The sequence below is a fragment of the Saccharospirillum alexandrii genome (assembly GCF_043641555.1).
In the GTDB taxonomy this organism is placed as follows: Bacteria; Pseudomonadota; Gammaproteobacteria; order Pseudomonadales; family Natronospirillaceae; genus Saccharospirillum; species Saccharospirillum alexandrii_A.
Window position 1 is genome coordinate 803,692 of sequence record NZ_JBHZRJ010000001.1, and the last position, 57,671, is coordinate 861,362.

Sequence of the window (57,671 nt, forward strand, 5' to 3'; positions counted from 1 at the left end):
CTACATTATGACAAGTGCTCACGAGAGTGTTCAGGAGTACTATGGAAAAGCTACTTGTCCAGATGCTGGCGAGTATAGAGGTTGATGATCCGGCCAAGCTGGAACTCACTCTAAGCAATCAGCCTAAAGCTACATCTATTAATTGAAAACCTAATACCTTTAGGATATTCTGCGCACCAGTTGATTAAAGAGGCGGTGTTATGGCCGGTCGCGCAGGTTTAACAGCACAAAAGTTGATTCAGGCAGGGGCCGAAATGGCCGATGACCTGGGTTTTGAACAGGTGACGCTCTCGGCGCTCGCCCGCCGTTTCGATGTCAAGGTTGCCAGTCTTTATTCCCACCTGAAAAACTCTGAAGACCTGAAAGTCCGCTTGGCGCTGTTGGCGCTCGATGAGCTGGCCGATTGCGCTGGCGAAGCCATTGCCGGCCGCTCCGGCAAGGATGCGCTGTTTGCGCTCGCCAACGCCTACCGCCATTACGGTCAGGCCCACCCGGGCCGCTTTGTTGCTGCGCGCTATCCACTGAGTGATGAAGTCGCCGCCACCAGTTCCGGGGTCAAACTGTCGCGCATGCTGGGTGCGGTGTTGCGAGCCTATGGCTTGGTAGACGCCGAACAAACGCACGCCATTCGGTTTTTGGGCAGCGTCTTTCTGGGTTACACCACGCTCGAATCAGCCGGTGGCTTTTCGCACGGCGACGTTGCAGCCCAGGCATCCTGGGAACGTACTCTGGCGGTTCTTGACCATAGCCTGCGTCATTGGCCGCAATCGTCTGCCGCCGTCTGATCTTATTGTTAATTCTCGCTTTGGAGCCAAGATGACGACTTCCTCTGATTGGGTCACCCCGGTGCTGCCAGAATTTATCAAGGGCGCTGTCGATGTCGAACAGCGTGGCAACGCTCTGGTACCGCAGCGACTTCCCGCCTGGGCACGTGACTATTATTCCGACCCGGGTCTTGCCATGGCGGAATCACAGCCGGCCGGTGTGCGGTTGGCCGTGCGTACCAGTGCCAACTGGCTTGAGTGGGATATCCGGGCTACGCGCTACGGTTATGTCGGTGTTCCGGAGCGGGCCCCGGGTCAATTCGATCTGTGCATCAACGGCCAATGCCTGGTTCAGGCAGTGCCATCTAGCGCCACTCAGATCAGTTTTGATATGCAAAGTGGGCAAACTCACCAGCAAGCTGGCGACATCAATACCTTGCGCTTTTCGGGCTTGCCCAAGGGTGACAAAACGATCGAGATCTGGCTGCCGTATAACGAAACCATAGAACTGTTCCAACTACGCAGCGATGCCGAATTACACAAGGTGGACGACGCCAATCAACCCACCTGGGTGCATTACGGTAGCTCCATCAGTCAGGGTTCCAACGCGGCCAGTGCGTCGGGTATTTGGCCGGCTCAGGTTGCCATGCAGGCGAAGCTGAATCTGTTTAATCTCGGTTTCAGCGGCAGTGCCTTGCTTGATCCATTCGTGGCCCGGGTGATTGCCCAAACCAAGGCGGATCTGATCAGCCTGAAGCTGGGCATCAATCTGGTGAACAGCGATGTGATGCGGGCCCGGGCCTTTGGCCCGGCGGTATTGGGTTTTCTTGATGTTATCCGGGATCGGCAACCGGATACGCCCTTGCTGGTCATATCGCCCTTGTACTGCCCAATTCACGAAACCACCCCCGGCCCTGGTGCGTTCGATTTGCAGGCGTTGGCAGAGGGGAAGGTTCGGTTTCAGGCGACGGGCAATGCGCAGGGCAGCGCTGCTGGCAAGCTGACCCTGCAATCAATCCGCACTCAGCTAGCCGGTTTGGTGCGCCGACGGATGAAGACCGACAGACACTTGTACTATCTCGATGGTTGTCAGCTCTATGGTCCTGAGGACTATGAACGCTGGCCATTGCCGGATGCTTTGCACCCTGGCCCGGAAGCGCACGAACTGATTGGTCAGCGATTTGTTGAGCACGCGCTGGGTGGAGATTGGGGAAGGTAGAGGACAAGCAAGCCAAATTATTGACCCATCAGAGATCCTGATTGTGCGTTCACGTCAAATATCTAACATTCTGAAAGAAACTTGATGCTATTGGTTTGTTTAAGTCGATTAATCTTGCGCCGTACTATTTGATTCGTTAGCTTCCTTAAAGTAAAAATAAAAACGTGACGGTGATTGGGGTAGATGCTCATTCACCGGCCATGCCAGCTATCAGTATTCCTCTACTGGTGGTCTGTAGTTCCTTCGGTGAAAGGGACCGCCAAATATGGTGTATCCGATGATCACCATCCAGACATTTGATATTGGTGACGACATAACGGCGGATTTGAAAGTTGTCCTGGCTGTCGACGATCCATAAGGTTATCTCTGATAATGAAAGCCTATCTGTTCGGTCTCCCAGTGGCCAATGTTACGAAGCAGTAGTCTAAGGAGACTAAGTATGAAGCTATTTTCCCCTTTTTTATTAATGATGGCCCTTATTTTCTACTCCTTAGCTCATGCAACGCCCTTGCTTCCAGGAGAGACCATTATTGAATACAGGCTCAGTGCAGATGAGCTTGATATCGATGGTAAACGCATCATAAATGCAGAGAGCGATGTCTATATTAGTGATGTTTTTGGTTCTATTAAGGATGATCTAGATTTTGATTTTTCTGTCAGCGCTGGAATGATCGTCGAAGTTGTCGATCAATCAGGAAATAAGGAGTTTCAATTCAAATCCGGGTATTTTAATGATAATCAGGAGGTGGTTGTATCCGAAAGGTTGCTGAGTGAAGTAGTCGAGCTACACCCATTGTCAACTAACCGAAGATTCCGAGCGAAGATGACGGCTGAGAATGAAAGTGGGCGGTACCTTTATGAGATCACCATGAGGCCTGATACGGTGAACTCTCAAATCCTTGTTTTTGATGATGGGTCTTTTAACGAAGTAGAGCTTCCTGATGAGTTGCTTGTTGATGTGGATTCGATTACAGAGGAACCAATATATTTTGAGGATCAATTGGTCTTTCAGGGATACGATGAAAATTCCGATTTGAGATATTTTGACTTCTGGGGCCGTGATATGGCAGGCCTTTTGCCCCAAGGAAATGCCGATAGCTTTGTTAAGTTGAACGACTTTGATGTAGATGTAGGTCAGAGATATGTGTTTTTTGAACCTGACGTCCCTGGGAGCACAGAGTTGGACGGGCGAAAGGGCCGGTATTTCATTACTGCGCTAGAGGAGTCCTCTGTGCATGAGATACCAATACATGACCCATTGTCGACTTTCCATTCATCCGTTATTGGAGGCTTCTATTTTTATCATGAGGAAGGCCGAAGGTATGTTGTGAGTCACTTAGAGGGTCGTAAAGAAGAATACTCGGTTAATGGCGGTGGTATCGGATATAGAACCAAATATAACCTAATAGTAGATAAAGTGGTTGAAGACGGTACGTTGCTTTTGGGTGATAGACTGATTATTCCACTTCAGTATGATGGAAATATCCTATCCATGGTGCCTGGTCACCTTGGATCAGACTTTTTGCTGCTTCAAAAGGATGGGGTTACTGGAAAACACTATTTGAATCATGTTGAGAGAATTGATTACGCGACTACGGAGATTAAGGAAACACTCTATGAGATTCCTGTCGGTACATACATAAATAACCAAGCTGAAGCCGATTTCGACAGGACATTTGAATATGAAGAATTTTCCAATAAATTAATGATCTCAGCTGTTTGGACCGTTCCTAATGGCAACAACGACCAGCCAGAGGACATAGCGGCGGTAATATTGCTGTCTGAGTCTGATGTTGCTCAAACTGTTCATTCACCAGACCCCAATACTGGCGAAGTTGGTAGTGGTAGTGAGACAGGAGGGTCTTCCTCTGGTGGTGCATTGCCTATATATTCGACTTTGCTTTTAGCGTTCGCTTTGGTTTTGAGGCGAAGGTCAAATCGTTGGTGAAGTTGCGGTTAGCTTTACCTCCATGTAGTAACGGCAAATCCGGACGTTTATGTAGACGCCCGGAACCTGTCAAGCCGCAGTAGTCTGTTAAGCCAGTGATGGGTGTCCAGCCAGTCTTGCGGACCGTTGGCCTTGAGCGCATCGGGTAATTGACTCACTGGAAGGAGATTCGGGCACTGCAACAAATTCGTTTAGCAACAAAGCGCCTGGGAAAAAGCAGAGCCAGTATTTACTGGCTCTATCCTGCGATTTGGCACTTTATTCGGCTTTCCAGAACACGTATTCACCGGTATAAGCGACCAACACTTTCTTGCCGATATCGTCGGCTCCGCAGCCAGTTTGTGGCGCAGCGCCACCATCCAGATTCAAGCGTTGGATGTAGGTTGTGCCTTTCAGCCAGCCGTCTTTTTCAGAAGGGTTGGCTTCGACCAGCTGATAAGGAATGTTGCCATCACCGGCCGGCGCCGTGGCTAGTTGGGTGCCGGTCACCTTACTGCCATCCATGGCTTCCCAGGTTGCAGGAGGGCCGTAGTATGAAATAACCGGTTTGCCATCCTCATCGGATAGCACTGCAGCGGGGCCCGCAAAAGTCCAGGCTGCGCCCATGTCTGCGTCTTTGCAAACCCAGGCTACTGTGCCCTGAGCCATGGTGGTGAGTGCTTTCTGATTGCCCTCAGGTACTGCCACTGCATCCGGTGCCATATGACTGCCGGCCATGGCCGTTCCGGCCATCAACGACAACGACACTGCAAGCGCTCCTGGGGCATTAAATACTGATAGCTTCATGTTACTTTCTCCTTGATCTGCTTCACAGAGACACTCTCTGTAAGGAGTAAACTCCTGAGTGGCCGGATTGGATGCAGCATAACTATTATTTTTTGTGAGTAGCTAACATAGACATCCACACGAAGTGACTATTGAGATTTTTGTTTCTATAAAATTTAGCTATTTCTGGTGGTGGGTGCCCCAAGATCAGGCGACACTCACATCTAACGCGGACATCCACACTAGGCGGCTATAGAGACCAACCTTTCTATAGTTCCCGGCCATTGCTAGAGGTGGGTGTCCACGCTGGCCTCCCATCAAAGACTCTTTAAAGATACCCAACCCCTACATCTGTCGGGTTGTCCGGCCGGTCAGGAATACCTAATGTTTCTCTCCAACTGACGAGTGAACCGCCCCTCCTTGCTTCTACACCAGCATTTGGGCTCTGCAGGCCCATTCGCCGCATCGGTGCACTTTTTTAATAAAAAAACAGGTTTTGCATCCAAACCGTATGGCTCGTTCGTCACCCAGATGCCAATACTCATTGCAGAGATACCAGCATGGAACCGATAAAACCGATGAACATAAAGAATCTTGCCCAATTCGTGTTTGTTTTAAGCGGGAGCTTGGCTTTATCTGCCTGCAGCTCTGGAGGCAGCAGCACTTCCGATGGCGAGAACACGCCGCCAACGGGGTTATTGCCACCCCCATTATTTCAGGAGCTGGAAGACCTGACACTGATCCGGGGGCAGATCGTAGAGGCCGAGCTGTTCAACATCGGTGGTGGAAGCCTTTCGAGCTGTGTGGCCGACATGCCACAGGGCTTTACCGTCTCTGTTTCAGCCAACGGTAATACCTGTGTCATTAATGGCACCGCCATCGAAGCTTCCGATTTAGACAGTGTCCAGATAACGGCCAGGAACAGAGCCGGCGAAGACACCATCACGGTGACCTATCAGGTTGAAGAACCAACAGCCTTTGTGACCACCTGGGACACCGAACAGGAATCGGGTCTCAGCGCCAACGATGAGATCACTCTACAGACCAACCCAGACCTCGACTACAACTTCACCGTGGACTGGGGCGATGGTGAGACCGACGAAGGCGTCACCGGGGATATTACGCACCAGTATGTTCAACCCGGCACTTACACCGTCACCATCACCGGGGTTTATCCGGCGCCATACTTTGACTATAACTTTGATGCCTTTGAGGACAACTCCGACGCGACCAAATTGCTCAGTGTTGAACAGTGGGGTAATCGCTTCTGGTCTTCTATGGAGAACGCCTTTGTCAACGCTGACAACCTGGCGATCAACGATCTGAGTACTCCCAACTTTTCGCAGGTGACCAGTTTTCGCATGATGTTCCTGCTGAACGAGGCCTTTGACGGCGATGTCAGTACGTGGGATACCTCGGCCGTGACTGACATGACCTATATGTTTGCCGGTTCTGTGTTCGATCAGGACGTGAGTAACTGGGCGGTCGAAAACGTCACTGATATGACCGGGCTTTTCATAGAAGCCAACTTATCCATCGACAACTACGATCGGTTGTTGCTCAGCTGGTCGCAACAATCGGTTCAACCCAACGTGACTCTCGACGTATCCTCTCGTTTTAACCCAAGTGCAGAATCCGCCAGATCCACCCTGGTTGACCAACATGGCTGGATTATCAACGACCGTAACTCGACTGTCGAACTGATTCCAAAGGTCGACGATCAGGCCATTGAGTTTTATACCGGGCAGACCTTCGAGTCCTTTTTGAAAAATAGCGGCGGCGAAATTGATGAGTGTATAGCAACGGGGTTACCTGAAGGCATAACCGTGTCGCTTTCTGGCAATAGTATGACCTGTAAGCTCAATGGCGTTCCGACAACGGCGGGTTTCTCACAATCCGTTGTTACGGCGACAAACAGCTTTGGTGAAGGCTCCGCTATCATCGATTTTACCATCGCTCAGCAAACGCCTTATATCACCACATGGAAGACCGACAATCAGGGTTCAAGTGAGAATGACCAGATTACACTCAGTACTCCTGATGGTACTACCTATAACTTCACCGTAGATTGGGGTGATGGCTCAGTTGATGATAATGTCACGGAGACAATCACGCACACTTACAGTACACCCGGCACTTACACCGTGTCGATCACCGGAGATTACCCGCGGCCATTCAACAGCGACAGTAAGAAGTTACTGACTGTCGAACAATGGGGCCAACGGTCTTGGGAATCCATGGACTATGCTTTCTTTAATACCGACAATCTGGAAATACTCGCCACTGACAACCCAGATCTGTCACGCGTAGACTCCATGGAAGGGATGTTCAGAAATGCCAAAAACTTTAACAGCGATATCTCAACCTGGGATGTTTCTAGCGTGACAAATTTTAACGAAATGTTTATGGGAGCAAACGCGTTTAACCAGCCGATTGGTCTGTGGGACGTAAGCAGTGCAACCAACATGCGAAAGATGCTCCAAAGCGCGAGTTCCTTTAACCAGCCTATCGGCGATTGGGACGTTTCCAGCGTCACAAACATGAGAACCCTGTTCTTCGCGGCAGGGCAGTTTAATCAAGACATTGGTGGCTGGGATGTCTCCAAGGTTCGGGATATGAATGCGGTTTTTAAAAGTTCGTCGTTCAATCAAGACATCAGTCGATGGAATATTAAGAGTGTCCTCAATGCCACTGAATTATTTGTAAACAATACTGTTTTCTCAACCGAAAACTATGACAAACTGCTCATCGCCTGGAGCCAGAACCCGGAATTGGTGGAGGACCTGGACATTAATTTTGGCTCGGTTCAGTTCTCCGCTGCAGGCCAAGCTGCCCGGGATACGTTGATTAATGACTTCAACTGGACCATTACCGATGGAGGGGAAGCGACGAACTAACCCGAGATAAAGTCGTCGTGAAAGAGAAAGCTCAGGAGACTGGGCTTTCTCTGTTTCAACCAACCGGTTAACGACCCATTGTAGTCTGAAAGATCTCATCATTTACAAATCAAACAGGAAGAAGGCTCGAAGTGTTTGACGCACAAACAGTTCACCTGGACTTATGGGTACACCTTGTACCGGTAAACAGGAGGCCTGGCATCCAAAATAGACACCCACACTAATCGACTATTGAAGCCTTGGTTGCGATAGAATATAACTATTACTGGCGGATGTTGTCCAAAGATCACAAGTTGGTGCCCGGAATCATTGACCCACTGCACCTGGCGCTCCAGACAGTCTCAAGTAAAGCACCTGCATTGCTGCTATATTTAAACCTTCCCGGATAACGCAGGATGAGGCCCCCATTGGAAAGTCAGCTGTTCGACTATATTGCACAATACATCACCCTCACAGATGAAGAGCGGAACGCCATTATTGCGTTGAACCTGTTCAGGCGCTACCCGAAAAATACGCTGCTGCTAAGGCAGGGAGAACGATCGAATAAGAGTTACTTTGTGCTGAAGGGCTGTCTCCGTTGCTTCTACCTCGTTGAGGGTGAGGAGAAAACGACTGAGTTCTATACCGAGTCTCAATCCCTGTCGCCCGTCTGCGCTGTCAATAACGAGCCATCGGAGTATTACATTGACTGTGTAGAAGATTGTATTCTCAGCGTTGGCACCCCGGATCTAGAGAAGGACACTTTTGAAAAGTATCCCAGGCTTCAGTCACTGTGTTTGAGCATCAGTGAAGAGAAGCTGGCTGAGAACCAGGCTTCCTATTTCCGTTTTAAAAACTCCACAGCCGAGCAACGGTACCTGCACCTTATGGAAAACCGGCCTGAGCTTCTGAACCGAGTCCCACAACACCAGATTGCAAGTTACCTGGGTGTTCAGCCGGAATCGCTGAGCAGAATACGCAAACGGCTGGCAACCAGAAGGATCGCCTGAGTTTGTCCCACGGCATCGGGAGAACCGGGCGTCAGAATCTAACACCAAGATTCAAGCCGGGCTCAAATAGGAAATAGCGGCTCCATTGATCGTCACGGGATTCGAATGCGTCGGGTACATGGGTTCGCACAGGCCAACTCGTCGCGGCGATGGTGGGCTCAATGAAAAATCGATCGTGCGACCAAGACCAATTGTACCCCAGCCGAGCTGCAGTAAAGAGCTGAAAGCCCTGCTGTATAGGTTCCCCTGCTTCGTCGGTATAGAACTGAACCAGCGGTGTCGCGTGCAGTTTGACAAACAGTCTGTGCGTAAAGAAGTGTTTGAAGGTCAGCCCGATACCAAGGTCCCTGACTCGGCCAGGGTAGTTCTCGCTGGCGTCGCCAAAAGAGTCACCATAGGGAATGCCGAGGGGCGCCTCGTACGTCCAAGTGATGAACTCCAACCCGAGGTACTGGTGGTCGTTCATTTTCCTGGCCAGCTCCAGGTGTCCGTACTCTGGTGAGTCGTCGGTAAAATTGGCCAGGGTAAACAACGAAATATTCACCTCGTTATCAAACCCTTTTGCCATTGCGGTGGGTTGGAGGCAGACAAGTGCTGCGCTGATCAAAACGATCGTGACGTATGTCGCTAAACTCAGGTTCATTTCAGTGTCCTTGGTGGTCAGTCAAGGAGACCATATCCAAGGAGATGCGTGCTTCGCATTGACTTAGGTTAAGTGGCACTGAGTATTTCCAGCTGGCGAACTAGTCTGATAATGGTTATTGCTTATCGCTTAACACAGCCTGCTCCTGATCAAGATTGATCGCCCTGATCGGGTAGGGGATTCGGATACCTTCCTGGGCGTACCGTTTATGCAGTGCTTTTACGAAGGCAGACTTTACCCAGAACCGGTTGAAGTATTCTTTGGCCCGCAGCATGACTGTCAGGTTGATGCTTGAGCTGTCAAAAGTGTGAAACAACACAAAGGTGTTGTAGTCAGAGACGCCCCATTCGTGGCTTTTTAAGACCTCCCGGGCAACTTCCAGTGTGACTCGCTCTACGTGATCCAGGTCTGAATCGTAGTGAACACCCACTTCGACCGGAACAGACAGCTCTTTTTCAGGGTAGTAGTAATTGATGAGTTTTGACCCGGAAATCAGGCTGTTGGGCATGATGACCATGTTGTTGGGCAGCATTTTAATCCAGGTTGAACGCCAGCCAATGCGGTCGACGAACCCCTGCTCACCGGAGTCGAGTTCGATGAAATCGCCCACGCGTATGGGTTTGTCCATTACCAGTTGAACGCCGGAAAAGAAGTTTTCGAGCGTCGGCTGCAAAGCCAGGGCAACGGCGAGTGATGTAATGCCCAATGAGGCAATGATGGGGGTAATCGACACGCCCATGGTGCCCATTAGGACCAATATGCCAAGACCCCAGACAAACCCTCGGGTGATACCCTGTAGAATGCTTCGACTGCTTCGTAACGCTTCCGATTGCTCTGAATAGCTTCGAATAGCACCCGTGCAAAGGCGGTCTACAAATACCGCTGCGGCAAGAATAACCAGAAGAAACTCCGCGGGTCGAAGGTACCGGGTTAGGTGATCAAGGTTCTGACCAAGGTAGGTGCACGTCGTTTGAAAGACGATGAGTGACACGCAGAGAATCAACAGATTCAGCGGCCAGGGTAAAGCCGCCATAATCAGGGAGTCCAGTGTAAAGCGGCTGCGACCAATCAGTGCATTTGTGCGCGCCATAATGAGGCGTTTACTCAAAAGCAACGCAAGCAGTACCAGCAGTGATATTGCTGCGGCAATGAACCAGGGCTTCAGCTGCAGGCTAGAAGGGAGGATTGTCTCCATTGACAGATCTCAACGGTAGTTGAAGTACGTTAACCTGTTGCAAGTCTCGTACCCTTGAGCCCGGTAGTGGCGTTGAACATGCCTTGATGTGTCGCGTTTTTGATACCCCTTCCGACTGACCGGCAGACAGCTACGGTAACTTTGGCGCGTTTTTCGAGTAAGTGTGGACACCCGGCGTTTCAGTTTGACTGTGCACTGTGTGTCCAGGGAAGAGCATTCATCTCGGTCCCATCGAACCTGCGATGGTCTGCGACGAGAATAAGTTACTGCGTGAGCAATTTGACGGCCTCGCGTCCCTGGGGTGTGTTCATGTTTATAAACACAGTAAACGGGAGCACCGCGAGTTGAACGGACATATTCAGTGCTTCGGGGTTTGGCGCACCTATGGCTACGCCATCTATGCCGACACCCAGCACGGCGTCTACCCGACCCGCTCGAATCATACGATACCCCTGTTCTAACGAGTCGACTTCAACAATAGCCGCGCCCGCCATTTCCAGTTCTTTTTGAAAGCCGCTTCGCGAATTGGTGCGAATCGTAGCGATCTTAAGGTTAGTTAGCGCCGTTACGGAAGGGTCGTTTGTGAACACCCCATAGCTCACTTCTGCGTTGCTGTATTCTACTACGGCAACGTTTGGTGTCAGGGGTATCGATACGAGTGATGCTTGCCAGTTATTATTGTCGACTTGCGAGAAGATACGGGCGGTGGGTCGGTAAACTGGGCTCACTTGAACGCCCTTGGCGGATGCAAAATCAGACAGGGCAGACCAAGCGATACCACCGTCGTCCGCGTTGGCGTCGACAAAAGGCGGGAATTGCGTTACCAGCACTTGTAAGTTTTGCGCAACGCTTTCGGTACTGGTTGAAGTGAATATCGCCAGTATAAACCATAACAGTGGTCTCATCTGTCCTCCCTGAGCCAGTTCTATACGAGTACTGTAGTTGAACAATGCTCAACGCGTTGTCTAATGACCACGACACTAAGTGGGCAAGTGGTTCTTTATTGCCTACCAATCAAGCAAAGCTATTGCTAGCCAGTACGTGATAGATTCTGGAAAATGTTGCCTTAGCAGTTAGGTTCAACCTGCCAGGCCAGCCACTTCAGTGTCAATTCGACACTAAAGCCCCACTAACCGTAATGCATACCGTGTACGGACCCATCATTAGAGTTAGTACTGACGATGCGTGTCCAGCTAGCCCATACTGGGATCAGCTATCAAACTATCAGGCCCGGCAATAAAGGGATAGGGGTTCTTACAGGCCCTCTTTAGTGTTAACGAAGTAACAATCAGTATCATTAAAGTGCATCGATACGTTAGTTTTTGTGATGGGGTTCTAGGTTATTGGTTTTCTCCTGTGATAATTGTGGGCCTGTTTATTGGTTTAGATTTGATTGGCCTTTCAGGAATGAGATAAGAGGGGCTCTTTAACGCGAGAATGTATGGGTGTTCGCTTTGCAGGCTACCGCTTTCTCGACAGAGGTGGAAAATGAGATTTTTCATGAAATCTGAGTCGATTGTTAAGCGTAGCAGGGAGCTAAAGAATCTGAGCCTTGCAATTTTAATCAGCATGCTTTTGGTAAGCTGCGGTAGTGAGGGAGACGAAAACAATATCAGCTCGCAAACAGATGGAGAAGCCGCTGTTTGGGGTGAAAGCAATTGGGGAGAAACCCGGTGGCAGTAGCCATCGCAGCGAATGTTCAGCATTCAAGGAGTTCTTATGCCTATACGTATTCTAGTGTTGTTTTCCGCCTTTCTTACTACGGCCAGTTTTGCAACCGACCTGACGATTCCACATGAGTTTGTCAGTGGTGAATCTGCACTTGCGTCAGAAGTGAATGAAAACTTTTCGGCCACAGCCTCGGCAGTCAGTGATAACGATGCGCGCCTTGATTCATTGGAAGCCGCAGTTACTGCATTGACGACACGCGTCGATAATATCGGGCCCAGTGTTGTTGGGTACTCAAAACATTTTGCAACGGATCTAATATTCCTTAGAGATGACGGTGTGTTTGTTATTCCCTATACCGGTGAGCCCGGGCAACAGAGCGTACCGACCCCAGGTGATGCGGTAGTACAAGATGTCAATTACGAGTTTGCTGCCATCCCGGGTCTGGACACCGTGTCGTTCGAAGTCTCAAACGATAATTCCTTAATTATTTTCCAAGCCAATGGCCGCGCTTATAATTCTCAGTTTTCTGCAAGAACTAGCGTGGAGGTCGCTCTGTATATTAACGGCCTAAAGCCAGAGACCGGAGCCAGTCAGCGGCTGTCTATTATCGGAGACGACACGCTTTCAGGAGATGGTCATGATTGGAATATATTTTATACAACAGAATTAGACGCAGGTACGCACAACTTTTCCGTCATGGTAAAGGCGTTTAATCAGAATGAAGCAGACGTAGGTATTGACGGACGGTCGACTGAAGGGTTTGAAGGCAGAGTGAAAGTCGACATTATTGAACTCAAATTGCCAGACTAAAGGGAGGCAAGCAGGACACTCAAGTTAGTGAACTTGGGTGTCCTGCTTGGGAAGGCTCTTAGCAGACAATGAACTCTCGCCTCAGTTCTCTCTCACGGTGATGTTTGCGATGGCATCCGCGCTACCTTGGAGCGCGGTCTGGCTCTGTATCCAGGCATCTTGCTCAATGGCGAATATGCGCCTTAGCCAGGCCAGTGTTAAACGCCGCGTCGCCTCCAGTGCGTCGGGGTCTTCTACCTCGGTCTCTTTCGCGTCGAACCCTGCGATTCCGCCCAGCCCATGGCCAACGCCATTAATCGTCAGCAGGGCGTCGGCCCCCGGTGCGTCGTGGAAGACATCCGCGTGCCACTCTGGACCGCGTGGCGTGAAATGAGGGTCATCTTCGGCGCCGCAGACTACAAGGGTCGGCAATTCGATGGCGCTGAAATCTACGTCGAAGAAGGGAAAACGCTGAGCATGCTCGGGCTTCAGGTTGTCGCCGCCGCGCCCCGGGGTCGCCAACAGGATGCCAGCGCAAATGCGCGGATCAGAGAAATCCTCACCCAGCAAACGCCCGCCAAGCAGCAGGCTGCAGGTATGGCCGCCGAAGGAGTGGCCAGCCACGGCGATCCGGTCGTGGTCCAGCCGTCCTGCGATGGCTGAGGCCTGATGCTCAATGTCGTTCAGTTGGTCGAGGATGGCGCGCATCTCTTCCACCCGCTCGCGCCAGAAAAAGGGGCCTTCAGGTAGGTCGGGGTCAAGTCCGCCGCTTCGTGAGCTGGCATGCGTCGGCTGAATAACGGCGATGCCCCGTTCGGCCCAGAACTGGGCGAGCGGGGCGTAGCCGTCTTTCGAGGGAATATAGTTCGATGGGCCAAAGCCGTGCGACAGGATCACGATCGGCAGGGCGTCCCCGGTTGTCGGTGCGGTAAGGCGCAGCTCCAGCGGTTGGCGGCCTGGCATTTTCAGGCGGATTGGCGTGTAGGCCACGGTCAGGGAGGGGTCCAGCGTCGGTAACTTTTTGGATAGATTGATCAGTCGGTTCATCTATTAGTCTCGTTTTACATAGGAAGGCGCGGCAGCTCTGCCGCACCCGGTTCGTTAGGCTGCGGAGATGCCTTCTTCGTGGAACCAGGTTTCGGCGTCGGCTCCGGCGGGCAGCTTCATCGGAGCGGTTTCATCGGTGACGGCGCGCCAGACGGCCATTGCGACATCGTGGGCCTGTGTCTTTTCGGTGGCGGACTGCAGACTCTGGAAATACGCCTGCACGAACTGGCCATAGGCTTCAGGCACGTCCATACCCATCCGCGCCACGGCATTGCGGCCGAAGGAGGTCTCGGGCGCGCTGCCGGGCAGAACCAGCCGGGTGCGAATACCGAATTCCGCGGCCTCCAGCGCGAAGCTCTCGGTGAAGGCATTTACCGCCGCCTTGCTAGCGCTGTAGATCGACAGGGCGGGCAGCGGGCGCAGGGTCACGCTGGAACTGATGTTGACGATCACGCCACGTCTGCGGCTGCGCATTTCTGGCATCACGGCGCGGGTCATGGCCATGGTTCCCAGCACGTTGGTCTCGAAGAGTTCGCGGGCGCGGGCAATGTCTGCACCTTCAAGCACGTTGAGCATGCCAACGCCGGCGTTGTTAACCAGGGCGTCGAGCGGGCCCGCTTCCGCAATGGCAGCGGCGATGCTGTCCGGGTCGGTGACGTCGAGAGGGAGCAGGCGCAGGTTGTCCGAAACGGGCAGGCCCTCGGGGGAAGGATGACGCATCGTGGCGATGACCTCCCATCCCTGAACGAGGAATTGCGTGGCGATGGCCTGGCCGAAGCCCGAAGAGGTACCGGTGATGAGTATACGGGGCATATCTGGTCTCCTTGTTTGATGAGCTGGGGAGAATAGACAGTCAATTCCGTTCATGCTATATACGAATATCCATAATAATTCATCATGAGTCCAAAAAGTGCTTGATGGTATCGATGACCCCTTATCCAGCGTTGTCACGTTGCTTAAACCGGCGGTGTCTATCTCGAAGATGGTCGAGGCGGGTGGCCAATGGCAGGTTGAGCGGCATGATATGGCCAGTCCCTTCTATTGCGCGATCGTCGAGGGGTTCTGCCGGGTTGAGGTTACCGGCCGCAAGCCGGTTACGCTGGCGGCCGGAGACTTCATTCTGATCCCCGATCTGCATAGCTTTGTTATGACCAGCGAGGTGCCACCGAAGCCGAAGGGGCCGGGCCAGCCGCTTGAAATCGGCCCCGGGCGGGTTCGCCTTGGCCCGGCGGACGCCCCCGTGAACATGCGCGCGCTGGTTGGGCATTGCCGCTTTGAAACGCCCGCAAGGGATTTGCTGGTGTCACTGCTGCCCGAGATGATCCATGTCTCCGGACATAACCGTCTGATGGCGCTGGTGCCAGCGATTCACGAGGAGACCCGCGCCGACCGGCCGGGGCGTGCGCTGATCCTCGAGCGGCTGCTGGAAGTGCTGCTTATCGAGGCTCTCCGCTCGGGGCCTGCCGTGGACATGCCGCCGGGGCTGCTGCGCGGGCTGTCCCATCCGCAACTGGCCGCCGCCTTGCGGCGCATCCACTCGGATGCGGGTGGCGAGATTTCCGTCACCCGGCTGGCGAAGGACGCGGGTATGTCCCGTTCCGGCTTCTTCGAGAAGTTCCGAAAGGAAATCGGACGCGCGCCGATGGAATACGTGACGGACTGGCGCATGGCCATCGCCAAAACCCTACTGCGGCAGGGCAGACTGTCCAACACGGAGATCGCCCAGCGGGTCGGTTACGGATCTGCCAGCGCCTTCGGAATGGCATTTGTGCGGTACCAGGGCCTTTCTCCTGGTGTGTTTGCAGGCAAGAGAGGAGGTTAGGAAGAGAGCTTCAACGGGGGGAGCGGACTTCAATCGGCAACCTGCTTGGCAGGCACTGGGGGGTAGGGGCGCTTCCAGCGTGATCTGGCTTTTCCTTAAACGTGACCTGGTAGGTAACCCTGACCGCCCGTTTTTACAGTGTCGTATCAAGCACTGTATGTCTTCCTACTGCTCGGGTCTTCAAACGGGCGTCAGGGTTATGTCGGTCAGATTTGCGGCCTGACCCAGTAGTTGACGACTTCGAACATCTGATCACTGGATGGTGCGTCGTATATGTAGCTGAACAGTCCAAACCGGTAAGCATTTTCAGAGAATGAAGAAGCGGGAATCTGAGCTACGCTGCCTTCATAGCTGGATTCCTCTCCCTGGCCATAACTGATGGTCTTGTCGGTTCCACCTCCGATACTGACACCAACGACAACGACCCCCACTGTGGCGCGCATTTCAACCGTGGTATCAATGCTGTAAGTCTTACCATTTGTTACTTCTTCGTAAACGCTGACTTCGGCAGTAACGAAGCCGGTCCCCTGACCGACGTCGACTTCATTCGAGGCTATGCCATCGTACTGGTTGAGCAAGCCATCTCGCTCCGCCGTGCCCGGGTAGCTGAATGGATCGCCAGCGGTATGACTGAACACGGCCTCATCGATTTTGAAACCACCCTCGTCCAAGTTGTTATTGTAGAACTCACGATCCGTCATAATGGTAATGGGTTCCCGGGTTAATCGAACCTGTATTTCGCTGCCTATGAGCTCAGGATCCCAGTGTGATGTCACAATGTAGGTGTATACATCCATCGGCACGGTAAAGAAGATCACCGAGTCTTCTGCCGGGCCGGTCGTGTGTACCACTCGTTTGGTTACTGTATAGGTATTGTCGGTAAAAGAGCGTAGCCCGGTCTCAACAGTTGCCACCAATTCAAAACCGGAAACCTTAACGCCAAAGGCGGAGAACTCTGTCTCAAAACCGACACTGGCACTGGCCGAAACACTCCAGGCATTTTCTTTGGAAACCGACGAGCTCGAGGCTTTGCCAAAGGCAGTACGGCAATCTTCCAGGGTTTGGCCAAAGTCAGCGCTGCAGGGTGCCGCTGCGAGCGCTGCAATGACCAGAGGTTCGGTAAAGACCAGTTTGTGGGTACCCTCCTTGAACCTCACCTTGATGCTGTCATTATCTACGTTGGCGGGCATCAGTTGCGGTCGGTCATCGAAATCATCAACTGGAATGGTATGGAGTTCACCCCAGGTGCCAGACTCATTCAATCCCCAAATGCGTATCGCAGACGGAAAAATGCTGTCACTGGCATAGGCAATGTTTTGTCGATTATCGGAAGTAAGGTCGGTAGCAACCATAGACGATGAGCGCCAGCTGAAGGTGCCACTGCTGCTGCTTGAACTGGCCCAGAACAACTCGCTTTTATTCAGGGTTTCGCGAACCGTGAGAGCCGTAAGGCTGCCACTGTCGACCAGGTTGTTATAAATAAGCTCATTGGCCTGAATTTCGGGTATGTTGTTTCCGTCTATATCGACCGTATTCACATGCATGAAGGTTAGTTTTCGGCTTGAACCGCTCTCACAAGCGCCACTGACTGCCTGATACTCTTCTGCGTGGGCTCTCAAGGTGGCGAAACTCCGTGGGGCATCGTCCAATACCTTAAGGGCATATTCCGCGTCTATGTCACACTCGTTACCAATGTCGGTCAGGCCGCCAATAATGAATTCGTCGACGCCATCGCCGTCAACGTCACCGATGGCAATGTCGGCACCTTTCAGATTTCTGGCACCGTCGGATAAAGATACAGTGCCCATCCCTTCATCCAGCAAATCAAAGCTGGTACTCGCATCGTCATAGAGGTAATAGCGACTGACACCGTTGTTATTGTTAAATGAATAGTTGTCTTGGTATTCATTGATAACAACGCCCAACTCATGCTCCCGGTCGTAATCCAGGTTGCCGATAGCGAAGGCGATGGTAACCGTGTCGTAGGTTGTGCTGGAGTAACTGATGGGGCTTCCCGCTGAACTTAACGTACCTTCGTCGTTGGTCATGGTCACAAAGCTGGCCGAGCCGTTAAACATCATACCAATAACGGGTTCGTGCAGGCCATCGCCGTTAAAGTCACCTGCGCCGATCATAAGATCACTCGGCTGAAGGTTAGAAACAATTTTTGGTGTTGAGATGGCGTAGCTATTCTCTGAGTGGCCAATGGTAACCAGCATGACCGAAACATCCGTTCGGCTCGTGTCTTTGTAGACAACAATCAATTCGTCCATGCCATCGCCTGTGACGTCCGCCGCCACAGATGCTTGTATATAGTCGTTACCGGTCCATGGGGTGTCTGCAGGGTCTGGGCTGAACAGGTTGCTGTTGGTGAAGCTCATTGGCCCGGGGACTATTTCAGTGAGATCAATGGGGTTCTCATCTGAGTTTGAAAGCGTCATGTTCAGCGAATACAGCTCATCAAACTTTTCGATGGCCCTGCTGGCACCCAATGGTGCATACGATTCAGGCAGAGGTTCATTGTTATTTTCCGAAATTGCCACCTCGCGGGCTGTTACGGTAGTGTCTACACCCAGTGCTTGTAGCGTGCAGTCAACAACATCTGAGGCATTATCGCAGTTTTGGCCACTGTTGCCGTTTGCGTCATCATTGTCGTTGCCAGAGCTTTCGCAACCACTGATAACAAAGGCGCCAATAACAAACATCGAGCACATCCTGAGCTTCATATTTGAACTCCCTTTGTTGCGAGCTTGTATCTGCAGAAGTGGCGTTACTGCACGCTTAATGCCAGGAACTCTAATTCATTGAATTTAATTGTTTTTATTTTTAGTCTTGCAATTGGTTGTAAGAATTTCCGACACCTGGCCTGTTGAATCGTTGCTTTTCGGGTTGTTGGTGCCGCCTGGGATCTGCAGGGTGACGGCATTGTATCGGTTGCTGTGAATGGCGTAGACGTGACCACGGATGACGGCTTTGCTACCTGGCAGGTTACACTTACGTTGCAGCCGGGCGAGAATCAGCTCGTCGTTCGAACCCGGGATGCCGCAGGCCATACCAACGCACAGGCTGACATGACCACGGTTCAGGTAATACCCGTGCCTCTCTCTCAACCCGCCGAGGACGGTATATTGATTGATGATGCAAACTTTCGGGCGCTGGTGCCGATTGCAATGTAGTTAACAAAAATCCGTCGTCAGCGACGGTATAACCTAGAACCGCGCGCTGAGTTTTAATCCGCCGGCCACATAGGTCTCGGGCGGTGTGTCGAGTTTGCCATAGGGATTGCCACGCCATTGCCATTCGGCTTCCAGCGAGTAACGTTTAAAATGGTACCCGCCACCGATAGAAATATGATAAGCGACAGCCTCCAGTTCTGGCTGGTAATTCCGCAAGCGTGTTTCCTGGAATTGTCCCATTCCGGCGAACGCCGTCCAGCCCTGGCTATCGAGATTCATTCCGGCATGAATGTCCAATGCGAACCCGTCTACCCGTATGGATGGATCGTCGCGACCCACGGTCTGATAAACGCTTCCACCAATTCGGAAATACTGATGGGCTGCGGACAGGTGCACACTGGGGCCGATGAACAGCTGGTGCGACTCGGGATCTGCATAGGACAACGCCAACGCCTGTGTTCCCACACCAACACTCAAGTTCCGATCGTCCGCCGTTGTTGCTAGGGACAGCGAGCAGAGGCACAGTGCGATCATGCCTACGCGAATGCCATTTAGCCTGAACGATCTACCGTCGCGATTCATTATAAAGCCGCTCCTTATTTGCATTGAAAACCCGGAACCAAAAAAGGCTGCAACAACCTGGTTAGTCGATGCAGCCAATAGAGCCAAAGGGTGAGGTGAGCCTACCCTTTGGCTGCTCAGGGGGTTCCGACGTTATTCAATTTTCCGAATGAGCGACAGCCCTTCGAAGCCTTCATAGCCATGCACACCGATGTACCAGGTGCCTTCGGCCGGGTTGTCGATCACACAGCTTTCCTCGTTGCCGTCTTTAAACGGGCGGCAATCGTAAGTCTTGCGGCTGACGTCTGCACCGTGTCGTACATAAAGGTCAGCATCGCCCTCACCGCGCGCGATGCTGATGCTCAGCTTGCTGTCACCGGCTGTCACTTCCTGGGTGTAACGCAGCCACTGGCCTTTGTCGGCGGAGAGGTCGTCGTCTTGCTCGGATATGCCGCCACCAGTCGGGGCTTCAACCGTCGCCATCAGCGTTACACCGGAGAAATCGGTGTAAGGGTCCAGCACAATGTACCAGTCGCCTTGCTGCGGATGGCTGAAACTGCACAGTTCGTTATTGCCCTGACGGTAAGGACGGCAATCGTAGCTAGACTGACTCGGCTCTTCGCCGTGTTTGACGTAGAGGTCGGAATCGCCCGAGCCACCGCTGATCTGGATATCCAGTTGGGTAGCGCCTGCGGGAACGGCGATGCGATAAGCCACGTTATCCGGTGCCGCTTTGGTATCCGCCAGGTTGGACACGGCGACTCCACTGTCAAGGTCGATCAATACCGGTTCAGTGGTATCCGTGGAGCAGCCTTGCTGTTGCAGATAATCGTGTGCTGCCTTCGCCTGGATCAGGCCGTGGCCGAAGTAGATGTCACGTCCGGCGGAGCCGAGGTCGACAGCGGTGCTGTTCAGGGCGTTGCGCACATCCTGGGCCGAGCAGCCCTGGTTGTTGCTCCACACCAGCGCCGCGACACCGGCTACGTGCGGGGTCGCCATGGAAGTGCCGTTGAAGTAGGCGTAACGGCCACCGGGAATGGTGGAACGAACGCCAACGCCCGGTGCGGCAATTTCGACCTGGTTGTTGTATTGGGAGAAGTTGGCGCGGCTGTTATTGCTATCGGTCGCCGCTACAGAGTAAACCGAATCGTAAGACGCCGGATAAGAATAACGGTTGTTGCCGTCGTTACCGGCGGCGGCCACCAGTAGCATGCCGTTGTTGTAGAAGGTTTGCATGGCCTGGCGTTCGGACTGGCTGGAACCCGGACCACCGAGGCTCATGTTGACCACGGTCGCGCCCGAGTCGGAGCACTGCTCGATCGCCCGAATAAGATCGGAACCGTAAGCCCAGTCGCCATTGTTGTTGAAAATCTTGACGATGTGCAAACCCAGCTGTGCGGAGGGGTTTACCCCGACCACGCCGATGCCGTTGCCGCCGAGCGCCGCAATGGTACCGGCGACGTGAGTGCCGTGACCGTTGCCGTCGTTGTTCCAGTTTCCGGCGTATTGGCTGGTGACACTGCCGGTAACGCCACTGTTTGGCAAGTCGGGGTGGTTGATGTCGTACCCGCTGTCAATGATACAGACTGTTGTATTCACGGCTGCGGCATCACTGAGCTGGTCGGCTTGAACGCGTGGAATGCCGTACGGCACGTCTTCCGCCAGCAAATAACGCACAGGGTCTGGTTCAACATAGGCGACCGCATCTTCGTTGCGCAGTTGCTCGACCTGTTCCTCGCTCAGCTCAGCGACACTCGCTTGCAGGCTGCTCAAGTGCATCAGCGAGGACGCTCCGCCTGCACGCGAGAGAATGTGATCCGCCGAGCGGGTGGAGAAGGTGCCGTTGCTGCGTTGCAGGCTGGCCCGGCGTTCATCGTATTTAACAATGTAGCGTCCGGTATCGCCGATCTTGCCGGCGTTGTAGTCGGCGACGTTGTTGGGCGAGGTTTCGTCTTGCACTGAGTCGTTGGTGCCTTCGGTGCCGACCGGGCGAGCGTGCCCGTCCAGGTCGAGACATCCCGCCAGTGTCAAAGCGGAGACACTGGCGCAAGCCATTAAGAAAAAGTTCTTGTTGAGCATTCCTTGACCGTCCTTTGTTTATTATGTAAGTGTCCAACGCCACTGCGATACTCCGCACAGGGCGTCAAAAAGAGCGGCGCAATAGTGATGGTTTGCTGACGGTTTACTGAGACTTGGGTAACAAAATGTTTGCGGGGCGCTGAATAATGTCGATACTGTGATCGAAATCACGGCTAGAGTGTTAAGTCATGCAAAGCGGTTCGGGGGTTGGCGGCGAGATCCGTGAACTTAATTCATCTATCCCAAGCCTTCGAGATTAGCCCTACACTGATTGATATCGAAGCGGGCTGTGCAGATACCCATCGTTGCATTTTGTCAGTGTGATGGGTGATGGGATGGACGCCCTGGCCAAACCGCGTCAATGCGCCAAACGGGTTTTGCCAACTCAGTTAATGGAGGGCGTCCACATGAAACAAGATAGACTCATTGCTATTGATCTGACAAAAAAATGGGTTTCAACTCTGTGTAATAGATAGCAACAATGCGTGCTAGAAAACTAGGATGGCCGAGGTCACCAGACCTAGCCAGTGAACACACTTTCGGCGTTAGCCTGACGCGTTCTGCTTGCCCGCGGGCTACCTCCCTGTAGCCAGTGCGGTACAAATTCAACCGATGTCGACCAGTACCTCGCCTGGGGTCACCCGGTCGCCTTTGGTGACATGCACCGCTTTGACGGTGCCTGCGACACCAGCGTTGATCTCGGTTTCCATTTTCATGGCTTCGGTAATCAGCACTGCCTGGCCCGCTTCGACGACATCGCCCTCGCTGACCAGCACCTCCACAATATTGCCCGGCATCGCGGCTGTTACGTGCCCGGGCTCTGACGCTTTTTGTCGGCCGCTGCCACGGCCATCGGCGACGTATTCGTTGAGGCTCTCGAACACCACTTCCTCTGGCATGCCATCCAGCGAAATATAGAGTTTGCGTTTACCGCTGCCAAAATCACCCACACCGGTGACGGCCACTTCGTATGTCTCGCCGTGAACGTCCACCTTAAATTCCGTGGGCGTTGCGCCTGAAGGTTTGTGTGCCGCCGCTGATTCCGGTGGCAGCAGGGGCTCGGGAACCAGGGTGCCTTCGGCACGCTGCTTCAGGAAGTCGCGTCCCATGTCCGGAAACATGGCGAAGGTTAGAACGTCTTCCTTGTTGGTTGCGAGATCGCCAATGTCGCGGGTCAGATTCTGCAGTTCTGGTTTCAGTGCATCAGCCGGGCGTGCATCGGAAACGCTTTCGTTGCCAATGGCTTTTTTCAGCACCCGGGCATTCACCTCAGCCGGTGGCTTGCCATAACCGCCCAGGAAGTAGCGTTTCACCTCGTTGGTGATGGTTTTGTACCGTTCACCGGCCAGTACGTTGTAGACCGCCTGGGTGCCGACGATCTGGGACGTCGGCGTCACCAGGGGTGGGAACCCCAGGTCTTCGCGGACGCGCGGAATTTCGTTGAACACGTCACGAATGCGATCCAGTGCGTTTTGCTCTTTTAACTGGTTGGCGAGGTTGGACATCATGCCGCCCGGGACCTGGTTGATCTGCACCGAGATGTCTTCGCGGGTGAATTCGCTTTCAAACTGATGGTATCTCTTACGCACCTCGCGGAAATAGTCGGCCACCTCCTGTAAGGCGACCAAATCCAGGCCAGTATCCCAGGGGGTGTCTTTCAGCGCCGCCACCTGGGTTTCTGTAGCCGGGTGGCTGGTGCCGCCCGCAAACGAAGAAATAGCAGTGTCGATCCGGTCCGCGCCGGCTTCAATGGCTTTCAGCTGGCACTGGGCCGCAAGGCCCGCGGTCGAGTGGCTGTGAATGACCAGCGGCAGGTCGACTTCGGCTTTGATCGCCTTGACCAGATCGTAAGTCGCGTACGGCGTGAGCAAGCCGGCCATGTCTTTGATCGCAATGGAGTCCGCTCCCATGTCGCGCAAAGCCCGGGCCTGTTCAGTAAACATGGCCAGGGTGTGCACCGGGCTGGTGGTGTAGCAGAGCGTACCCTGGGCGTGTTTCCCGGCTTTCTTTACCGCCTTCATGGCTACGTCCAGGTTACGCAGGTCGTTCAGCGCATCGAATATGCGAAATACGTCGATGCCGTTGTCGGCCGCCGTCTGAACAAAGGCTTCCACCACGTCGTCGGCGTAGTGCCGGTAACCCAGCAAGTTCTGGCCGCGCAGCAACATTTGCAGTCGGGTTTTTGGCAGGGCGGCTCGTAATTGGCGTAAGCGTTCCCAGGGGTCTTCTTTCAGAAAACGCACGCAGGCATCGAAGGTTGCGCCCCCCCAGACTTCCAAAGACCAGTAGCCGATGGCATCGAGCTTTTCGCAAATGGGCAGCATGTCTTCCGTACGCATGCGTGTGGCGATCAGCGATTGGTGGGCATCACGCAGGGTAAGGTCGGTCACTTCAATCGGTTTCATCTTTTTCTCCTGTTGACCGGTGGTGGTTACCAGCCAGCGTGGGCGGCAATGGCTGAGGCCAGAACCAGCGCTATTTCACTGGGGTGACGTTTGGTGGAATAGTCCAGAAGTTCGGGGTGCTCGGGCACGAAGCTGGTGTTGAAATCGCCTTGCTGAAAGTCGGGGTGCGCGAGAATTTGCTGGTAGTAGTTGGACGTGGTGCGAATGCCGTGCAGTCGCATGTCGTCGAGCGCGCGGCGACCGCGAGCGATGACGTCATCCCAGGTCAGGGCCCACACCACCAGTTTCAGGCACATCGAATCGAAGTAGGGTGGGATGTCGTACCCGGTAAAAATAGCCGTGTCGACCCGTACTCCCGGCCCGCCCGGGGCATAGTAATGGGTAATGCGGCCGAAGCTGGGTAGAAAGTCGTTCTTGGGGTCTTCTGCGTTGATGCGAAACTGTATGGCGTAACCGTGCAGTTGAATGTCTTGCTGGTCGTAACGCAGCGGTAGGCCAGAGGCAATGCGCAGTTGCTCCTGAACAATATCAACGCCGGTCACTTGCTCAGTGATCGTGTGCTCCACCTGAACCCGGGTGTTCATTTCCATGAAATATACTTCGTTTCCGGTTAGCAGAAACTCAACGGTTCCGGCGTTTTCATAGCCCACAGCCTTGGCGGCCCGAACCGCCAGTTCGCCGATGTACTGACGCTGTTCAGGTGTGATTTGGGGGCTGGGCGCGATTTCGATCAGTTTCTGGTTGCGGCGTTGAATTGAGCAGTCGCGCTCGAACAGATGAATCACATTGCCGTCGGCATCGGCCAGAATCTGGGCTTCGATGTGGCGCGGGTTCACAATGCATTTCTCCATGAACACATCGGCTGAGCCAAAAGCTTTGGTCGCCTCGGAAATCACCCGGGGGTACTGCTTTGTCAGCTCGTCGGCGGTATCGCATCGCCGTATGCCACGGCCACCGCCGCCGGATGTGGCTTTCAGCATGACCGGGTAGCCAATGGTTTCGGCCAATGCCAGTGCCTCGTCCAGGTTGGCCAGGTTGCCATCTGAGCCGGGTGTGACGGGCACGCCCGCGGCGCGCATGCTGTCGCGCGCCGACGTTTTGTCGCCCATCCGGGCGATGACGGTGGACTTGGGGCCGATGAAGACGATGCCTTTTTGCTCGCACAGCTGGGCGAAGCGTGCATTCTCTGACAGAAAGCCGTACCCCGGGTGGATCGCATCGCAGCCGGTTTCCAGGGCCAGATTGACGATGCGCAGCGGATCAAGATACCCCTTCAGCGGGTCATCACCCAGTGAATAGGATTCATCGGCCCGTTTGACGTGAAGGCCGTAGCGGTCCGGTTCGGTATAAATGGCCACCGAGCGGATGCCCAGTTCCGAACAGGCGCGAATGATGCGAACGGCAATTTCACCGCGATTGGCTATGAGCACCTTTTTCAACACAGGTTGTTCTCCCTCTGTGGGTCGATGTGATTAACCTATCCCAGCTTTTTCATAATTTAAAATTGATATAATTTATATTTTTCATAAGCTTTAGGTTATGGTTTGTGTGAAACATAGGGGGAATCGTGAGACTGAGCGTTCAGAAACTGATCAGTCGGCTCTCATTGCGGCAGTTGGAAGTGTTTTTGGCCGTCTATGAAGAGCAAGGTTATGGCAAGGCGGCCAATGCACTGGGGCTCACTCAGCCAGCAGTCAGTTCTCAAATCAGGCAGCTTGAGAGCGCCCTGGGTCAGAAATTGTTCGAATACATTGGCCGCCGTCTGTACTGCACCGCAACGGGAGAGCTTGTGGTCGCCAGTGTACGCACCCTATTTGCGGAACTGGGCCGGTTGCAAAGCGACATTCATGGGCTGGAGGGACGCATATCCGGTGACCTGAAGTTGGTCGCCGTGAATACCGCCCAGTATGTGATGCCGTACTTGCTGAAACCCTTCCTGGATTTGTATCCGGAGATCAATGTGTCGGTGCAGGTGGTGAACCGGGCGCAGGCCATCGAACGGTTGTCAGACAGCAGTGATGACCTGATGATCATGGGTATTGTACCCAGCGACCGCCCATTATCGTCGGTGCCGTTTCTCGATAACGAGTTGATTCCGGTTTTGCCTGCCAACCACCCCTTGTGTGATCGGGTCGATGTGACGCCCCAGACATTTCTGCAGCAGAATTTGCTGGCGCGTGAACGCGGCTCGGGCAGCCGTCTGGCATTGGAACAACATTGTCACCAGCAGCGGCTACGCATGGTTCCGACAATGGAGGTCGGTTCAAACGAGGCGCTGAAGCATGCCGTTATGGCCGGTATCGGTGTGGCGATTCTGCCTCGCCTGAGCGTATTGGCGGAGTTAAGGCTGGGCAGTTTGAAAACGCTGCCGCTTGAGGGGTTTCCGATCCGCCGGTCCTGGTGTCTGGTGTACCCGACGGGTAAAAGCCTGTCTCCGGTAACGCGGCGTTTTGTAGAGTATGTTCAGGCCAATCTGGCTGACATTGACCGGCAGTTTCGGCACATGGCCAGCGCCGGTACGCCAGTCTGACAGCGGGTTAGCTCCCTGCCATCAAGCCCTCTACCAGGTAGCCGGTGGCAAACGCCAGCCCTGCGGCTGCAGTTCCTATAAATAAGGTCCGCACCCCGGATCGCCAAACCGGCTGGCGATATACCGCACTCTTGAGCATTCCGATGCCCAGGAAAACGAGTGCGGCCAAGCCAAGGCTGGCGAGGAACTGCTGAATGGTTTCCAGGCCGGGCAAAAGGTAGGGTATTAAGGGGACGGTGCCCACCACCATGAACGAGACAAAGGTCGTGATCGCAGCCCTCAGGGGGCTGAGCCCTTCGGTTGAAAGACCATACTCTTCTCGCAACATGGTTTTTATCCACACTTCCTTATTGCTGCTCAGGGTTTCTACAACGTCTTCAAGCAGTGCGCCTTCAAACCCTTTGGCACGAAACAGTTGTCGAATCTCCTCGCGCTCACCGTCGGGCACCAGCGTAATGTGCTCGCGCTCGGTCCGTTCGGCACTGGCGATCTGCGCCAGCTGGGCCTCGCCTGCTTCGTAGTTGCTGACCGCCATGCTAAAGCCATCAGCCAGTAAATTGGCCATACCCAGAACGAGCGCAACCTGTGATGAAAACCCCGCACCGAATGCCCCTGCGACCACTGCAAAGGTGGTCACACAGCCATCGATACCACCGAGTACAGCATCGGGCAACGTCGATGCTTTTGTGGGCTTGGCCAGTCGCTGGTGCACTGAGGTTGGCTGATGATCGTTCAGGAGTTTTTCGCGGCTGGGTGCTGGCATGACAAGACCTTCTGACCGTTTTAAAGGATAGGGAGTGTGCGGTGAGTATAGGCGCTTTTTGGATACGCCCAGTCGAGCTATTCAGGACTGAGCGTTGTCTAAAAGGAGACGGGTCTGCAGGTGATGTGATGGGCGATGAGGGTTCTCCGCGCTGTAGGCTTTGTCAGAGGCGGATTGTCCAAGGGATTGTGCAGGATTGTGCAGACATCCATCGATGCACTTTGTAAATGTGTTGGGTGTCCAGCTGGGTTTGAAAATGTTCAATCTGAATCTGGTGGGGCTGGGATGTTTGGGTGAACTGGAATATCCCAGTATGCCGTTTATTTTGTATTGGATCACGATAGGTTGAGTGTTACGTGAACGGAAAGAACGAAAAAGCCGTCGCGAGCGACGGCTTTTTATTGCCTGACAGCAGGACGTGTTACTCGAACAACTCGGCGAATGCCTGGTCGTTGTCCTGGTCGTTGAAGTTGAACTCAATCTCGTTGATGGCCGTGGCATCGCGCCCTTCAGACGTATTATTGATTTCAGAAATCACAAACGCCGTAAAGTCTACTGAGCTGTCGGCATCGTTGCCGTTATCGCTCATCTGCATCGACGAGCCGCTGTCTGCACACCCCAATAGCGCGAGACTAAACGCCATGGCTGCAGTTGCACTGAGTATGGGTTTCATGGCAACTCCTTAGTTGGGCGAGCCTGCCAGCGGCGTCGCGAGGTAAGGGAAGGTGGTTTGCAGTTCGCTGGCATCCAGTTGCACACCATCGGTGTAGTCCAGCTGGCCATCCGGTGCATCGGCGGCATCGGCCAGCACGCCCATAGCGACTCGTAATGAAATGTCGACGGTATCATCGACCGGGCGACGACCATTCGGGAAGCCTGCGTTGTCGCCTGCCAGCACACCCAGGTCGTTCTGGCTTGCGGCGTCGGTCGCTGCAATGGCGGGGTTCAACCGAAGCATTTCAGAAGCGGTACCACCAACGGGCATGTTGACGGCGGGAACGCCGGTCAGGAACGCCGTGACCAGGTCTTGGCGGGGGAAGTTATTCGGTGCGGTAACACCAAACAATATCTCCACCAGTTCCGGCAAGGTCGGGTGCGTAACGTAATCAATGAACTGGCCGTCGTTCATGGGTTCGCTGGCGTTGAACGCGTCTTTATCTTTCAGGCCGATGACCACTTCGTTTACCAGTGGCATACCCAGGCGAGATACCTGTGCCCAGGCACCGCCTTCAACCGTGGCACCCTGGTCATTGGCCATGGGCTCAGGGTTGATGACACGCGCCTGGCGTACGCTGGCGGTTGTCCAGGCGCCGAGAACCGGGTCGTCGTTACTGGTGGCAGCATTGCCGGTCAGGCAAGCGGTGGGCACTTCCATCGCCAGTGAGGTGACGTTCTTGTCGGCCAGGTCACCCGCACCTTCGCCATCACGGGCACCCAGAGGGTTGGTGTTGACGAGGTCAAATATTTCGCCCAGGTTAACGGCGAACGCTTCCTTGCGCTGGCCAACAAATACCTTGCCGTCAACATTGCAGCCGGGAATCGCCATGCTGAAGATGTGCGCATCGGAATAAGCCTGATAGTCGGTGAACGACTTGCCACCAATGTTGTCGAGTGGTTTTCTAAATGTGGTGGTGCCGGTGGTACTGTTCATCACCGTTTCATGCATGCCTGTACGACGGTCACCTCGAATGACGGTGATTTCATACTCTTGACGAACCTGCACATTGTCGGTATCCATCGCACCCGGGCCAATGGCGCCAATGTTCTTCAATGGCACTGAAACCGATTTAGTAGCACCGCTTTCTCCGACGTCGAGTTGCAAGTCGGTCACTACGTCAGTGAATTTGAATTGGAAAGTGATGTCTTCCTGAGCATTGCCATCGTTGTCGATGTGAATCTCGTAGATGGCATCGGAGTCGAGGTCAAAGTAGTTTGGGCCGCCGTAGGCGTCCTGTAAGGGCAGGTAGTTGGCGATCATCGTGACGTAGTCTTCACGACCCGTTTCATAACTTCTAAACATATAGAAGTCGGAAGCATCGACTTTGGGTATTTCAGTAATGTAAGGGGCTTCGCGGTGGCTGGCACCGTGGCTCACGGAAGCGGTGAGGCAAATGCCTGCAATGGCCGTCGCCAGGGTGCAGTGTTTGAGATGTTTGTTCATTTTTCTCTCACTTGTTCGTGGTGGGTTGCATGGATTGAACGAGTGGGACACGAGTTAGGATGCAATAGATAGACGATTTTTTTTTCTTTTTTTAGGATCTGCATCCAGACGTGTTAAGTGAACGTATCGTGGTGTTGGCTTGCTGAAATTTACGCTGAAGCAGTAGCATCAAGTAAGTGGGTACGTTAAATAATGAGCAAGGCAGTGTGTCCGGTCTGTGAGCCGAGCAAACCCGTCTACTTGGGGTCCGCGCTAAGAATTTTTTGGTGAAATTGCACCGTTCCGGATTCAGTTGTCCCGTTGGCAAAGAAAGAAGCCTTGTAAACAGCATGCGCCTGAAAGACCCAGCAGCGACTTTTTGCAGAGACTCGGTTATGGTTGTCGGGTCGCCCGGTTACGCGCCCAAGGACTTTTCCATTGAGTAAGATCGCCCTGTTCGTCGATGTCCAGAACGTCTACTACACGACCCGGGAGGCCTATGGTCGCCGGTTCGATTACAACCGCTTCTGGCGCCAGGCCACGGCCGGTCACGAGGTAGTAGCGGCCTTCGCCTACGCGATTGATCGTGGGGATGAAAAACAGCGGCAGTTTCAGAACATTTTGAGTGCAATTGGCTTTAAGGTGCGCCTGAAACCCTATATTCAGCGCCAGGATGGCTCGTCGAAAGGCGATTGGGATGTGGGAATCACCATTGATGTGATGACGGTAGCGCCCACTGTAGACCGAGTGGTGCTGGTCTCAGGCGATGGCGACTTTGACTTGCTGGCGGAGAAAGTCCGGCAAGACTGTGGTGTGCAGGTCGATGTCTATGGTGTTCCCGGTCTGACGGCGCGGTCATTGGTACAAGCCGCCAGTCGTTTCGTGCCCATTGACGGTGAGCTTTTGTTGCCAGTGTCTGGCCGGAGGCTCTAATTGGAACTCTCAGGCCCGACGCCCGTGTCCCCTCTTGATTTGACGGTCACGTAATCCGTCTGCTGTGCTCGTTTTCTCGCTTTGTAATACGAGCTCACATCACTAAACCCCAGTATTTCGTACAGTTCAGTCGCTTTCAGGCCGCTGTGTTGAGTCATTAGCTCGGCCCGAATCGCATCCCTGATGCTGCTAAAGCTTGTGCCCTCCTGGTTGAGCTTTCTATATAAGGTTGCACGACTCAGGTGCAGGGCTGAAGCGACGTGGTCGCTGTTGCTGTAGTGCGCCATGTCCTCCCAGAGCAAGGTGGTGACTCTGTTGGTGAAGGTTGGCGTAAGCAGGCTGTCGGCTTTTTCGTTGAGCTTAGTTTGCAAGCTCATTCTCAACAGGGTTGTCAGAAAGGATTTCCCCTGCGTCAGCGATGTGTCCAGCAAAGCAGACGGGGACTGGAGTGGCCAGTCCATTACCTCAGCGGGAAGAATGAGCACGTTGCAGGATGCAGAGAATGCTACCTCACACCCGAAGTAGGCTTCCAGAAGCGCCTGGTATGCGGGTGCTTTTCTTTGAAATTGCACGCTGTGTAACGGGAGCTTTTTGCCATGTAAGTAGCACCCCATCGCGTACATGGCGGTAATGCTTCGTTCAACTGCGTTGCTTGGGTATGGCTTGTGCCGGGGGTAGCTGAAGGCCAGGGTTATCTGACGGCTATCCTTTGAATAGTGCCACTGCTCCGATTCATTCACGTACTGGATGTTTTGCAGGTACGTCGTGACTGCCTGGCCCAGCGTATCGCTGAAGCGAATTAACCCTGACAGCACGCCGTAGGCATCCCGGACGATGGTTTTTCCGATCAGGAAGCCTGTGGGGCTCTCTGGGTGATTCTTCTGCGCTTCCTGCCAGAGCGTAATGATCCAGGATTCGGGGAAGAAGGCATCGTAGGTATGTGCCATATCACCCTGAGCGTCAAGCGTATTCACACTCTCTAGCAAGGAGGGGTCGATAGCTCGAATGGATGCGTTGTCGATCAGCCCGTGTGCTCTCAGCCGGCGCGCCAGTTCAATGGTGCCAATGGCCGATACTTGCTGGATTTTACTCATTCTTCAGTCGCCCGAATAACATTCACGCAGCTCCGTCGTGCGGTATTAGGGTTTGCGCCAGGCTGTTCGCTGGCTGTTGTTGGCGGCCCTCGTTGAAAAATGTAACGGATTTCCCGAAAACTGCAACGCCATTCCACGAGAAACGAATCGCAGCTCTTTAAGATCAAAGGCCTACACGCACAAAACCGCTTTTCCATGTAAGAGAAAAATAAAAGGATACAACCGATGAAAACCAGAGTGTGCCCGTTCCTGTTCCGCAGTATCGCCGTCTTGTCATTGGCCGCCACCGCGATGGCGCAGCAACAACTTGGGGTGGGCTACGCCTATCAGGGCGTCGAAGATCATGATGACCCGGGGGGGAGTCTGGTGCTGAACTACGCCGTGTATCTAACGCCTTCGTTTGCACTTCAGGGTGAAGTCACCCATTCCGTTGTGTATGCGGAGCAAGAGTTGTTCAACAGTTCAGGTAACTCGGTCGGGTTTCAGGATTTCTATGCGTTGAGCGCCGGGGCTTATGCCGTCTATCGTCTGCCCTTGGGTGAGCGGTTTTTTGTGCTTGGCCGAGGTGGCGCCTTGGTGCTATCCAGTGAAGCAGAGACCTGCGTAGTGGGTGATTGCGAGGTCGAAGAAAACGACCCTGAAGTCAGCTTAAGTTTCGGCGCGGGCGCCGGCTTTCAGTTCAGCCCCGCTTTCGATGTGCAGCTGCATGCCACGCAACTGTCAGCCGAGGTGCGTCATGTCGGCGTGTCGTTGGGATGGTCATTCTAAATTAAAATACAGAGCCGTGGACAGACGACGATAAAATGGACTCAGGGTGCCGGCCGGCAATCCTGAATGGCCATATTGAAGGCTGTCTGCAGGCTGGTATTGTGTTTGTTCACATATACTCCACCCGGCAATTGTGCATAGTCATGTGGTACAAGCCCGGCGAGTTCTTCGGTCATGGCGGCCGCGGTCGGCTCGGGTATGACCACACCGTGTGCTCGCCCTCGCCTGACCATGCCGATAGCCAGTTCATGGTGGTCAACTGGAATAACTTCGTGACCCAGGGCCTCAATAAGAGCGATGGACGCACTGGACCAGTTAACAGCAATCTGGATGCGATGCTCGCTACCCGTTATGGCAACACCCGGTAGGGTAAACAGCAGGTATCTAACGGTGTACAGGGGGGCGGCAAAGTAAGCGTAGTCGTCCCGTTCGCCCGATTGGGCCAGGGGCAAGACCATATCGATCTCGTTATTCTCAAGCATACGCAGTGCTCTGACCTGCGGCAGAATAGACACGGTGAAAGGCTGGTCTACGGTGTCGATCGCGCACTGGTAAAGCGGCGCCAGGTGGCCCGTGAACTGGCCGTCGTGATAGGAGAGGGCGCCAGCGTTCGCGTCCGTTACTGCAATGGAATAGGCTTGTACCGTAGCTGTTGCGGAAAGGGCTAGCACGCCAATCAGCTCGAATCCGTTCATCTGACTACCACTTTTTTCGAAGCTCTTCGAACCATAGCAGATGTCCCGCATTTCGCCCACTCTGTGTGCCTTTACCCGGTACGTTGAAGGGCTACCTGCACTTTTATTACGCCGCGTCAGAAAGTAATAATATCTGGGTTATTCGGGTCTAGGTGCAGCACGACCGAGCAGAATTTCGCGTTCGAAAACCTGGGAGACGGTTATCTATTGCGGTCTTTGCGCAGCAACCAGTGCCTGGACGTGTTCGAATAACGGCGCCTCCCTGAAACAATGGCGCTGCAACGGCTAGTCAGTACAACACAGGAGTGAGCACTGATTGCGGCTACGCCTGTACTGCGCCTGCCATGTCCGTCGCTAACAACTCCTGGCGATACCGGGCTTCCCAGTCCTGTTTTGCCAGGGCGGGCTGGGCCATTTCCAAGGCAGCCTGTGGTGTCAGCGCATACAGGCCATCGGCATCGCCAACAATGAGGTCGCCGGGCTCAATGACGGTATCTGCCAGGCGAACAGTCTCATTCAAATGCCCACCGCCATTGACCGGGCGAGTGGTGATGGCACTGATACCGGTCGCATACACCGGAAAATGCAGCTGGTTTAACGCTGCAATGTCAGTAGCGCAACCGTTGGTAACCACACCCGCCACCTGTTTATTAAGTGCGGCCAGTGTGCGCAGTTCACCCCAGCAGGCGCGGTCGGTATCCTCCCCCATATCAATAACCAGTACGTCGCCTGGCTGGGCAGTGGCAAGGGCTTCCCGGATCATGCTGCCATCCATTGGGGGCAGTGTAACGGTGACAGCCCGGCCAATAAGACGTTTGCTGGGCGTTTGGGCGGTGATGCCTTTCAGGTAACCGGTGTCGGTGATGTGTCCCAGTGTGGAGGTGGCGATGGCCCTATAGGTATCGACCAGTTCCCGGGAGAGGGTTGAGGTTGGCATAGGCATGTGACGTTTCCAAAAAAGAAGGCTCCCGCCTGATGCGGGAGCCTGAGGATTTCAGCTTTGAATACCGAAGTGAGTATAGAGTTGGTCCATCATATTGTTCGCACCGATAATTCCGCCGGACATCAACCAGGCGACAAGATCGACGTCGTAGACCTGGTTGTTTTGAGTGGCATCGAGGGTCTGCCATAAAGGATGGTCGGACCAGGCCTGGTAATTCTCATGCACTGAACCGTCCTGCGACTGGAAAATAATGAACATCACATCGGCGTTCATACTGGGGATATTTTCCTTGCTGTTCAGCTTTACTCCCCAGGTGCGTTGTGCAAACATCGGCGGAAACTCGAAACCAAGGTCGTGCAGTACGGTGCCCGCGAAGCTGTCCTCAAGATAGACCCGTAAATGATCATTGCGGACATTGGTGATCGCTACCTGCAGTGGCCATTGGTCGCCAACTTGGGCTTGCAGTTCGGTCTGCAGGGTGGCAACCCGTTGGTTCCAGTCTGCCAATAGTTGGTCTGCCTCGGCTTGCTTGTTCAGGGCTTCCCCCATCAGTTGAACCGTTCCTTTGAAATCGAAAACAGTATCTTCGGCAACCGTGGGCGCGATCTGGGAGAGCAGGGTGTAGATGTCTTCATGCCGCGCTTTGTTGGCGATGATGAGATCTGGTTTGAGCCGGGCAATTTCCTCCAGGTTAGGCTGGGTTTCCAGGCCTACATGGGGAACATTTGCCAGGTCATCCCGCAAATAGTGATACATGGGTTTTTCAACCCAGGAATCGACCACTGCGATCGGGGTGACGCCCAATGCGACGGCGGTGTCGTTGGCGCCCTGGTACAGGGTTACGATGCGCGTTGGCGTGCCCTGAATCTCGGTTACCCCCAGGGCATGTTCCACCTGGCGGGTTGTCTCTTCCGCCTGGGTCGCGGCGGCCAGTGTTAACCAGCCAGCTAGGAAGGCAAACAAGGTTCGTTGTTGAAAAATGCGTTTAACAAGGCGCATAACAGTGTCCTTTTGTTTGATTATTTCGATAACAATAATGATTTTTATTTACATTATCAAATATCAGGCGGGGTCGCTGATGTTCTCCGGCTTGATAACTGCCTGCACACTACGTGCAACGGTTGCGTCAGGCGGTGTACCCAAGCGCTTCAACGGGTTAACCGTCCACCCTTTGCCAAAGGGCATGCTGCCAGGGCCACCGGCACGCTCCAGCATGGGTCGAACCAAGAGTTTGAGTGGCCAGTGCTCCTGTTCAAGGCAAACCCGGTGCAACAAGTCCCGGGCTTCAGCAGAAAACGCCACCCGATCAATCTGCCGGGTCAGGCTGTAACGCAGCACCAGCCAGAGTCGCTTTTCTTCGATGCAGTAGCGTTGTGCCAGGGTGTCGATAATGGCCCGCAGATTGACCTGAATACCCAGCGAGAGCAGGTAAAACAGCAGGTCTTCGGCAGTGTCGTGATAGAGCGTATTGGCGACGCCTTTTTTTAAACGAAAGACCGGGTCGTCAAGGCCCGCCTGGTTCAGCCAGGGAACAAAGAGACGCAGCGAGTCGTGGTCCCGCAGCAGCAGGCCGTCCACCCGGTTCTTTCGCCACACCAAAACTGCATTCTGGCCATGTATTTCGGGCATGATGCCCAACCGGAAGAAGCGTAAATTCAGTTCCAGAAAGGTGTCGCAGACTTCCTGAAAGAGGCCGAGCACTGAGCTTTCCGTGCTGGGCAGCCGGCGATGCTCGAGCCAGTGGTCAAAACAATGATCCTGATGGTCCGGTAACAGGGTACCAAGCGCGGACATGGGCACCAGCCGACATTCCGGGTCCTCTAGCAATGCTTCGGGGTAGCGTCGCACCATGGCGGAAAGGTGGCGCGGGTAGTCGTCAAAGAGGCTGGCCTCGGGCGGCATGAAAGCCCACCAATGTGATTCGTCGCAATAAAACACCTGGTGTTCAAGCACCGGGTCCCGCGTTATCGCTTCTGTCAGCAGCCCCTGGGCGATGACGCCATTCATCATTTTCACGGCCGGTAAATAACGCGACGACCCGAGTGAGTACAGGCTCATCGGTAGTTTCAGATAATTCGCACTCTCCGTCAGCGGCGCCAGTGAGCGAACGGATGACGTCGATTTCATTGCCAACCCCTGAAACGCCAGGGGCACCCAGTGTTTGTGAGTCGCTTCGTGTTGCAAGGCTTCCGGCAACCCTGGTCGAGTTGCCAGGCTAATATCGGAATGGCCAGGTAATCTTTCAGGCCGCGTTCCCGAATTTCCAGGTCCAGTTCCGCTCGCTCGCGGTCGTTGAGAAGATACTCTGCCGGGCTGGTGTTATGGGCATCTACAGGCTCACTCACCAATAGATGGTCGCGACGAATGGCCACCCACTTCAAGTAAATTTTTTGGTCGAACTCTGCCACATAGTGGTGATAGTCCGCCTGGTTTAAACCGATTTTAGCTTTAGCGGCAGGGTGGTAAGGGCGGTCCCGCAGGGCGCCCCATTGTTCCATGGCCTGGAAATACTGACCCGGAGAACGCGCCAACAGATCGGTTGTCGAAATGTTATGTCGATAAGACCAGGTGGTTTGTTCCAGGGTGTGCTGCAATGCCTCTATGAATAACTCGACCCCCTTCGGGCTGCCGGGCATCCGGTCGCCGAGGCTTTCGTTTACCAGCGTCATCATATCGATGGCGTTCAGGGTTTTAATCTGGCTGCTGTGAGTCATCGCATAGACCGGAGCGCCGGCAACGCTCAGTAAAACCTGTGCAATGCCGGGCCGGGCAGGTACCCATACCTGCCTGATGACCGGATGTTCGGGATGCCAGGTCCATACTTGTTCAATGGGCCATTTTCCCTCTGCTTCCCGAGCTTTCATGTGACAGTTTTGCCAATGCAGCGGTGGTTCGAGCGCGGTGTTTTCAGCGTCGAAAAAACCTTCCGACCACAAGCATTCCAGTAAATCCTGCATAACCTGCTGTTGCGCCAGTCGCTGGCAATCAAGCTTGGAGAGATTCATTGCGCTGTCTCCTTCTATAAGCTGCCAGTGGGTTGCGTACGGTTTTGATGCGTGGCTGAGCATCGCCGAATAACCGGCGTTTGGTCAGTTCTTCGATCTCAAAACACCCGGTAAACACGTCGAAGCATTCGAAGCGTTCCCGGTGCTCCGGGTGTGCCGCCTGATAGTCATGAATAACCTCGGCGGTCATTTGCCAGAACGTCTTTTCCGGTAACTGATAGCAGTCGTTAAGAAACAAACACACGTCCGATAGCGCAATAAAGAAGAACGCATCCAGCGAATAATCGCGAACGTTATTCAGATCGTTTGTCAGGATGTAGGAGTTGGGGTTGATCTGTGCATGGGTGGGTGGCACCGGAAACAGCTCAGGGCATTGGTCCGGGTGGGTGAGGTGATCACGGGAATACCGAACGCCATCGTGAAAATCCTTCAGGGCGATGCGTTTGGGCCAGCCATCTTCGTGAATGAGGATGATGTTTTGCCCGTGAGATTCCATGCCAATGCCATGACCAAACAGCATATGAATGATGGGCCCTACGGCTACTGTCAGCAGTTGCTGCGTCCAGGCTTCCAGCCCGTGATGCTCAATCCAGCGCTCGATCAGCGGTTCGCCGTTACCCTGTCGATGGCTCAGGCCATTGAACGGGATGGCATCTTCACCTGGCCGCAGGTAGGTGTGCAGGCTTTCACGCCACACCACACCCAAATGCCCGTAGGCACTTAACCGCCGCGCGGCGGGCAGGCGTTCGTAATCGCAGGTTACGCCCAGCACTTCCCGCAGGATGACAAAATCCATATCCCGGGCAATGGGGTCCTGCCCGATCAACCGTTGCAGCCAATCTGTGATGACCGGCCCATTAAGGCAGGTATGGGCCGCCATGATGCGGCTGGTTGAGGTGTTGGTAATGCCGAGTGACACTTTGGCGTAGGGTTTTTCCGGGTAATCGGCGTTGGCCAGGGTACGAATGGATTGTTGCGCGCGCCAGGCGTCCTGCCCTTGCCCAAGCCATATCAGATCACCCGTTGCCAGTTCGGGGTAAAACTCGGTCGCGATGCGCTCGTTCCATTGCCAGGGGTGAACGGGAATCAGCCGGTAGTCGTCTCTGTTCTTGCCTAGCGCATTCAGCTGCGTCTCAAAGCGGCTCAGGTCGTGGTCACCCAGAACCGACCGGAGAAATTGATCGGAATCCAGCGATTCCGAGGCGTTTAGTTGCGCTTTGTTTTTGTGCAGGGCCACCCAGTACAACGGCAGGCGCTGTTGAAACTCCGGGCCATAGCGCTGGTTCTCCGCGAACGAAAAACCGAGGCGTGATTTGTAGCAGGGGTGATAGGAATGAGCATCCATCAAATGCCCTTCCAGGGCATCATAGTAGCGCTGGTCAGCAGGAAGGGTGCCTGGCAGGGCGGTCGCCTGCGCCTGGACATCTTTTACCAGAGTGTGGGTCAATTCGTTCATGAACGCATTGAGGCGGGTTGTATCCGGCAGGGCCGCCAGCACGTCAGCAGCAAAATCTGTCAGTGAGGCTTCGTAGGGGGTGCCCCCATTTTCTACCCGCATCACCGGCCGCCGACTCAGCCGCAACAACCCGTAGCTTTCCTTGAATTCGCCTTCGGCAAGGTAACGGACCTTTTGCCCGGTCGCATCGGTACCGGTTAACACCACCAGGCGGGAGTCTGAGTGTCGGGTGTGGTCTTCGTAATCGAGTACCTCTTCAAACACCAGGGCCTGAATGAGCTGGCGCAATACCCTTTGCTCTACGTTAGCGAGATGAGGCGACCGCAACGCGGCGACCCATGCCACCGTATCGATTTGATTGACGGTAGGTTCCGTTAGGTTTTCGATGGGATTCAATAGAGTCATGGCAATACCTTTTGTGCAGTATGTTTCGTCCCGACATTCCTTTGCGGGGTGGTTAACGAGGGGCTGGGGTCTTCAGCGACGAGCTCGGCACGCGGGTTTGGCAAGCGCAATGCCAATGGCAGAGTGGCCAGCAACAGCAAGCCGATGAGGGTAAACAGTTCGTTGATCGCCATCAGCCCGCTGGTCTGCGGCGAAAACCCCTGAGATGAAAGTGCGACAGAGCGCCACTCATAAAAAAGCGAAACAACGACGATAACAGTAGCCGCGCTAACACGCCGAAGAATGTTGTTCATGGCGGCTCCCTGGGGGACCAGCTGTTCGGGGATAGCATTCAGCCCTGCCGTGTTGACGGGCATGTAAGACAGCCCGATACCGGCACCGCGAACCAGGGTAAGCCCAAGGATGACCCAGAGCGTGACATCTGACTGCAGCTGACCCAGTGCCAGCGTTGCGATGGCGGTCAAACCCAACCCAACACTGACCACCCCGCGAGGACCACGGGCATCCAGCCGCTTACCGCCGATAAAGACAAAGAGGCTGGACATGACGGCCGTTGCTACCAATACCAGTGCTGTGTTCATCACACTGAAATTCAGCACGTTCTGCATTAACAGCGGTAACAACAAGAGGCTGCCAAAGATGCCAATGGTCTGAACCACGACGATGATCACGCTCAGCCGATAGGCCGGTTCGGCAAAAAGATGCAAATTCAGTAGCGGATATTTGCAATGCAATTGATGGCGTATAAAAAACGCCATGCACAACAGCGCCGATAGGCCAAGCAACAGTGCCAATAACGAGTAAGCAGTACCGGTCAGCAGACTCAGGGCCATTAGCAAACCGCCAATCCCTGCGGCGGCAAGTACAAAACCGAGGCCGTCAAAGCGGGGTGTGTGTTCATCTGGGGGTGATACCAGGTTGTAATAACCCATCATCCAACCCAACACCCCGACCGGTATATTCATCAGAAACAACACTGGCCAGGAAAACACTTCGAGCAACAAACCGCCCACGGCCGGACCGACTGCCGGTGCCAGCATGACCACCGTGCCCCAAAGACCCGTGACCCGGCCACGTTCGTTCCTGGGATAGGCTTCGAAGATCAATGGCAGGGAGAGCGGAATCATCAGCCCAGCCGCCACGCCCTGAACACACCGTGCCAAGACCACCAGCGCCATATTGTCCGCCAGGGCACCCAGTGTTGAACCGGTAACAAAGCCGGCCAGGCCCAACAGGTACAGCGGGCGCTTGCCGATTTTTTTACCCAGAAAACCAGTGACCGGCATGGTGATACCCATGCTCAGCATGAAGCCGGTCATCACCCAGCTTGCCCACAGTGGGCCTATGTCGAAGGCTGACATGAATACCGGAATCGCCGGATTTAATGCACTGTTATTCAGGCTGACGGTGACCGTGCCCAGCATGACGGTGCACAGCACCCAGGTTGGTTTTCGCGCCCTGGTGGTCATACCGCCTCCAGTGCCAGGGTGTCATTAACCCGGTGCGCGCCGGGCCGGATAAACTGCTGTATCGGTCGCGGGTGACACAGAAAATCGGCATGGGAAATGTTGTAGCCATAGGCCCCCGCCATGGGCAATACCAGTAAATCACCCCGCTGCGGGTTTACCATGGGCACACCGCGGGCCAACACATCCTTGGGGGTGCACAGTTGCCCCACCACGGTTAAGGGTCGCGCTTCGCCCTCACAGGCATGCTTCGGTAAATGAACCACCGGGTGGCTGTGGCCTTGCGCTGCAGGCAAACGAAAGTGATGCGTTCCTCCACGGCAGACGGCGAAGTCTTCACCGTGGTTGTGCTTGAGGTCGATGATTTGCACCGCATAGTAGCCACAGTACGCCGTGACAAAACGACCAGGTTCGAAACGGATGCGCGGTGGCTCCGGTAGCCAGGCTAGACGACGGGCAAGATGCCAGCACAGCGTTGGCCAGTCGAACTGGTCGATACCCTGGTAGTTCACGCCCATGCCACCTCCCACATTCAACTGAGTGACCTTGGCCGGCTCTTCAGCCAGAGCACGCCAGATCGGCCACTTGTCGAGGAGGCCGTCCAGCAAGCCGAGATGGCGGTATACATCGGTCTGGTGCGACATGGCATGAACATGAAAACCGCAGAGTTCCAGATACTCGCTTTCGTCTACCTGTATCACTGCATCGGTAAGCTGGCGTTCTTCCAAGCCGAACGGTGTCGGCTGACCGGCCATGGCAAGCTTGGTCGACAAGGCGTCGGGCAGCGTTGGATTGACGCGGATCAGCACCCGTTGACGACGCCCGGTTTCCGCCGCTATGGCATTCAAACGCTGAATCTCATCGTGACTTTCAAGGTGTATCTGCTCCACTCCGGCTTCCAGTGCCAAGCGAAAATCGCTGTCCAGTTTTCCAGGGCCGGAAAAAACAAACGGCTGCGTAATATCGTGTTGGAGCAATTTTTGAATTTCGCCGCCGGACGACACATCAAACCCATCAACCCAGGGTGCCAGTGTGCGCAGCACAGCGGGTTCACTATTGGCCTTGATCGCGTAGAACAAGTCGACACCGTCTGGCAAGTGAGAACGCAACCATTGGATATGGGTTTCGAGCGCGTCCAGGTCATAAATAAAGGCAGCCAGCGGATCGGCTTCCTGTTCAGCCAGGTGACGAGCACAGGCTGCGATGGGCTCTGGAACTGTGAGTGGATTACCTGCCATATCATTCAACTCCATTACACCACCTCATCCAGTTCCAGCGGTGAATGGTGCACGCGTTCAGCATGCGCCCGACTGATCGGGTTTGCGGTCATGACATAATTCGCCTGGCGATCTGCCTGCTTGCGAAAACGCACCAACAGATTGGCCTTGTTCGGCAAATAGGCGGACGTCAACAGCGTTTGAATGCGCTCTCGCCCCTCGGGCAAGCGGCTACAGAGATCATCCAGATGCTCAGCGACGGCGCGCCACAAACTGCGCTCCAGCAGTTCATCATCGCCGCTGATGTAAAATACCGCTTGCGCCAGCGTATTCAGAAACAGGCAATAGCAGACGCGCTGCCAGCCTTTTTCCGTATCGTAAAAAAGGCTTTTCCGGGCCTGGTCCGATAGCGCGGGCAAGCGTTGTTCGGGCCAGTGCTCGGGCAACAACTTGGTGCCTTCGAGATCCCGATAGTAATAATGAACTGGTAAGTGATTCTTTAACCCGACCAAGCCATTTTGCAGATGAGGTTCCAGTACGACACCTTGCTCAAAATAAAGCCGTAACGTAGGTTCAACCATGACTTCCAACAGGGCGTTAAACCACAGCAGGGCTGTATTGAAGTAGCTGGTTTTCAGCTGTTTGCAGGCGGCTGAAAGCTCTTCCACAATTAAGGGTTGGTCACTGGGGCGGGGTGAAAACAGGGCTCCCGCCATGACCGGACGATGCCCGAGCCGTTCATTGCGGATGGGGTTTTCCCGCGCGATAAAGGAGAACCCTTCCACCATAAAACGGCTGGCGCCACCTTGTTGGTTCAGTGTCTGATAGGCCGGTTCACGCATAATGCTGAAGCCGTGGGACTTCAGCGGTTCGCACGCACTGTGGAGTATTTCGCTAAGAATAACGGCCGTGTCCAGTTCATAGAGGGCGTTCTTGCGAACGCAGTTGGTTAGCCGGAGATTGAGCGACCCCTTCACAAAGAAATCCAATTCGGGGTGATAGCAGGTTCGTAGCGATGACGTGGCCACCAGAGGTAGACCCTTGGCGCCATGGTCGAGCAGCAACCCCTTTGCCAGCCACTGCTGAACCTGCGCATCTTTTTTCAGGAAAAGTGCCTGCCAGGGATGTACCGGCAGCAAAGCCCTGTCGGCTGCAGCTGGTAGTTCCGGCATCCACTGATCGCGGATAAACCGCTGCAGGTCCGGTTTGCCCCTGGTTAAATAATGTTGGTCAAGCGGTATGGAAAAACAATGCCACTGGAAGCGTCCGCCATGCTCAGGGGAATAGGCGCGCAGTTCTGTCTCGCTCATACCCTGACGGGCTTTGGGGGTGGGGTGAAAGCGATGCCCGACCGTTAACGCCTGTTCGCTTTGAACGAAGGCGTTCACCACGCCATTCGACAAAGGCCCGGGGCGGGAATGCCGTAGAATATCGGCCATAACACTTCGACTGCAGTGTACCTGCTCCCGCAACTCCGAGTAATCGGTCTGATGTTCGAGATAGCACAGCTCCACCAGCAAAAGGTCCGCCAGTTCCGACAGACTCAGCCTGGGGCCCGATGGCTGGTGGGATGGCAGGCTCAGGTAGTGATAGTTGCTGGTAATGGATACGGAATGAACGAAAAAAAACAGAGAGCGCTGTTGAGTGGTCAACGAAAGCTCCACCAGATAACCCTGTCTCGGCGTGTGCCGAAACGACAACCATTGGTTGGGCAGTGCTACTTCCCTGAGATAACAATTGAGTAAGGCTTCGATGGACAGTATGTCCGCCTGTGTGTGATGACTCATCATCGGAAGGAGCTCCTTGTCCGAGAAGAGCCCACACACTACATTCGATGATAATGATTCTCAATGCCGTTTATGAAGATAATCTTTGGAATGTTCGTAAAAGAGACGCAGTAGACAATTTCTGCTTGAAGCACAGCAACAAAGGCTCGCAGAGCGGCGGTTTGCCTAGCCACCGGTTGCCGCCAACCCCATCCAAATAACCAGCCTATTAACCATACCTCGCCAATGAAGATGACGCTGGCCAGGTACTGGTCGACCAGCACCGCGCCCAGCGTGTCGATTAGGTAACCCATACCGGCGGCGACCAGCGGGCCAGCTATTAGCGGCCCAGAAAAGGTTTTAATCGGCACCCGGGTTTGACGGTGTGCCCCTTTAAACAGTAAACCGTGCTGCTTTTCCATCCAGCTCCAACAAGTGCCCAGACACTTGTTCCACCTGGTCGCGCACCCGTTGCAGGGCGTCACTGTCTTTGTGGATGCTGGTGGCAACACCTTCCATGTCGCGACTGATCTGACGCGCCGCCTTGTCGACCTCCTCTACCGAGTGCAGCATCTGGTCGGCGGCTACGGTGCCCTGGCGCGCATCCTCTTCAATTTTCTGAATGGCCTGCTCGGCTTCCTCGCTGTGGGTTTCGACAGAGGAGAGATGGGTGCGGCCGGTTTCGGTAACGCTAATGGCCTCGCGGGTGAACCCCTGAATGTCCTCGACAATACCATTGATGCGGGATGTGGCTTCCACCGTGCGCTCAGCGAGCTGGCGTACTTCATCGGCGACCACTGAGAAACCGCGCCCGGCATCCCCTGCACGGGCCGCTTCGATGGCGGCGTTCAATGCCAGCAGGTTGGTTTGTCCGGCCAGGTTGTTGATCATGTCCAGTACCGAGTCGATGTCGGCAGAGAGGGCATTTAGCTGGTTCAGTTTTTGTTCAATGTTAGCAACAACCTGTGACGTTTCTCGCAGACCGGAGACCGCCTGATTCAGGGTGGCAGTGCCCTGGCTCGCCGACGCCAGTGTTTGCGCAACCTGTCGGGACAGGGTTTTGGTGGCGTCAGCGATGCCAGACAGCGTTGCGGAAATCTCCTCAGTACTGGCCGCGACCGATTGGCCCTGGTCGTTAATTTGCTGGTTGCTCTGATCGAGCTGCTGGGTCTCGTGGGTCAGCTGTTCCATCATGGTTGCTGAGTGTTGGGCCGAGTCGGCGACCTGCCGGACCAGGGAACCCAGCCCTTCGGTCATCACATTAACGGCACGGCTCAGTGCATCGAACTCGTCGTTGCGGCGTTCGTTGACCGGGAGGCGGGCGCTGAGGTCGCCATCGCGAACCCTGTTCAGATCGGTGGTGATGCCAGTCAATGTCTGCTTAACGCTTCGGGTGATCCAGCCGACAACCACCAGCATGGCCAGAGCCATCAGCAAGCTGACTGAGAGCAGCAGGGTACGAGCAGTCTGGGAGCTTTCGCTGGCGTTGGCCCGGGCTGCGGAAATCAGGTTATCAAGGCTGTTGCGCACCGATTGTTGAGCGGTGCGCATGGCCGTTAGGGCTTCTGCCATAGCATCTCGGTTTTGCGTCAGCAGGCGAGCTTGCTCGTAGTGGCCCTCCATGCTGGCGAGATAGTTCTGGTTAACTTCAACGAACGGTTCTTCCATGTTGTTTGACGCCAATTGCTCAATATAGCGGTCGTAGGCGGCCCTGAGGGGCTCAAACCGCTCTGCTGTGGGGCTGTTCACATAGGCGACTTCCAGATTACTGATTTCGGCCATGTTCTCCTGTACGAAGGTCATGAAACCGGCTCTCTCGTTCAGCGCGTCACGGGCGGCGCTGAGGGTGGCATTCCAACCTGAGTCAGCGTCCAACCCAACCACAGCCGCCTGTTCAATGCTGGCCAACACCGCATTCAGGTAGCGCTCGAATTGTTCGAAGAACGTTTGCAGGCCGATGTCGAGATCCAGGCTTTGGGCGCGCAGGCTGGCCAGGCGTTCGAGTTCGGCATTCACATCGGTGACCACCGCATCGCGATTGGCGGGCGACAAACGGGAGACCCGATCACCAATCTGCATGGCCTGAAGCGTCAGCTGATCGAGCTGACTGGATTGCCGGTTAAGTTCCTGTAGCCGGTTATTGGTGCTTTGCTGTAATTCGATACCGCGGTACGCGACGACATAGAGCCCGGCCAGCCCGATCAGCGCGGTTAGCAGAAGAATGGACAGTTTCATGCGGAAGGTCAGGTTGTTTATCATAGTTATCCCGTTCTCAAAGGCCGAGCCCTGCGAAATGTCAGTAATCTGTTATTTAGCGGCTGAAGCGGAATTCAGTGAAGTCCATAAATCTGAACGCTGCGTTCCTTGGAGTATTGGGGGCAATGATCATTTCTTGTAGTTGGCGATGACTGCTATGGCAGTTGGTAACAGTCGTTAATGCTGTGTGAGAGAGGTGTTTTTTCTTATTTAAAGTATGTTACCGAAAGGGCAGGCTAACGCCTGCCCTTTCGGCGCCCGGATTATAACTTGAGCGTCAGCTTCACCCCTATTGTTAATGTGTCGTATTCCAGGCCATCGAGCTCGGTTTCTTCAGTGCTGGTCGCCATCAGCACAACGCCGCCTTCAAGGTGATCGTTTATTTCTGCGCCAAGACCCACCATTGAAGCGCCACCAATGCCCTCAAGGTTGGCCTCATCCACCGTGAAATCACCCAGCCCAAGGCCACCTTCTATGTACAGGCCACCCGACGTATCGAAGTAATAGGTGCCGCCAATGCCTGAAAGGCCTGCAACTGCGCCAGTGCCTTCTTCATCATCAAAGAAAGAGGCTTCTCGCTGGTAGTAGAGCGCGAAATTAGGATTAATGTGCCCACCAATTTTAAAGGAGGTCAGGATGCCTCTGTAACCACTTTCAGAGGCTGAGTCACCCGCATAGGAAGCCTCGAACGTATTGGTATTCAGGCCAATGCCACCGGCCAGGAAGAACCCTTCACGGTCATCGGCGTTTGCGAAAGATGATCCCAAAGTAACTACAATTGCTGAAAAGCCTACTACTGCTTTATTCATTCTATTTACCACTATTTCACTTTTTCAAATTTATCTAGCACGCTAGATTCCACAGCAGTCTATATAAATCAGACGGTTATATCTCACCAGGGGTGTCGTTTGTGTCCGCTTTTGGCGATATTCCGAGAGGTAGCCGTGTGGTGATCGAAGTTCGTACAGTGAAACCGGGTTGCAAATGCGAACACCCACTGCCGTAAACTGTTATTGGATATTGTTGGTTCAATTTCTCCTTTTAGTCGGATTTTTTAACCTGGCGTGCTATTTGAAGGCGATTAATTCAGCCAGTTTAGCCCGATTCGCCCTGGCTCCAGGAGTAGCATGATGGTCAGGCCCCGGCTTCATTCCAGCCCGTTTTCGGTTATTCATTACTGGCAGAGTGGCGGGGAATGATGATCGCAAAGAGGGAAACGCAGACGATGAGCAAAAAGCTGAGTTTTACCACACGCACCATCCATTCCGGGTACGAGGCGTCTGAGCATGAAGGGTCTTTGAATCCACCGGTATATATGACATCCACTTACTGTTTCGACACTGTCGAGCAGGGCGCAGCCCGGTTTGCCGGGGAAGCACAGGGCCACGTTTACAGCCGTATCTCAAACCCCACCCAGGCGGTGCTGGAAACCCGCCTGGCAGACCTTGAAGATGCCGAAGCCTGCCTGGCAACAGCGTCCGGCATGGGCGCGATCACTGCCGCCATCTGGACGCTGGTCCACCCCGGCGATACCGTTATTGCCGATAAAACGCTTTACGGCTGTACCTTCTCCTATTTCCAACACGGTCTGACCCGGTTTGGCGTAAACGTCACCTTTGTCGATTGTACCGATGTCGACGCCGTAGCTCGCGCGTTGTCTGCCCAGACCCGGGTGGTCTACTTCGAAACCCCGGTAAACCCAACCATGAGAGTCATCGACATTGCCGCCATTAGCCAGCGGGTACATGATTTTAACCCCGCCATCACAGTAATGGTTGATAACACCTATTGCACACCGGCCCTGCAACGTCCGTTGAACCTGGGGGCTGATCTGGTTGTGCATTCGGCCACCAAATACCTGGGCGGGCACGGCGATCTGATCGCCGGGGCAGTAATGGGCAAACAGAGCCTGATTGATGAAATCCGGCTCTTTGGTCTGAAGGACATGACTGGGGCTGTGATCGCGCCGTTAACAGCGTTTTTGATATTGCGCGGTCTGAAAAGCCTGTCACTGAGAATGGAACGACACTGCAGCAACGCCCAAACACTGGCTCATCGCTTACAGCAGCACAAGGCCGTGGCGGCTGTCTATTACCCCGGTCTGGAAGGTAGCCCTCACTACAGCCTGGCGTGCCGCCAGATGAAAGCCCCCGGTGGGATGATCGCGATGGAACTGCAAGGTGGTTTCAAGGCCGGTGTTAACTTCATGAACCGGTTAAACCTGATCAAGCGCGCCGTGAGCCTGGGCGATGCCGAAACGCTCTGCCAGCATCCGGCGAGCATGACGCACTCGACCTATACCCCCGAAGAGCGAGCCGAGCACGACATCAGCGAAGGGCTGGTGAGGCTATCGGTTGGTCTGGAAGACCTGGAGGATATTTATGCCGATCTGGAGCAGGCTCTGGTGGGTGTTTGACCCCTGTCTTCATCGTTCTAGCAATAGTCGGGGGGAGGGGTGAGCAGACGGGGCACCCCATGCAGTGAGGTGGTATCACAACAATAAGTGCCCGGGCTGCTCTCGTCGTCGATCAGAACCGGAGGAAGTTCTTGATCTGCAGGCTAATGGTGTTGGCCGCATTAGCATTTTCGCCGGCCAGTGTCGTGGAGTAGCCCAATTGGAATTGGGTCGGCAGTGCCCACTGAGTGAAAAATACGCTCATATTGGGTTCCACCGCCAGGCTGTAGGATTCATCGTCCTGACCGTTGCCATCAACCTCGGTCTCTCCGGTCATTGTATAGCTGACGGGAAGACCAAAGCTTAACTGTACACCGTTACCTGCCGACATCGAATAGTTCGGTTCAACTTCAAAGATGGCTTCTGAACCGTACTGTAGGGTTACGTCGGATGCCGTGACGGAGTAATCCTGTTCGGTCTCCAGGAAGAAAGATGACTGGTTGTAGAAGTTGATGTAAAAATCCGGCGTGATCAGGTAGTCAAACGAGAACCTGGCTCCAAGGCCCCAGGCACCACGGTCGGTTCGAGCTGCTTTGAAGTCATCGCCACCCAGAAAATTCTCAAGCTGTTCTTCGCCGTCATATTGAGATATTGGCACTTTAATGCCTGGTGTAACCGCAAAGCGGAGCGTATCGCTTCGGGAGTAGCCCTGAGCACCTAACGCCTGGAACTTCGCGCCGACAAAAAGATCGTTAGCGCCCGCTAATTCTACGCGATCGTTTCCATCCACCTCGCCGGAGAGAATGTAACCGGGTGCCCACTGAACCCCTGCTGTAACCCAGTCATTAACGCCATATTCAAGCGCTATGGACAGCGTGTTAACGGATACTGCGTCGGTGTCCTGGCGTTCGCCATCGGCATCAAAGGTTTCGTCGAAATTGGTCAGTGATGGAACCATGGTGGTTCGCAGTACGCCTTGCGGCAACACCTTGGCGTCGTCTGCAATGACGGGGATCGCCAGGCTCGCAAGTAGTGGTAGTGCTATGGCCTTTTTTAACATTGTTGTTCTCCAGGCATTATGGGTTTGTCCAAATCGACTTGGTGACAGCGTCGATCGAGGGTTCGGGTGAACCAAGGGTGACCATAGCTCATGCGCGAATAACTGTTCAAAGCGTCTGTCTGATTACCCTGTTGCGTGGCAATAATGCCCCGGCCTGGCTAGATATGAGTGAAATTTAGGCTGCAGAAGAGCGGTTGTTGGGCCGCATGGCCGGTGTTAACACTGTTCATCGAAATCCGACATCACCCCTGCAGTATGGGTGACACTGACTATACTCCTGCTCCAGTGCCGAAAGCTTTGCTGACGGGCACCGTTTCTGTCGACCTGACGGCAACACTCACACTCATTGGGAGGCAATATGGCCGAAAACAAACGTTGTCGTTATTTATCGCAGGTGGTCGATGGGCTCGGCAAGTCAGCTAGCCGGGCTATGCTGCGAGCTGTTGGCTTCAGTGACGAGGATTTCCGCAAGCCCCAGGTCGGCATTGCCTCTACCTGGAGCAATCTCACGCCCTGAAACATGCACATTAACCGGCTGGCCGAAGGAACATGTTGAATCGTCGCCGTGCATAAGAGGCGGTTCCGACTACAATTTCCACGTTAAGCCGCTTTTAACTCAGGGCCAGTTGGTTTATTCGTTTCCGGACAGCGAGTACGCAGAAGTATTGTCGGGTGTTGAATTCGATGTGCTTCCCATCGATTTGAGAGTCGGGCTGGTTCTGGTGCAACAGTAGTACTACGCAGCCAGACTCGATGGTTACATCCTGAGCTTGATACTGATCTACGTTATCGAAAGGGAGACTCAGGAGTTGAGCGACATGCTCAGTGGCTTGCACATTCAATAGCAGGGGTACTGTCAGAGTTGGATTGCGAGGATTCAGCCACGAAACGCACTGCTGCTGATTTTGTACTAGACTGTAGGCTTATGCGTCTGTCAAAAATTCATACGAGTGAAAAGTGAGGTATTCCAGTGAAGATTGTCCGAGTTAAAGACATTATTGGTACAGAGCGTGAAGTGCACGGCCCGGGTTGGACTAGCCGCCGTATGCTGCTGAAGAAGGATGGCATGGGGTTTTCTTTCCATGAGACCATTATTCCGGCTGGTGCCGAGCTTAACCTCTGGTACAAGCACCATCTGGAAGCGGTTTACTGCGTTGCCGGTAACGGCACCATTACCGATAAATCGACAGGTGAAACTCACGATATTTCCGATGGCACGCTGTACGCACTCGATAAACATGATCAGCATACACTGCGTGGTGGCACTGAAGATATGCGCCTGATTTGTGCCTTTAATCCCCCCGTTACTGGCAATGAAGTGCACGACAAGGATGGCGCCTACATGCCGGATACCAGCGGGGACTGATTGTTATTGATGAATGCCCGATAGGGCTGCTGCCCCGTGGCCATCAACAGGGGCAGCAATCGGTAATGTTTTCAAGAAGTGTCTTTCAACCAGGGGTGGCTCGTACCGAGCCGCCTCTGGTTGTAGAATCACTGCAAGCCTGAACCGCTAGACGTAAAAGTCCAACTCCTCCTGCGCTTTCAGCAGATCCCGCATCTTGATTGGATCATCACCATAGAAGAAGATCAGCCCCCAGTGGGTGCCGAAGGCCGACCGGTCAGGCACAGTCTCCTCTGTCGGTGCAACCAGTTCGTGCGACTCGAAATAGGGGTGCTCTGTCGTTTCTTTAGGCATTTCCAGCTTGCTGACAACACGACGCCGTGGATAAACACCGAAGCAACCTGCATAGCCTTTAGCATCGACCACTTCACGCGGGAAGAAGTTATCGACTTCCTCTTTCGTGCTTTTAGGGTCGAACACCAGCATGGATGCCTGGTATGCATTAAAGCCATAGGCGCGCTCAATGAGCTCGAAGGCTTTGAAGCCGGGCGGGCGGTAAGCGACTTCGCCGAAATACATCTCGCCATCGGCGGTCACGAAGTACTCAGGGTGAATCAATCCGAACTTGATGTCGAAGGTTTTGATCAGTAATTCGATCTGTTTGGTGATCGCATTGCGCCAGCTCTCAAGTTCCTCGGTAGCCGGTACGAATACCGAATAACCCAGGGTTACATATTCGGAAATGTTGAGGAACTTGATCTTGCCATCGTGGATCCAGGCTTCGACTGCGAATTCCCAGCCACTTAAATGGCTTTCCATCAGCAGCGGGTATTCTTCTTCAGGAATGTTGTCAATTTCTTCCAGCGTGCGAATCATCCGGTGGCCGAGGCAGCCGGCTTTGTCGAAGGCTTTGACGTGAATAGGGTCGTCCGGATCGCCATCGAGTTTGAGCAGCGTTTGGTTAACCCGTTTCATAAAGCGAACAACATCTTCGCGCTCGTGTGCTTCTTCAAAGATCCCTACACGAATACCGCCAAGCTGGGCACGGCGTTTCATTAACGCCTTGTCGCGGAACAGAATAGACTGGCCGTACATGCGTGGGCTGTCGAGCAGGACAGAGTTAATGGCGCCGGACCACTCTACGGTTTCCTCGAACAAAGGAATGGCGACATCGACGCCTTCTGCCTTTAGCTTCTGGGCGATCTCGATGGACCGGTCATTCAGGCGGACGAAGTCCCAGGGGATAAAGGGGATTTTATTGGCAGCACAGAAATCGGCCGCCCAGTCTGGAGCAACGACAATATAGCGCCGATCGAATTTCTGCGCCGCCTTAATAGCGTTGACACTCCAGCCGAGTAAAGCAATGTAGCCTTTGGTCGGATCTTTGGGTGTCTCGGTTCCTTTCACGGAATCCAGGTCGGGATCGCGCCAGGATAATACATCTTGAGATAACTTCGAATCAGGTGTGATCGACATTTATCATACTCCTTATCATTCGTGCAAAAAGACGAGAGTGGCACCAGATCTCGATAAAAGAACCAAGTCTCATAGCGGTGTCGGCGGGGGGAGTGTGAATAAAGAACAGGCGGGGAAGTATTCAGTGACTCTTGATGTTCGTTGTTAATATAGTCGGTATTTCCAATTTGGAAAGTTTACTTCTCAGCTCGCAGTGCTTTAAAGGGCGCCAGATCAGAAGCAGAGCGGCATTTGAGTTGGGTTGAGCGAAGACTGCCGTTGCCGTCTGGGGTTGATTCTGTCAGCCTGAAGGGCCCAACAAACCGGATCAGGAGACAAACATGGCCGCAGACAAGCGTCGTCGTCATTCATCCCAGGTGGTCGATGGGTTAGGGAAGTCAGCCAGCCGCGCCATGTTGCGAGCCGTTGGCTTCACCGACGATGATTTCCGTAAGCCCCAGGTGGGCATCGCCTCTACCTGGAGCAACCTCACGCCGTGCAACATGCACATCAACCGGTTGGCAGAAGAGTCGGCAGCAGGTGCCGATGAGGCGGGCGGAAAGTCCCTGATTTTTAACACTATCACCGTATCCGATGGCATTGCTAATGGGACGGAGGGGATGAAGTACTCCCTGGTTTCCCGCGAGGTCATTGCCGATTCGATTGAGACGGTCGCCGGCTGCGAAGGCTTCGATGGCTTGGTCGCCATTGGCGGTTGCGACAAAAACATGCCCGGCTGCATGATGGGGCTGGCGCGGCTGAACCGGCCGTCGGTGTTCGTTTACGGCGGTACCATTATGCCGGGCGAGAATCACACTGACATTATTTCTGTGTTCGAAGCGGTGGGTGCGCATGCGCAAGGCAAGCTGGATTTGATTGAGGTGAAGCAAATCGAAGAGACGGCGATTCCCGGGGCCGGTTCGTGTGGCGGTATGTACACGGCAAACACCATGGCCTCGGCTATTGAAGCCATGGGGATGAGCCTGCCGGGCAGTTCCGCGCAGAATGCGGTGTCGGACACCAAAGTAGCGGATTGCCGGGCCGCTGGAGCCGCTGTACTGAACTTGCTGGAGCGGGACATCAAACCTTCCGACATCATGACCCGGGAAGCCTTTGAGAATGCGATTACCGTCGTTATCGCGCTCGGGGGCTCAACCAATGCGGTCCTGCATCTGTTGGCCATGGCCAGCACAGTCGGCGTTGAGTTGTCTCTCGAAGACTTTGCAGAGATCGGTAAACGGGTGCCGGTGCTGGCCGACTTGCGCCCTAGTGGCCATTACATGATGTCGGAACTGGTTGCTATCGGCGGTATTCAACCGCTGATCAAAATGCTGCTCGAACGCGGGCTGGTTCATGGCAATTGCCTGACCGTTACCGGGCAAACACTGGCCGAGAATCTGGCCAGCGTTGAGCCTTACCCCGAAGGCCAGGACATCATTCATGCGTTCGATAACCCTATCAAGGCCGACAGCCACTTGCGCATTCTCTATGGCAACCTCGCCCCTACAGGCGCGGTAGCGAAAATCACCGGGAAGGAAGGCACGCACTTTACCGGCCGGGCCCGGGTGTTTCACTCGGAAGAAGAAGCCCAGGAACGTATTCTGGATGGCACCGTGATCGCCGGTGATGTGTTGGTGATTCGCTACGAAGGCCCCAAAGGCGGGCCGGGCATGCGCGAAATGCTCAGCCCGACCTCGGCGATTATGGGCAAAGGACTGGGTAGCGACGTCGCGCTGATTACCGATGGACGTTTTTCCGGGGGCAGCCATGGCTTTGTCGTTGGCCATATCACGCCCGAGGCCGCCGAGGGGGGTCCAATCGCGCAGGTAGAAGAGGGCGATACCATCACCATCGATGCCGTCAGTAACCGGATTGAGCTGGGAGTGTCCGATCAGGAGCTGGAACGCAGGCGGCAGGCCTGGCAGCCACCCGGCCCACGGTTCACCCGGGGCGTGCTGGCAAAATACGCCCGCACGGTGGGGTCTGCTTCAACGGGTGCGGTGACCGATTTGCCCTAAGGTTTTTAGCGGCTTAGCGGTTCCGCGATAGCGAAGGGAATAGACAGACACTGGGCCGGAATGTGGCTTTTTTCCCCACGAAAAGCTGATTCGGGTGTGCAGGTTATAAAGTGCTAAAGGCGCTCTTCGTCTCTGAGCGTCAGCACTTCAAAGCCGTCTGAGGTTACGGCTATCGTATGCTCCCATTGGGCCGATAACTTTTTGTCACTAGTTACGACGGTCCAGCCATCGTTCTTTTGCTTCACCTTAGCTTTGCCCTGGTTAATCATCGGTTCAATGGTGAAGGTCATGCCTTCTTGCAGAACCAGGCCTTTTCCCTGCTGGCCATAGTGCAGTACCGACGGTGCTTCATGCATCTCACGACCAATGCCATGGCCGCAATACTCGCGGACCACGGTGTAGCCGTTTTTTGTAGCGTGTCGCAGTATGGCGTGGCCAATGTCGCCCAGGGTAGCCCCCGGTTTAACGACGCGTATGCCTTCCCACATGGCGTCGTAGGTTTTATCGACCAGGCGTTGTGCCAGTGGTGTCACGTCACCGATCAGGTACATTTTACTGGAATCGGCAATGTAGCCGCCTTTTTCCAGTGTAATATCGATATTGACGATGTCACCGGGTTTCAGCGTTTGAGTCTCCGAGGGTACGCCATGGCACACCACATGGTTGACCGAGCTGTTCAATACATACTGATAACCGTACTGGCCTTTGCTGGCCGGGCGTGCCTGCAACTGGTCGATGATGTAGCGCTCAGTCAGGTTGTTGATATCCATGGTGGTGATGCCAGGCGCTATCTGACCATCGAGATACGCAAAAACGGAGGCGAGCAGGCGGCCGGATTCTCGCATGATCTGCAGTTCCGACGCGGATTTCAGGATAACCTCAGACACTGGCGAATTTCCTCACCTCGACCTCGGCTTCCTTCATTTGTTCGCTCACGATCTCGTTGAACGATTTGCCCGGGTTGGCTTCGGCCAGCATGCCGATTTTAATCCAGTATTCGGCTTGTGCGTTGATGGAGCGCACCATGAATGAGCTGGCCTTGCGAATGTCTTCGTGTAGGTCGTCGTTGATTTTGACAATACCCATGATGAACTCCGAATATATGATGTATATACGAATCATATATTGGCTATGTGTGGGCTGTAAATACCATTACCGGGTTTATTCAGTTACCGGACTGTAATATCTGGGCTGGTTGTCCCGGGCCAGATGCACCAGATTCAGCCCATAGCGACGGGCACGGTCAACCGCCAGGGTGCTCGGGGCAGCTAGGTTAACCAGCGTAGACGCCCCGGCCATAACGGCCTTGTTGACCAGTTCGACACTGCAGCGGCTGCTCATCACCAGAGTGTGGCCCGTTAGTGAGTGTTCACGGCGCAGGGCGTGGCCGATTAGCTTATCGAGGGCGTTGTGTCGGCCGATGTCTTCGCGGCAGGCGAGCAGGGTGCCTTGAGGGTCGATCAGTGCTGCGGCGTGAATAGCGCCGACCTGCGGCCCCAGCGTTTGGGCCCGGGCGAGCTGGTCGCGCAACTGGCTCAGTTGTGCCAGTGGCAACATTGGGGCGGGTTGCAATGCCTCCAGCGGCACAAAGGCGCTTTCCAGTGAATCGCTGCCACACAGGCCGCAGCCCGTTGCACCCATCATCTGTCGTTGCCGGCTGCGGTATTGCGACTGGCGGCGCGCGCTCAGGGTGGCATCCAACAAGTAGGCGGGCAGGCCATCGGGTGTGTGAGTGGTTGTTAACGTCCAGTCCAGCAGGTCTGCCGCGCGTCGGATTACGCCTTCGCTCAGGCTGAAACCCACCAGAAAGTCGTCGAGATCAGTCGGCGTCAGCATCATGATGCCGTGGGTGATATCGCCATAGCTGATGGCTACCGGAACTTCTTCGATCAGATCGGTTTCGGCATCAGTTCCATTGTGAAGCTGTGCACGGAAGTTTCGTTTACCGGAAGCTGGAGGGAGCGACATCTGGGCTATCCCGGTTGCAGTGGAGTGGAGGCAAGAGTGTACCGGATTGTTGGCTGGGTGTGTGCCTGTGAGCGACGTCCGGGGTGATCGCTCGGGTGTTGTTGATGGGGGATTTTGCAAAATGAGCGACGGGTGCCGGTGGTGCCTCTGCGGGGGAGTCCGCAACATGGATGTTGCGGTCTAGGCCCCATGGACGGGTTTACGCCGACCCCGCAGAGGCACCACCGGTACCCGTCGCGGGCCAGGGCCACTTAGCCAACGCCAAAACATAAGTTAATGAGCAGGGGTTTATTCTGGTATCACCGCCGTCGCTTCGATCTCGACTTTGGCTTCATCTTCAATCAAATCCGCCACCTGCACCATGGTCATCGCCGGGAAATGCTTGCCGAGCACGGCGCGGTAGGCCTCGCCAACGTCGGTGAGGCGGGTCAGGTATTCAGCTTTGTCGGTGACATACCAGGTGAGGCGAACCAGGTGTTCGGGTCGGGCATCGGCTTCGTGCAAGACGGCAACGATGTTGCGCAGTGCCTGTTCGATCTGGCCGACGAAGTCATTGGTTTCGAATATCTGGTCGGCATTCCAGCCAATCTGGCCACCAACGAACACGGTTTTTCCTTCGGCCAGCATGCCATTAGCGTAGCCGACCGCGCGTTTCCAGTGGCTGGGGTGAAGCAGTTGGTGGGGGGTGGATGCAGTCATCAGGAGGATCCTTTTTCAGTCGCGACACCGGGGGTTTCCCGGTCGCGTTCAAATTGGTGGCGCATGGCTTCTGGCCAGCGCTGGGGTTTGCCACTGGCCATATCGACATAGACGAGGGTGGATTCGTTCGTCAGGCGCAGGTCGTTTCCGCAGTGCGCAGTGATGCTCAGGGTCAGGCTGGCGTTGCCAATCTGGGTAACAGCCAGCCGGAAGTCGAGCCAGTCGCCAAGGCGGCTGGGGGCTTTGAAATCGGTGTTCAGGTTCACCGTCGGTACGCTGGTGCCGGATTCGATGTGCAGGCTGTTGAAGTCGCGGCCGACGACGTCGGCGAACCAGTCTTCGACCACGGCGTTGATCATTTCGAAATACCGTGGGAAGTAGACAATGCCGGCCGGGTCGCAGTGGCCGAATCGAACCTTGTGTCGGGTCAGGTACGCCATGATTATACGCCCAGGTAGCGGTCTTTGAGGTCGTCAGTCAGGGCGTCGGGTTCGCCGGCCCAGACGGTCTGGCCTTTTTCCAGAATCAGGCAGTGGCTGGCCAGTGGCAGCACTTCTTTCAGGGTTTTGTCGACCAGCAGAATCGACAGCCCTTCCTCTTTCAGCGTGCGGATGGCGCGCCAGATTTCCTGACGGATTACCGGGGCCAGGCCTTCGGTGGCTTCGTCGAGCACTAACAGTTTGGGGTTGGTCATCAACGCCCGGCCAATGGCCAGCATCTGCTGTTCGCCGCCGGAGAGGGTGTTGGCGCTCTGGTCGCGCCGTTCGGCCAGACGCGGAAACAGGGCTTCCACCTTGGTTTGATCCCAATGGCCTTGGCGGGCCGTGGCCAGTAGGTTTTCGCGCACAGAAAGGTTGGTGAAGCAGCGTCGGCCTTCCGGCACCAGGCCTAGCCCCATCTGCGCAATGCGAAAACCCTGGGCCCGGGTGATGTCCTTCCCGTCGAATTCGATCGAGCCGGCCGAGGGTGGAGTGAGCCCAAATACCGAGCGAATGGTCGTGGTCTTGCCCATGCCGTTGCGGCCCATCAACGCCACCAATTCACCGGCGGCAATCGAAAGATCAACACCAAACAGGGCCTGGGACGGGCCATAGAAGGTCTCGAGGTTATGCACTTTCAGCATGGTCGTCTCCCAGATAGGCTTCGCGAACGTTCGGATCGTTGCGGATGGTGTCACTGTCGCCGTGTGCGATAACCTCACCGGCCACCAGTACTGAAATTCGATCGGCCAGGCGGAAAACCGCATCCATATCGTGCTCGATCAGCAAGATGGGCACCTGGTGCTTGAGCGTTTCGAGCAGGGTGGTCAGCTTGGCTGTGCCTT

General features: G+C 54.5%; 52 protein-coding genes (2 of these 52 only partly in view). 16 read left to right on the top strand and 36 right to left on the bottom strand.

All coding sequences use genetic code 11. From position 1 onward, the window contains the following. From ACHUE7_RS03475 to ACHUE7_RS03490, 4 genes are all read left to right on the top strand, one after another. Positions 1-85: the end of a hypothetical protein gene (locus ACHUE7_RS03475; RefSeq protein ID WP_394168749.1), read on the top strand. It extends 401 nt beyond the left edge of the window; 85 of the gene's 486 nt are visible here — the last part of the coding sequence; the start codon falls outside the window, past its left edge; it ends in the stop codon at positions 83-85. 115 nt (positions 86-200) lie between these two features. Continuing rightward, a complete protein-coding gene (locus ACHUE7_RS03480) occupies positions 201-785 on the top strand; it encodes a TetR/AcrR family transcriptional regulator (protein WP_394168750.1) in 585 nt (194 codons plus the stop codon). A gap of 31 nt (positions 786-816) precedes the next feature. Next, positions 817-1,983 carry an SGNH/GDSL hydrolase family protein gene (locus ACHUE7_RS03485; RefSeq protein ID WP_394168751.1) on the top strand — a complete coding sequence of 389 codons (1,167 nt, stop codon included), beginning with the start codon at positions 817-819 and terminating at the stop codon, positions 1,981-1,983. Between the two features lie 439 nt (positions 1,984-2,422). Then, positions 2,423-3,931 carry a hypothetical protein gene (locus ACHUE7_RS03490; protein ID WP_394168752.1) on the top strand — a complete coding sequence of 503 codons (1,509 nt, stop codon included), beginning with the start codon at positions 2,423-2,425 and terminating at the stop codon, positions 3,929-3,931. A gap of 258 nt (positions 3,932-4,189) precedes the next feature. On the opposite strand, the gene ACHUE7_RS03495 is transcribed toward ACHUE7_RS03490, so the two are convergent. Next, positions 4,190-4,717: a DUF3455 domain-containing protein gene (locus ACHUE7_RS03495; RefSeq protein WP_394168753.1), complete on the bottom strand. Its 528-nt coding sequence runs from the start codon at positions 4,715-4,717 to the stop codon at positions 4,190-4,192. 539 nt (positions 4,718-5,256) lie between these two features. Between ACHUE7_RS03495 and ACHUE7_RS03500 the strand changes: the two genes are divergently transcribed. Continuing rightward, complete coding sequence (locus tag ACHUE7_RS03500) at positions 5,257-7,593, top strand: BspA family leucine-rich repeat surface protein (RefSeq protein WP_394168754.1); 2,337 nt, start codon at positions 5,257-5,259, stop codon at positions 7,591-7,593. Positions 7,594-8,000: 407 nt separating this feature from the next. Next, positions 8,001-8,582, top strand: a complete 582-nt coding sequence (locus tag ACHUE7_RS03505; protein WP_394168755.1) for a Crp/Fnr family transcriptional regulator — start codon at positions 8,001-8,003, stop codon at positions 8,580-8,582. A gap of 31 nt (positions 8,583-8,613) precedes the next feature. Here the strand turns inward: ACHUE7_RS03505 and ACHUE7_RS03510 are convergent, their stop codons facing one another. The 3 genes from ACHUE7_RS03510 to ACHUE7_RS03520 form a co-directional block, all read right to left on the bottom strand. Then, positions 8,614-9,225 (bottom strand): hypothetical protein, encoded by a 612-nt coding sequence (locus ACHUE7_RS03510; protein WP_394168756.1) that lies wholly within the window; start codon positions 9,223-9,225, stop codon positions 8,614-8,616. A gap of 115 nt (positions 9,226-9,340) precedes the next feature. After that, on the bottom strand, positions 9,341-10,420 hold the full coding sequence (locus ACHUE7_RS03515) for a mechanosensitive ion channel family protein (RefSeq protein ID WP_394168757.1): 1,080 nt from the start codon (positions 10,418-10,420) through the stop codon (positions 9,341-9,343). Between the two features lie 263 nt (positions 10,421-10,683). After that, on the bottom strand, positions 10,684-11,325 hold the full coding sequence (locus tag ACHUE7_RS03520; RefSeq protein ID WP_394168758.1) for a hypothetical protein: 642 nt from the start codon (positions 11,323-11,325) through the stop codon (positions 10,684-10,686). Positions 11,326-12,139: 814 nt separating this feature from the next. Here ACHUE7_RS03520 and ACHUE7_RS03525 point away from each other — a divergent pair. Continuing rightward, a complete protein-coding gene (locus tag ACHUE7_RS03525; RefSeq protein WP_394168759.1) occupies positions 12,140-12,901 on the top strand; it encodes a hypothetical protein in 762 nt (253 codons plus the stop codon). 81 nt (positions 12,902-12,982) lie between these two features. On the opposite strand, the gene ACHUE7_RS03530 is transcribed toward ACHUE7_RS03525, so the two are convergent. Both ACHUE7_RS03530 and ACHUE7_RS03535 read right to left on the bottom strand, forming a co-directional pair. After that, positions 12,983-13,927, bottom strand: coding sequence for an alpha/beta hydrolase family protein (locus tag ACHUE7_RS03530; RefSeq protein WP_394168760.1), 945 nt, complete (start codon positions 13,925-13,927; stop codon positions 12,983-12,985). A gap of 54 nt (positions 13,928-13,981) precedes the next feature. After that, a complete protein-coding gene (locus tag ACHUE7_RS03535; protein ID WP_394168761.1) occupies positions 13,982-14,740 on the bottom strand; it encodes an SDR family oxidoreductase in 759 nt (252 codons plus the stop codon). A 97-nt stretch (positions 14,741-14,837) separates the two neighbouring features. Here ACHUE7_RS03535 and ACHUE7_RS03540 point away from each other — a divergent pair, with 97 nt between their 5' ends. Beyond that, positions 14,838-15,749, top strand: a complete 912-nt coding sequence (locus tag ACHUE7_RS03540; protein WP_394168762.1) for an AraC family transcriptional regulator — start codon at positions 14,838-14,840, stop codon at positions 15,747-15,749. 206 nt (positions 15,750-15,955) lie between these two features. On the opposite strand, the gene ACHUE7_RS03545 is transcribed toward ACHUE7_RS03540, so the two are convergent. Further along, complete coding sequence (locus tag ACHUE7_RS03545) at positions 15,956-18,454, bottom strand: hypothetical protein (RefSeq protein WP_394168763.1); 2,499 nt, start codon at positions 18,452-18,454, stop codon at positions 15,956-15,958. A 249-nt stretch (positions 18,455-18,703) separates the two neighbouring features. Here ACHUE7_RS03545 and ACHUE7_RS03550 point away from each other — a divergent pair, with 249 nt between their 5' ends. Then, complete coding sequence (locus ACHUE7_RS03550; protein ID WP_394168764.1) at positions 18,704-18,925, top strand: hypothetical protein; 222 nt, start codon at positions 18,704-18,706, stop codon at positions 18,923-18,925. A 33-nt stretch (positions 18,926-18,958) separates the two neighbouring features. Here the strand turns inward: ACHUE7_RS03550 and ACHUE7_RS03555 are convergent, their stop codons facing one another. The 4 genes from ACHUE7_RS03555 to ACHUE7_RS03570 all read right to left on the bottom strand — a co-directional run bounded on the left by ACHUE7_RS03555 (position 18,959) and on the right by ACHUE7_RS03570 (position 25,412). Beyond that, complete coding sequence (locus ACHUE7_RS03555) at positions 18,959-19,507, bottom strand: hypothetical protein (protein WP_394168765.1); 549 nt, start codon at positions 19,505-19,507, stop codon at positions 18,959-18,961. Positions 19,508-19,639: 132 nt separating this feature from the next. Next, positions 19,640-21,565 carry a S8 family serine peptidase gene (locus tag ACHUE7_RS03560; protein WP_394168766.1) on the bottom strand — a complete coding sequence of 642 codons (1,926 nt, stop codon included), beginning with the start codon at positions 21,563-21,565 and terminating at the stop codon, positions 19,640-19,642. A 605-nt stretch (positions 21,566-22,170) separates the two neighbouring features. Further along, a complete protein-coding gene (oadA, locus tag ACHUE7_RS03565) occupies positions 22,171-23,970 on the bottom strand; it encodes a sodium-extruding oxaloacetate decarboxylase subunit alpha (RefSeq protein WP_394168767.1) in 1,800 nt (599 codons plus the stop codon). Positions 23,971-23,996: 26 nt separating this feature from the next. Continuing rightward, positions 23,997-25,412: an acetyl-CoA carboxylase biotin carboxylase subunit gene (locus tag ACHUE7_RS03570; protein ID WP_394168768.1), complete on the bottom strand. Its 1,416-nt coding sequence runs from the start codon at positions 25,410-25,412 to the stop codon at positions 23,997-23,999. 125 nt (positions 25,413-25,537) lie between these two features. Between ACHUE7_RS03570 and ACHUE7_RS03575 the strand changes: the two genes are divergently transcribed. Continuing rightward, positions 25,538-26,500, top strand: a complete 963-nt coding sequence (locus tag ACHUE7_RS03575; RefSeq protein WP_394168769.1) for a LysR family transcriptional regulator — start codon at positions 25,538-25,540, stop codon at positions 26,498-26,500. A 7-nt stretch (positions 26,501-26,507) separates the two neighbouring features. Here the strand turns inward: ACHUE7_RS03575 and ACHUE7_RS03580 are convergent, their stop codons facing one another. The 3 genes from ACHUE7_RS03580 to ACHUE7_RS03590 form a co-directional block, all read right to left on the bottom strand. Beyond that, positions 26,508-27,263, bottom strand: coding sequence for a VIT1/CCC1 transporter family protein (locus ACHUE7_RS03580; protein WP_394168770.1), 756 nt, complete (start codon positions 27,261-27,263; stop codon positions 26,508-26,510). A 421-nt stretch (positions 27,264-27,684) separates the two neighbouring features. Then, entirely contained in the window at positions 27,685-27,936 is a 252-nt protein-coding gene (locus tag ACHUE7_RS03585) for a hypothetical protein (RefSeq protein WP_394168771.1), read from the bottom strand. Positions 27,937-27,945: 9 nt separating this feature from the next. Next, a complete protein-coding gene (locus tag ACHUE7_RS03590; protein WP_394168772.1) occupies positions 27,946-29,424 on the bottom strand; it encodes a DUF4331 domain-containing protein in 1,479 nt (492 codons plus the stop codon). A gap of 417 nt (positions 29,425-29,841) precedes the next feature. Here ACHUE7_RS03590 and ACHUE7_RS03595 point away from each other — a divergent pair, with 417 nt between their 5' ends. Next, positions 29,842-30,336: a LabA-like NYN domain-containing protein gene (locus tag ACHUE7_RS03595; RefSeq protein ID WP_394168773.1), complete on the top strand. Its 495-nt coding sequence runs from the start codon at positions 29,842-29,844 to the stop codon at positions 30,334-30,336. On the opposite strand, the gene ACHUE7_RS03600 is transcribed toward ACHUE7_RS03595, so the two are convergent. After that, on the bottom strand, positions 30,333-31,430 hold the full coding sequence (locus ACHUE7_RS03600) for an AraC family transcriptional regulator (protein ID WP_394168774.1): 1,098 nt from the start codon (positions 31,428-31,430) through the stop codon (positions 30,333-30,335). The two genes, ACHUE7_RS03595 and ACHUE7_RS03600, sit on opposite strands and share 4 nt — an antisense overlap. Positions 31,431-31,655: 225 nt before the next feature. On the opposite strand from ACHUE7_RS03600, the gene ACHUE7_RS03605 reads away from it, so the two are divergent. Then, positions 31,656-32,198, top strand: coding sequence for an outer membrane beta-barrel protein (locus tag ACHUE7_RS03605; RefSeq protein WP_394168775.1), 543 nt, complete (start codon positions 31,656-31,658; stop codon positions 32,196-32,198). 41 nt (positions 32,199-32,239) lie between these two features. Here ACHUE7_RS03605 and ACHUE7_RS03610 read toward each other — a convergent pair whose 3' ends face one another. From ACHUE7_RS03610 to ACHUE7_RS03665, 12 genes are all read right to left on the bottom strand, one after another. Next, positions 32,240-32,893, bottom strand: a complete 654-nt coding sequence (locus tag ACHUE7_RS03610; RefSeq protein WP_394168776.1) for a substrate-binding periplasmic protein — start codon at positions 32,891-32,893, stop codon at positions 32,240-32,242. A 322-nt stretch (positions 32,894-33,215) separates the two neighbouring features. Then, positions 33,216-33,836 (bottom strand): RraA family protein, encoded by a 621-nt coding sequence (locus tag ACHUE7_RS03615; RefSeq protein ID WP_394168777.1) that lies wholly within the window; start codon positions 33,834-33,836, stop codon positions 33,216-33,218. A 51-nt stretch (positions 33,837-33,887) separates the two neighbouring features. Beyond that, the gene (locus ACHUE7_RS03620; RefSeq protein ID WP_394168778.1) at positions 33,888-34,835 is read right to left on the bottom strand and encodes an ABC transporter substrate-binding protein; all 948 of its coding nucleotides are present in this window, start codon (positions 34,833-34,835) and stop codon (positions 33,888-33,890) included. 63 nt (positions 34,836-34,898) lie between these two features. Further along, positions 34,899-35,990 (bottom strand): IucA/IucC family protein, encoded by a 1,092-nt coding sequence (locus ACHUE7_RS03625; protein WP_394169151.1) that lies wholly within the window; start codon positions 35,988-35,990, stop codon positions 34,899-34,901. After that, entirely contained in the window at positions 35,960-36,841 is an 882-nt protein-coding gene (locus ACHUE7_RS03630) for an IucA/IucC family protein (RefSeq protein ID WP_394168779.1), read from the bottom strand. The genes ACHUE7_RS03625 and ACHUE7_RS03630 overlap by 31 nt, the downstream gene beginning before the upstream one ends. Then, on the bottom strand, positions 36,822-38,702 hold the full coding sequence (locus ACHUE7_RS03635) for an IucA/IucC family protein (protein ID WP_394168780.1): 1,881 nt from the start codon (positions 38,700-38,702) through the stop codon (positions 36,822-36,824). Before ACHUE7_RS03635 ends, ACHUE7_RS03630 begins: the two co-directional genes overlap by 20 nt. Then, a complete protein-coding gene (locus tag ACHUE7_RS03640; protein WP_394168781.1) occupies positions 38,699-40,171 on the bottom strand; it encodes a DHA2 family efflux MFS transporter permease subunit in 1,473 nt (490 codons plus the stop codon). The genes ACHUE7_RS03635 and ACHUE7_RS03640 overlap by 4 nt, the downstream gene beginning before the upstream one ends. Then, a complete protein-coding gene (locus tag ACHUE7_RS03645) occupies positions 40,168-41,406 on the bottom strand; it encodes a type III PLP-dependent enzyme (protein WP_394168782.1) in 1,239 nt (412 codons plus the stop codon). Before ACHUE7_RS03645 ends, ACHUE7_RS03640 begins: the two co-directional genes overlap by 4 nt. Positions 41,407-41,420: 14 nt before the next feature. Continuing rightward, positions 41,421-43,175, bottom strand: a complete 1,755-nt coding sequence (locus ACHUE7_RS03650) for an IucA/IucC family protein (RefSeq protein WP_394168783.1) — start codon at positions 43,173-43,175, stop codon at positions 41,421-41,423. Between the two features lie 35 nt (positions 43,176-43,210). Further along, entirely contained in the window at positions 43,211-43,573 is a 363-nt protein-coding gene (locus ACHUE7_RS03655) for a hypothetical protein (protein WP_394168784.1), read from the bottom strand. Beyond that, entirely contained in the window at positions 43,545-45,410 is a 1,866-nt protein-coding gene (locus tag ACHUE7_RS03660; RefSeq protein WP_394168785.1) for a methyl-accepting chemotaxis protein, read from the bottom strand. Before ACHUE7_RS03660 ends, ACHUE7_RS03655 begins: the two co-directional genes overlap by 29 nt. A gap of 260 nt (positions 45,411-45,670) precedes the next feature. Next, the gene (locus ACHUE7_RS03665) at positions 45,671-46,216 is read right to left on the bottom strand and encodes a hypothetical protein (protein WP_394168786.1); all 546 of its coding nucleotides are present in this window, start codon (positions 46,214-46,216) and stop codon (positions 45,671-45,673) included. Between the two features lie 416 nt (positions 46,217-46,632). On the opposite strand from ACHUE7_RS03665, the gene megL reads away from it, so the two are divergent. After that, positions 46,633-47,823 (top strand): methionine gamma-lyase, encoded by a 1,191-nt coding sequence (megL, locus tag ACHUE7_RS03670; RefSeq protein WP_394168787.1) that lies wholly within the window; start codon positions 46,633-46,635, stop codon positions 47,821-47,823. Between the two features lie 112 nt (positions 47,824-47,935). Here the strand turns inward: megL and ACHUE7_RS03675 are convergent, their stop codons facing one another. Then, complete coding sequence (locus ACHUE7_RS03675) at positions 47,936-48,862, bottom strand: hypothetical protein (protein WP_394168788.1); 927 nt, start codon at positions 48,860-48,862, stop codon at positions 47,936-47,938. Between the two features lie 358 nt (positions 48,863-49,220). Here ACHUE7_RS03675 and ACHUE7_RS03680 point away from each other — a divergent pair, with 358 nt between their 5' ends. Both ACHUE7_RS03680 and ACHUE7_RS03685 read left to right on the top strand, forming a co-directional pair. Further along, positions 49,221-49,379, top strand: a complete 159-nt coding sequence (locus ACHUE7_RS03680; RefSeq protein ID WP_394169166.1) for a hypothetical protein — start codon at positions 49,221-49,223, stop codon at positions 49,377-49,379. A gap of 453 nt (positions 49,380-49,832) precedes the next feature. Beyond that, a complete protein-coding gene (locus ACHUE7_RS03685) occupies positions 49,833-50,228 on the top strand; it encodes an ectoine synthase (RefSeq protein WP_394168789.1) in 396 nt (131 codons plus the stop codon). A gap of 147 nt (positions 50,229-50,375) precedes the next feature. On the opposite strand, the gene ACHUE7_RS03690 is transcribed toward ACHUE7_RS03685, so the two are convergent. Further along, entirely contained in the window at positions 50,376-51,683 is a 1,308-nt protein-coding gene (locus ACHUE7_RS03690; RefSeq protein ID WP_394168790.1) for an ATP-grasp domain-containing protein, read from the bottom strand. A 320-nt stretch (positions 51,684-52,003) separates the two neighbouring features. Between ACHUE7_RS03690 and ilvD the strand changes: the two genes are divergently transcribed. Next, complete coding sequence (gene ilvD, locus ACHUE7_RS03695; protein ID WP_394168791.1) at positions 52,004-53,680, top strand: dihydroxy-acid dehydratase; 1,677 nt, start codon at positions 52,004-52,006, stop codon at positions 53,678-53,680. A gap of 113 nt (positions 53,681-53,793) precedes the next feature. Here the strand turns inward: ilvD and map are convergent, their stop codons facing one another. The 7 genes from map to ACHUE7_RS03730 form a co-directional block, all read right to left on the bottom strand. Then, a complete protein-coding gene (gene map / locus ACHUE7_RS03700; RefSeq protein ID WP_394168792.1) occupies positions 53,794-54,567 on the bottom strand; it encodes a type I methionyl aminopeptidase in 774 nt (257 codons plus the stop codon). Continuing rightward, on the bottom strand, positions 54,560-54,766 hold the full coding sequence (locus ACHUE7_RS03705; RefSeq protein ID WP_394168793.1) for a ParD-like family protein: 207 nt from the start codon (positions 54,764-54,766) through the stop codon (positions 54,560-54,562). The genes map and ACHUE7_RS03705 overlap by 8 nt, the downstream gene beginning before the upstream one ends. A gap of 75 nt (positions 54,767-54,841) precedes the next feature. Beyond that, on the bottom strand, positions 54,842-55,648 hold the full coding sequence (gene fdhD / locus ACHUE7_RS03710) for a formate dehydrogenase accessory sulfurtransferase FdhD (RefSeq protein WP_394168794.1): 807 nt from the start codon (positions 55,646-55,648) through the stop codon (positions 54,842-54,844). Between the two features lie 288 nt (positions 55,649-55,936). Continuing rightward, on the bottom strand, positions 55,937-56,347 hold the full coding sequence (locus ACHUE7_RS03715; RefSeq protein WP_394168795.1) for a RidA family protein: 411 nt from the start codon (positions 56,345-56,347) through the stop codon (positions 55,937-55,939). Next, a complete protein-coding gene (locus ACHUE7_RS03720) occupies positions 56,347-56,787 on the bottom strand; it encodes an acyl-CoA thioesterase (protein ID WP_394168796.1) in 441 nt (146 codons plus the stop codon). Before ACHUE7_RS03720 ends, ACHUE7_RS03715 begins: the two co-directional genes overlap by 1 nt. A 2-nt stretch (positions 56,788-56,789) precedes the next feature. Then, entirely contained in the window at positions 56,790-57,470 is a 681-nt protein-coding gene (locus ACHUE7_RS03725; RefSeq protein ID WP_394168797.1) for an ABC transporter ATP-binding protein, read from the bottom strand. Beyond that, positions 57,454-57,671, bottom strand: partial view of an ABC transporter ATP-binding protein gene (locus ACHUE7_RS03730; RefSeq protein ID WP_394168798.1) — the 3' portion only. It continues 544 nt past the right edge of the window; the window shows 218 of its 762 coding nt (coding positions 545-762); the start codon falls outside the window, past its right edge — the gene reads right to left on this strand; its stop codon occupies positions 57,454-57,456. The genes ACHUE7_RS03725 and ACHUE7_RS03730 overlap by 17 nt, the downstream gene beginning before the upstream one ends.

Excerpts from the sequence above, each read along its gene's own strand:
- ACHUE7_RS03480 (WP_394168750.1), top strand. The coding sequence starts at position 201 with ATGGCCGGTCGCGCAGGTTTAACAGCACAAAAGTTGATTCAGGCAGGG.
- ACHUE7_RS03485 (WP_394168751.1), top strand. The coding sequence starts at position 817 with ATGACGACTTCCTCTGATTGGGTCACCCCGGTGCTGCCAGAATTTATC.
- ACHUE7_RS03490 (WP_394168752.1), top strand. The coding sequence starts at position 2,423 with ATGAAGCTATTTTCCCCTTTTTTATTAATGATGGCCCTTATTTTCTAC.
- ACHUE7_RS03495 (WP_394168753.1), bottom strand. The coding sequence starts at position 4,717 with ATGAAGCTATCAGTATTTAATGCCCCAGGAGCGCTTGCAGTGTCGTTG.
- ACHUE7_RS03500 (WP_394168754.1), top strand. The coding sequence starts at position 5,257 with ATGGAACCGATAAAACCGATGAACATAAAGAATCTTGCCCAATTCGTG.
- ACHUE7_RS03510 (WP_394168756.1), bottom strand. The coding sequence starts at position 9,225 with ATGAACCTGAGTTTAGCGACATACGTCACGATCGTTTTGATCAGCGCA.
- ACHUE7_RS03515 (WP_394168757.1), bottom strand. The coding sequence starts at position 10,420 with ATGGAGACAATCCTCCCTTCTAGCCTGCAGCTGAAGCCCTGGTTCATT.
- ACHUE7_RS03520 (WP_394168758.1), bottom strand. The coding sequence starts at position 11,325 with ATGAGACCACTGTTATGGTTTATACTGGCGATATTCACTTCAACCAGT.
- ACHUE7_RS03525 (WP_394168759.1), top strand. The coding sequence starts at position 12,140 with ATGCCTATACGTATTCTAGTGTTGTTTTCCGCCTTTCTTACTACGGCC.
- ACHUE7_RS03530 (WP_394168760.1), bottom strand. The coding sequence starts at position 13,927 with ATGAACCGACTGATCAATCTATCCAAAAAGTTACCGACGCTGGACCCC.
- ACHUE7_RS03535 (WP_394168761.1), bottom strand. The coding sequence starts at position 14,740 with ATGCCCCGTATACTCATCACCGGTACCTCTTCGGGCTTCGGCCAGGCC.
- ACHUE7_RS03545 (WP_394168763.1), bottom strand. The coding sequence starts at position 18,454 with ATGTTTGTTATTGGCGCCTTTGTTATCAGTGGTTGCGAAAGCTCTGGC.
- ACHUE7_RS03555 (WP_394168765.1), bottom strand. The coding sequence starts at position 19,507 with ATGAATCGCGACGGTAGATCGTTCAGGCTAAATGGCATTCGCGTAGGC.
- ACHUE7_RS03560 (WP_394168766.1), bottom strand. The coding sequence starts at position 21,565 with ATGCTCAACAAGAACTTTTTCTTAATGGCTTGCGCCAGTGTCTCCGCT.
- oadA (WP_394168767.1), bottom strand. The coding sequence starts at position 23,970 with ATGAAACCGATTGAAGTGACCGACCTTACCCTGCGTGATGCCCACCAA.
- ACHUE7_RS03580 (WP_394168770.1), bottom strand. The coding sequence starts at position 27,263 with ATGCCAGCACCCAGCCGCGAAAAACTCCTGAACGATCATCAGCCAACC.
- ACHUE7_RS03585 (WP_394168771.1), bottom strand. The coding sequence starts at position 27,936 with ATGAAACCCATACTCAGTGCAACTGCAGCCATGGCGTTTAGTCTCGCG.
- ACHUE7_RS03590 (WP_394168772.1), bottom strand. The coding sequence starts at position 29,424 with ATGAACAAACATCTCAAACACTGCACCCTGGCGACGGCCATTGCAGGC.
- ACHUE7_RS03600 (WP_394168774.1), bottom strand. The coding sequence starts at position 31,430 with ATGAGTAAAATCCAGCAAGTATCGGCCATTGGCACCATTGAACTGGCG.
- ACHUE7_RS03605 (WP_394168775.1), top strand. The coding sequence starts at position 31,656 with ATGAAAACCAGAGTGTGCCCGTTCCTGTTCCGCAGTATCGCCGTCTTG.
- ACHUE7_RS03610 (WP_394168776.1), bottom strand. The coding sequence starts at position 32,893 with ATGAACGGATTCGAGCTGATTGGCGTGCTAGCCCTTTCCGCAACAGCT.
- ACHUE7_RS03615 (WP_394168777.1), bottom strand. The coding sequence starts at position 33,836 with ATGCCTATGCCAACCTCAACCCTCTCCCGGGAACTGGTCGATACCTAT.
- ACHUE7_RS03620 (WP_394168778.1), bottom strand. The coding sequence starts at position 34,835 with ATGCGCCTTGTTAAACGCATTTTTCAACAACGAACCTTGTTTGCCTTC.
- ACHUE7_RS03630 (WP_394168779.1), bottom strand. The coding sequence starts at position 36,841 with ATGAATCTCTCCAAGCTTGATTGCCAGCGACTGGCGCAACAGCAGGTT.
- ACHUE7_RS03635 (WP_394168780.1), bottom strand. The coding sequence starts at position 38,702 with ATGACTCTATTGAATCCCATCGAAAACCTAACGGAACCTACCGTCAAT.
- ACHUE7_RS03640 (WP_394168781.1), bottom strand. The coding sequence starts at position 40,171 with ATGACCACCAGGGCGCGAAAACCAACCTGGGTGCTGTGCACCGTCATG.
- ACHUE7_RS03645 (WP_394168782.1), bottom strand. The coding sequence starts at position 41,406 with ATGGCAGGTAATCCACTCACAGTTCCAGAGCCCATCGCAGCCTGTGCT.
- ACHUE7_RS03650 (WP_394168783.1), bottom strand. The coding sequence starts at position 43,175 with ATGATGAGTCATCACACACAGGCGGACATACTGTCCATCGAAGCCTTA.
- ACHUE7_RS03655 (WP_394168784.1), bottom strand. The coding sequence starts at position 43,573 with ATGGAAAAGCAGCACGGTTTACTGTTTAAAGGGGCACACCGTCAAACC.
- ACHUE7_RS03660 (WP_394168785.1), bottom strand. The coding sequence starts at position 45,410 with ATGATAAACAACCTGACCTTCCGCATGAAACTGTCCATTCTTCTGCTA.
- ACHUE7_RS03665 (WP_394168786.1), bottom strand. The coding sequence starts at position 46,216 with ATGAATAAAGCAGTAGTAGGCTTTTCAGCAATTGTAGTTACTTTGGGA.
- megL (WP_394168787.1), top strand. The coding sequence starts at position 46,633 with ATGAGCAAAAAGCTGAGTTTTACCACACGCACCATCCATTCCGGGTAC.
- ACHUE7_RS03675 (WP_394168788.1), bottom strand. The coding sequence starts at position 48,862 with ATGTTAAAAAAGGCCATAGCACTACCACTACTTGCGAGCCTGGCGATC.
- ACHUE7_RS03680 (WP_394169166.1), top strand. The coding sequence starts at position 49,221 with ATGGCCGAAAACAAACGTTGTCGTTATTTATCGCAGGTGGTCGATGGG.
- ACHUE7_RS03690 (WP_394168790.1), bottom strand. The coding sequence starts at position 51,683 with ATGTCGATCACACCTGATTCGAAGTTATCTCAAGATGTATTATCCTGG.
- ilvD (WP_394168791.1), top strand. The coding sequence starts at position 52,004 with ATGGCCGCAGACAAGCGTCGTCGTCATTCATCCCAGGTGGTCGATGGG.
- ACHUE7_RS03705 (WP_394168793.1), bottom strand. The coding sequence starts at position 54,766 with ATGGGTATTGTCAAAATCAACGACGACCTACACGAAGACATTCGCAAG.
- fdhD (WP_394168794.1), bottom strand. The coding sequence starts at position 55,648 with ATGTCGCTCCCTCCAGCTTCCGGTAAACGAAACTTCCGTGCACAGCTT.
- ACHUE7_RS03715 (WP_394168795.1), bottom strand. The coding sequence starts at position 56,347 with ATGACTGCATCCACCCCCCACCAACTGCTTCACCCCAGCCACTGGAAA.
- ACHUE7_RS03720 (WP_394168796.1), bottom strand. The coding sequence starts at position 56,787 with ATGGCGTACCTGACCCGACACAAGGTTCGATTCGGCCACTGCGACCCG.
- ACHUE7_RS03725 (WP_394168797.1), bottom strand. The coding sequence starts at position 57,470 with ATGCTGAAAGTGCATAACCTCGAGACCTTCTATGGCCCGTCCCAGGCC.